Below are 55752 nucleotides of genomic sequence, written 5' to 3'. Positions count from 1 at the left end.
TGTCCATCTCGATGACTGTCTGCAACACCCCGCCCGCGCTGAACATCCGGGCCGCGCCCTCGGTCAGGCTCACCACCCCGGAGGTGATCGCGGCGAGCTGGTCCGCCCGGTCCCCCGGCAGATCCCGGGAGGAGGCGAGCAGCAGCCCGTCTGCGGACACCGCCACCACGTGGGCGATGCCCGCCACGCTGTCGGCGAAGTTGGTGAGCAGCCAACCCATGTCCTGCATGGCAGCTGGCCTGTTCATCGGCTCTCCTTGGTCGAGGTGCTGTTCAGGTCCGTTCCGGCCGTCCGACCGCGCTGCACACCGCGGTGGTAGGCCGACAGCAGACCACGTACTTCATCCGGGGTCCGCCGGCTGCGGTCCCGGCCGCTCTTCGGTTCGATGCCACCCGGCACGAGCTGTTGCTGCGGCACCCGCTTGGGCAACCCGGAGCGGGTGGTCCCGGCGGGAGCCGGCTCGGCAGCCCGGCTGGCCCGGGACCAGCCTTCGTCCGCCGCCGTGCGCCATGCCCCCGGGTCGGGGGCGGGTGCGGCCGGAGCCGGCCGGGCGGCCGGGGGCGGGGCGTACGTCGGCGGCGCCGACGGCCGCGCCGCGAAACCGTCCATCGTGGCGCCGAGTCCGTCGGCGCCCGGGGTGGCCGCTCCGTCGGTGCCGGAGCTGCCCGGGGTACGGGTCGGCAGCTTCGGTCGGGCCGGCGACGCGGCCGGCACGGATCCGGCGCTCGGCTGGCCGCCGTTGCCGGTGCGCAGGCCGGCGTCGGCCGCTGCGGTGGTGGCGGGTGCGGGCGGCTCGTCGAAGTTGGGCCGGGTGAAGATCGCGGTGGCGTCGTCGCCGTGCGACCGGAACCAGACCGCCTCCATCTCCCGGAAGATCGGAGCCTCGGCGGGGAAGTCGGGCCGGGTGCTGACCGGTGCGGCGGGCACCGACGGAACGGCCGGCGGTGCCACAGCGCCCGGCCCGGCGACCGGCCCGACCGGGAGGCTCTGCGTGCCACGCCCATCCGCGGTCACCGGGGCATCCGGGGTGGACCCGCGTCGGGGCAGCGGGTCGACCGTCGGGTAGGCCACTGTCGGGCTGCCCAGCGAGGCGCCCGCGCCGTTGCTGTAGGCCGGCCGGGCCGGCGGGAGCGGGGCGGCGGGGGCGGCGACGGGTGCCGGCGCGGCGGGTGCCGGCGGCATCGTCGAACGCGGGCCGGTGTAGCCACCCGCCTGTACGGCCGGGGTGGTGTCCCGCGAGTCCAGCGGCGACTGCCACTGGGCGGGTGCCGGCGGGCTGGTCCGCCACTGGTCGGGCAAGGTCGCCGCCGTCGTCCCGGCACCGGCGAACTGCTCGGCGTGGCCGCCCGAGGTGAGCGGCGCCTGCTCCACGGCCATCGGCTGACGTGGTCGGGTGAGCACCTGCTCGCGGCCCCGGTTGCTGGGCAGCACCACAGTGGCGGCGGGCAACGTCACCTGGGCGACGGTGCCGCCCTCGACGTTGCGGCGCAACTCCACCCGGATGCCGTAGCGGGAGGCGAGTCGGCTCACCACGGCCAGACCCATCAGTCGGAACGCGGCGACGTCCACGCTCGGCGGGGCGGCCAGCCGCCGGTTGAGCGAGTCGAGCTGGTCGTCGGTGAGGCCGAGACCGCGGTCTTCGATCTGGATCAGCACGTAGTCGCGGATCCGGCGACCGTCGGCGACAACTGTGGTGTTCGGCGGCGAGAACCGGGTGGCGTTGTCGAGCAGCTCGGCGACGAGGCGTACCACGTCGTTCACCGCGTGTGCGGCCACCGAGATATCCGTGTCGACGGTGCCGAACTCGATGCGGTTGTAGAGCTCCACCTCGGACTGGGCGGCACGCAGCACGTCCACCACCAGCGCGTTGTCGTGACGCGGTGCGGCGGAGTCGGCGCCGGCCAGGACGAGCAGGTTCTCGTCGTTGCGGCGCATTCGGGTGGCCAGGTGGTCCAGTTCGAAGAGCTGCGCGAGCCGCTTCGGGTCTTCCTCGCCGCGCTCGATCGCGTCCAGCTCGCCGATCATCCGGTCGACCAGGGTCTGACTACGGCGGGCCAGGTTGAGGAACATCGCCGAGACGCTGGTACGCAGTGCCGCCTGCTCGGCGGCGACCCGCACCGCCTCCCGGTGTACGACGTTGAAGGCCAGCGCCACCTGGCCGACCTCGTCGCGGGTGTTGAGCTGGATGGGGTCCCGGACCTGGCGGACGATCTCGTCTACCCCGCCGTCACCCACGCTGCCCATGTTCTGCAGCCGCTGCACGGCGTCGGGCAGGTCGTGGTTGGCCACCGAGAGGGCGCCCTCACGCAGTCGGCGCAGCGAGTGGTTGAGCGAGCGGGCCAGCACCACTGCCAGCGACACGGCGATGATCAGGGTCAGCAACACCAGGATCGACTCGACCACTGCCTGCCGGATGACGTCCGAACGGGCCTGGTCGGCCTGCTGAAGCAGTCGGTCCTGCAGTTGGATCTCGGCCCAGCGCATCAGGTCGTTCACGGCGCCGATCGCCGCGGTGGCGTCCTGCGCGGTGACCAGCGGGCGCTGCCCGACCGAGCGGGTGATGTCGGTGGCCACCCGGTCGGCGAGGCCGACCGCGTCGCCGGAGACGGTGCTGTCGACCAGGGCGCGCTGCACCGGGTCGGCGGCCAGGGAGAACGCGACCAGGGCCTCCTGCTGACCGGTCAACGTTGCCACGAAGGAGGAGAACTGCTCCGAGTCGAGCTGACCGGCCGTCAACGCAGTGAAGGCGACTGCCTCTTCCTCGGCGACGGAAGCCTTGGCGCGGGCGAAGGCGGCGACGGCGCGGCGGCTGTCCGCCAGGCTCTCGTCGCCGGGCAGCTGGGCCAGGCCGTCACCGTAGGAGACCAGGTCGGTGAGGATGACTCCGTAGCGGAGCACCGCCTCGGCGACAGCCATCTGCCGGCGGTCCAGCACCTCCTGACGGGTGCCGTCCAGGGTGGCCAGGTGGTCGTCGATGGCGGCCAGCCGGTCCCGCAGGGCGGCTGGCACGTCGCCGATCCGGCCCCGCTCGGCGCGGTACTCGTCCACCCGCTGCTGCGTCTGGCGGACCCGCAGGTTGTACGCGTCGGCCGGCTGCTGCGGAGCGGCGAGGTAGGCGGCCGCGGCCATCCGTTCGGACTGGAGATCCTGGGTGAGGGCGCTGACGTCGACGGAGAGGGCCGTCAGTGACCGGGCCCGCGTGGCATCGAACGCGCCCTCGCCGACGGAGATCAGACGGACCGTGGCCAGCGCGATCACCGCCGCCACCGGGACGACCAGAATCAACGCCAACTTGGACCGGATCCGGGCATCACGCAGTCTCGGCATCCGTCGGCGCGCAGGCCGACCGCTATCGCCGAGCGCGGGCAGGGTCGTCGGTCCGGTGCTCACGACATCGCCTCCGTCGTTTCTTCCCCGCCTGAGCCGCCGAGCCATGCCGTAAGCGGAGGGGACCACGCGCGGCACGGCCGCGATTTCATCAGAGATGATCGTGTTTGGGAAGCCGCAGTGAGGTAGGAAACGGTCGGACGGAGCGCATCCCGTGATCCGGGCAACTGATACCTTCATTTCCGCAAGCCCCTGAACAGGGCATGTAACTCCAGAGTGGTCACGCGTGTATGCAAAGTGAGCTTTTGCAAACATTGCGTTACCCCAGCATGTGGGATGGCCGTCCCGAAAATGCTGCCGGGGTCCGCGCTTGACCACAGCGCCGGCCATTGGCAAGGTTTTGCAGGCTTCGCGCACACCGTACGGCAGAGGAGATCCCGTCCTCCACTGAGGACGGATTAGCGGCGGTGACCGGGCAGCGCCCGCGCCCGCACCTGGAGGACTGAGTTGAGCCCCATCCGCTCCGCGACCATCGCGGCGCTCGCATCGGCCGTAGTGGCCACCACGCTCACCGGCTGCCAGTTTGGCGAGGCCGAGAAGGACACGAGTCCGATCGTGATCGCCGCCGATCTCGAACTCTCCGGCGCCGCAGCCACGGTTGGCCGGACATACCAGCGCGCCCTCGAACTCAAGGTCGATCAGTTGAACGCCTCCGGAGCACTGAACGGCCGGAAGATCGACCTGAAGGTGAAGGACAACCGTTCCGACTCGGCCGAGTCACTTCGCAACATCGTCGACTTCAGCAGCGATTCGAAGGTCAGCGCCATCATCATGGGCGGCTGCAACGAATGCGCGGTCGGAGCGGTCGGGACCATCAACGAGAAGCGGATTCCCACCATTGCGCTAGCCGCTTCCGGCGCGATCGCCGCGCCGGCCGCTGAACGGCGCTACGTGTTCAAGCTGGGCCCTAACGCCGCGGACAGCGCCGCCGCACTGACCACCGAACTGCGCCGCAACAACATCCGTAAGGTGGGGATGCTGGTCAGCGACGACGACTACGGCCAGGAGGGCGCGACCGCGCTCAAGAGCGAGCTGGACAAGGCCAAGATCACGCTCCGACAGCAGCGGATCAAGACCACCGACACCGACGTCAGCCAGCAGGTTCAGCAGCTCGCGTCGGGCAAGCCCGACGCGATGGTCTTCTGGACCCCGCCGGAGCAGGCGACACTGGCCGCCACCAGCGTGCAGCAGACCATCTTCCGTGGGTCGATCTACTTCGACGCGGCAGCGGCCGGGGACCTCTTCCTCGGCGCGGCGGCCAAGGCGACGGAGAAGGCCACGCTGATCTTCACGCAGACCATGGTGATCGATGACGTGATCGCCACCACGCCGGCCAAGGCGGCGCGGCGGCAGTGGTTCCAGGACTACACGGCCCGCTTCGGTGGCTACAACGGGTCCTCGTCGTTCGCGGCGGACGCCGTCCAGCTGATCGCCGACGCCGAACTGCGCGCCGGCGGCGAGATCGGGAAGGTGGACCGTAACGGCATCCGGGACGTGCTGGAGACGTCCCAGATGGACGGCCTCTCCGGCCCGATCCGCATGACGCCGGACAACCACAGCGGCCTGATGCCACAGGCACTCACCACGCTGGTCGCCCGCAATGGTCGTTGGCGGTTGGCGGGGTAAACGCCTCTGGCCTTTCGTGCCGGCGCTCTTCGTCGTGTGCCGGCTGGGGGTGTGGCCTACCGTGCCCGGCTTCGGGCGGTCAGGCTTGATCCCTGCGCCGGGCACGGTAGGCCACACCCTTTGCGCCAGCAGCGTCGATGGAAAGGGCCGGCCTCCTGAGAGGGAGGCCGGCCCTTCGCGTTTCTGGGTGTTGATCTTTGGGGTGGTCGGTTAGCGGCTGCTTGTGGTTTCTCGCACCCAGGGGAGGGCGAACCGCTCGATCAGCAGGAGCGCCGAGTAGAGCAGAATGCTCACCAGCGCCACCAGCATGATCGCCGCCCAGGCGGTGGCGGCGTCGCCGATGCCGGCGTACTGCGTGATGACGTAGCCGAGGCCGCTCTCGCCGGCCTGGAACTCACCGATCACCGCGCCGATCGCGGCCAGTGGCATTGCCACCTTGAGCCCGACGAAGATCTGCGGCAGCGCCGCCGGGAAGCGCACCTTGCGGAACGCCTGCCAGCGGGAGGCGTTCCAGGAACGCACCAGTTCGGCCAGGTCGGCCGGCGTGGTGGTCAGCCCGGTCGCGGTGGAGAGCACGATCGGAAAGAAGCAGAGCAGGAACACCATGGTCAGGATCGGCTTCTGGCCCCAGCCGAGCGCCACCACCAGCAGCGGGCCCAACGTGATCTTCGGCACCGCGTTCACAGCGACCAGCAGCGGCGTGAACATCCGCTCCACGGTGCGGGAACTGGCCAGCGAGAGCCCGATCAGCACACCGGCGGCCACCGAGAGGGCGAACCCGATCAGGATCTCCAGCGTGGTGTCCCAGGTGTGCTCCAGCATCTGGGCGGGCTTCTCGACGAACGCGCTGAACACGTCGCCGGGCGGCGGCAGGGCGAAAGGGTGGACCAGCTCCAGCCGGGCGATCAACCACCACGCCGCCAGCGCGACCAGGATGCCGACCGCGGGCAGCACGGCGTCGGCCCCGGCCCGGAGACCGGCACCTCGACCCGCGCGCCCTACCTCGGGGCCGGCACCCGGGGGCGGGGGTTCCGCCACCGCCGGGTCCGCTGACCGGACGTCGGTCATCTCTGTCCTCCTCGAAATCCCACGGCCCGCCGGGGGCCGACGAGCGACGGGGGTACGCCCCACCGGGATCGGCGGGACGTACCCCCTGATGACGACCGGACGATCAGGCCTTCGGCGCGAGGCTGAAGTCGATGATCTGCTCGGGGGTGATGTTCTGCTTCAGCGCGCCGGCGCCCTGCAGGATGGCGATGCTCTTGGCGACCCGACCGCTGTCCAGGGTGCCGATCGCGGTGCCGGTGTTGCCGGAACGGACGTACGCGGCCATCAGCTCCAGCTCGGCGGCTGCGGAGACCGGGTTGGTGGCGTCGACGTTCTTCTTCAGGATGTCGGCGGCCTCCTTGGAGTTCGCCAGGCTGTACTCCAGGCCCTTGAGCAGCGCCGCGGTGAACTTCTTCACCATCTCGGGCTTCTCCTTGGCGGTCTTCGAGGAGGTGATCAGCACGTTGCCGTAGAGGTCCTGCATCACGTTGCTGTACGGCAGCATGACGGCCTTCTTCTTGGCCACCGCCTCGATGGTCGGCTGACCGACGACGAACTGACCGATGCCGTCCACCGAGCCGGAGGCCAACGTGCCGATCAGGTTCTGCGCCTCACCGTTGACCCAGGTCACCTTGGTCGCGTCCACACCGGCGAGCCGGGCGTACGTCGGGAAGAGGTTGCGGACCACGGACCCGGGAGTGTCGGCGAGCTTCTTGCCCTCCAGGTCCTTCGGCGAGCTGATGTTCTTGCCCTCGACAGTGGCGATGCCCGCCATGGTGCGCTGCTGGATCGCGGCCACCGCGGTGAAGTCCTTCGCCTGGCCGTTGCCGAGCTGGAGCAGACCGCCGGTGAGGTCGATCGGGCCGAAGTCGGCCTGGCCGCCGACGACGGTCTGGATCACGCCACCGGTGCCCTGACCCGCCTTGATCTCGACGTCGAAGCCGGCTTCCTTGAAGAAGCCCTTGTCCTTCGCCACCCAGGCGTAGGAGTCACGGCCGAAGTTACCGAACGAGGTGAGGTAGGTCACCTTCTGCAGCGTCTTGCCGTCGCCGCCCTTGGCATCGTCGGCCGAATCCGACCCGCTGCTGCAGGCGGAGACAAGGGCGAGGGCGGTGGCCAGCGCGGCCGTAGCGACCGTACGGGTCAGCCTTCTCATCAGTGCACCATGTCCTTTCCGACCGGGGCCGGCAGGCCACCGGAGGGGGTTGTCGTGACGGGCCGGCGGGAGGGGTGGAAGCCGGGCGCCGCCGTCGTGGGGGGACTCTTCGCGGGCACAGCGTACGAGAAACCCACAGTTGCGACGCCAGGCGTATCGGGTTGCGGAACGGATACAACCTGACGACGACCCCAGCCGGTGCCATACCTCGACAGGGCGGCTAGCCTTTGTCGGATTCCTGACCGTCCACTCAGCGGAGGTGCGCCGGAGATGATCCGACTGTCCGGGGTGTCCCGTACCTTCGAGGGCCGATCCGGCCGGGTGGAGGCGCTGCGCGGCATCAACCTCGACGTCGCCGAGGGCGAGTTCGTCGCCGTGCTCGGCCGCTCCGGCTGCGGCAAGTCCACACTGCTGCGGCTGATCGCCGGGCTGCTCCCGCTGAGCGCCGGTGAGATCACCGTCGCCGGTACGCCGATCGCGCGCCCCCGCCAGGACATCGCCATGCTGTTCCAGAAGCCGGCGCTGCTGCCCTGGCGCACAGTGCTGGACAACGTCCTGCTGCCGGTGGAGATCTTCGGCTGGAGCCGCGCCAAGCACCGGGAGCGGGCCCGGCAACTGCTCGACGTCGCCGGGTTGGCCGGCTTCGAGAAGCGGCTGCCGCACGAACTCTCCGGCGGTATGCAGCAGCGGGTGTCGCTGTGCCGGTCGTTGATCGGTGAGCCCCGGGTGATGCTGATGGACGAGCCGTTCTCCGCGCTGGACGCGCTCACCCGCGAGGAACTCTCCGGCGAACTCCAGCGGGTGCACATGGAGAACAAGCCGACCATCGTCTTCGTCACCCACTCGATCGACGAGGCGGTGCTGCTCGCCGACCGGGTGGTCGTGCTGAGCCCTCGCCCCGGCCGGATCCGCAAGGTCGTCGACGTGACCATCCCACGGCCCCGCACCCTGGGCCGCAACGCCCACCTGGCCGACGTCGCCCAGGTCAGCGCCGACCTGCACGAACTGCTCATGGAACGCGAACAGCCGGCCACCGCCGGCGCGGAAGGACACTGACCATGCGGGTGTCGGTCTTCACCGAGCCGAACCGTGGCGCCAGCTACGACACCCAGCTCCGGTTCGCGCGGCTGGTCGAGGCCTGCGGCTACGAGGGTTTCCTCCGCGCCGACCACTACCAGTCGATGGGCGCCGACCCGGGCCTGCCCGGCCCCACGGACGCCTGGCTGACCCTCGCCGCGCTGGCCCGGGAAACCGATCGGATCCGACTCGGCACCCTGGTGACGTCGGCCACGTTCCGCCTGCCCGGCCCCCTCGCGGTGATGGTCGCGCAGGTCGACCAGATGAGCGGCGGCCGGGTCGACCTCGGCATCGGCGCCGGCTGGTACGAGCGCGAGCACACCTCGTACGGCATCCCGTTCCCGGCGGTCGGCGAGCGCTTCGACCGGCTGGCCGAGCAGCTCGAGGTGATCACCGGGTTGTGGGCGACCCCGCCCGGCGAGACCTACAGCTTCACTGGCGACCACTACCGGCTGGTGGACGCTCCCGCCCTGCCCAAGCCGGTGCAGGTGCCCGGCCCACCGATCATCGTGGGCGGGCGTGGCCCCAAGCGCACACCCGAACTGGCCGCCCGGTACGCCGACGAGTTCAACATGCCGTTCAAGTCCGTGGCCGCCACCGCCGAGGCGTACGACCGGGTGCGCGAGACGTGTGAGCGCACCGGACGGACGGAGTCCGGGCGCGCCCCGCTGGTGCTGTCCGCCGGGATCGTCGTCGCCATCGGCCGGACCGACGCGGAGGCCCAGCGTCGGGCCGCGCCCCTGCACGAGAAGAGCGCGCTGCCACCGGAGGACCCGGTGGTCGGCTCCCCCGCGCAGCTCGCGCAGCGGCTCGGCGAGTTCGCCGCGATCGGCACCACCCGGGTCCACCTGCGCCTGATCGACTTCGATGATCTCGACCACCTCGAGCTGATCGCCGCCGAGGTGCTGCCCCAACTGGACGGAGCACGATGACCGACGTGATCGACGGAACCGAACTCGGACCGGTGGGTCAGGAGATCGTGTACGAGAACGACCGGGTCCGGGTCTGGCACATCCGCCTCGAGCCGGGCGAGCGGCAGCCGCTGCACCGGCACGACCACCCCTACCTGGTGGTGGCGATCGAGGGCGCCAAGAACGTCGTACAGACCATCGACGGCACCCGGATCGACGCCGACGAGCCCACCGGCGGAGTGGTCTACCGAGACCCGGGCGCTGTGCACATGCTGACCAATGTCGGGGATACGACTTACCTGGCCCGGCTGGTCGAACTCAAGTAGACCCGCCGATGGCCACCGGCGTGCCGCGCGGCGCGCCGGTGGCCATCGGGTGTACCAGGTGCGTAACGTGCCGGACATGGCCATTCGGACCTGGGGCAGACTGCTGCTCACGGCGCTCGGGGTGAGCGTGCTGGCCGGAGCCGGCCAGCTCGGCGTCGCGTACGGTTTCGGCATCGTCCGCCTGACCGGCGCATTCACCGGTACGACAGTCAACCAGTGGCCGGCCCAGCTCGTCTGGGTGGGCTGGTTCGCCGCGAACGCGGCCGTCGCCGGCGCCGTCCTGACCGGACGCCTCGCTCGCCGCGACGCCCCGGCGGCCAGCACCGGCCGGCAGTTGGCGGTCGGCGGCGCGGCAGCCCTCGGCGCCACAGTCATCGCCCCGCTCTGCATGCAGCCCGCCCGCGCCGCGGAGCTGATCTCCGTTGACCCGGTCTGGGCGGTGGGCATCTGCGCCGTGGTCGGTGCGGTGATCGGGGCGGGCGCCGCGATAGCCGTCCTGTTCCGGCCCGAGCTGGGATGGAACATGGCGGCCGTGGCCGGCGTCGTCTGGCTGCTGGCGCTGATCTCCGTACTACCGTCACTCGGCACTGCCGGCCCACTGCCGACCGTCCGGCTCGGCGTACTGGAGCCGAGCTGGCTCGACGACGCCGCCGCTCAGCGGCTGGCGCTGCTCCTGCTGCCCATCGTGGCGCTGCTGGCCGGCGCGGCGACCGCCGGGCTGGCTCGCTGGCGCGGTCAGGCTCCACTGGTCAGCGGGGCCACCGGGGTGGCCGGTCCGGTGCTGGTGGCGTTCGCCTACCTGACCGCCGGTCCGGGCGACGCCGTGGACCGCTACCAGACCGCCCCCTACTACGGCTCGTTGATCGCGATCCTGGCCGGAGCGCTCGGCGCGGCCGCCGCCGCGCTGCTGCGCTGGCCGACGAGCACCCGTACCACCGATCCGCAGGCGATCGAGCCCACCGCCATCCTGCGCCCGCTGCCCGCCGGCCCGGCGCTGCCCGGCGCGGCGGACGACCGGGACAGCACTGCGGACGACCGGGACAGCACCGAGCGCACCGACACGGAGACGACAAACGCCGAGCTGGCCACCAGCACGAAGCGCGCCGGCGTCGTTGCGGGTCCGTGGGCGACGGGCGACCCCGATGCCGTACGCACCGTCCCGGCCCACTGGGACTGGCCGGAGACCACCGCGAGCGGACAGCACGGTCCGGCGCCCGCCGCTCCGACTCCCGCCGCTCCCCCTCAGTCCGCGGCCTGGCTGACCGCGCCGACCGGCGAGTTCACCGCCGCAGGGCAGACGCCCCCGCGCCCGGACGATGCCCTGGCGACGACCGAGCCCTCGGCCGGCACCGACCTCAGCAACGTCACCGACGCCACCGCGACCGGCACCACGGCCGGACGCACCGACGCCGCGACCCCGACGGGCGGCCGAGCGGTCGACGAGCCGACCGGCAGCACCGCGACGGGCACCAGCGGCAGCACGGCGACCAGCGGCAGGCCGACCGGTGGGCGCACCACCCGCAAGACCGCCGCCACCTCGGCCGGCACGGGCGCACCCGGTTCCGGCACTACCAGCGCGGCCGCTGCCAGCGCGCCGACCACCCCGGACGCGCCCATCCCCGCGACCGGCAGCACGGCCCGGAGCAGCGCAGCCCCGACCAGCACGGCCCCGACGAGTACGGGCAGCGGCGCCGAGGCGACCAGCACAGCACCGACTGGCACGGGCGCTCCCAGTCCCGCCGCCCCGGCCTCGACGGGCACGGGCATGGGGTCAGGCACGAGCACGAAGGCGAGCAGCGCGGGCCCGGCCGACCCCGGCACGCCCGAGGCACCGCTGACGATCAAGCCGCGACGCGGCCGTAAGTCGAAAGCCAACCCGGACACCACCGCCTCCGACGTGGCCACCGACACTCCGGGGCCCGGCCGTGGAAGCCCGGGTGGGCGGTCGAATTCGGCCTCCGAGGTCGCCTCGGCTGTTGCCGCCGGCGCGGCGGCGGACGGGACCACCGCAACCGGCGCGAAGCGAGCACCGGCCACGCCCGTCACCAGCTCGAAGCGAGCACCGGCTGCCTCGACGACCGCCGATGCCGGCGCGACACAGGTGCCGGCCAGCCCGGAGTCCCCCACCACGGCAACCGACGCCGCAGGGACCCCGACCACCGGGACCGGCACGACACCAGCACCCAGTGGGGCGACACCAGCACCGGCCGACACGACCGACGCGACGCGAGCAACGGCGGCGCCGACCACCGCTGCCGGCCCGGTTGGCGCGGAAGCCCTCCCGCGCGTCCCGAAGGCCGGCACGGGCAGCAAGGCAGCCCCGGCCGACACGACCAGCGATCCTGCGGTAGCCGAGGCTCGTGACACCGACAGCACGCGGCCCGCCGCCGAGGACGTTCCCGCCGCCGGGTTGTTCGGGGCCACCGCCGCCGGTGACCCGGACGCGGACCGGTGGACGCCTGCACCGTCGGCCTGGCCGGTCACTCCGACGTGGACGGTGCCACCGCAGGCCTCCGAGCCGGACGCAACGGCATCGGAGGGGCCGAGCAGGCCCGACGCGCCAACCGGGCCGATGCCCAAGCCCCGGCATCGGGCACCGTTGCCGGACCTGAGCCGGGCCGGCACCTGGAACGCGTTCGACACCTCTCGGCGACGCGGGTCGGCGGAATCGCCGGACAGCTCGACGGCGCGGACAACGCCGACCGAAGCCGGCGAGACGACCGCTGCCGCCGGACACCCGGGCCGGCCGGAGTTCCCGAGCACTGTGGGCACGCCCTCCAGCGCCACCACCGACAGCGCCACCGACACCGACACCACGTCGGCGAAACCGACGCACCCGAAGGTGGCAGAGCAGCCCTCCCGGAAAGGGCGGCTCGGTGGGCTGTTCCGCCGCAACCGGTCCCGCGCCGACGAGGAGAGCCCGAAGACGTCGGATGAAGCGGAGCCCCTCGCATCTCAGGATGAGGAATTCGTCGACTGGGTCGCCGGTCTGAGCAAGCCGGTGTCGGACAACGAGCCCGAGCAGGAGAACAGCCGTCGGTCGTTGCGCTCCACCGGCCGACACCACCGCGACTGACCCAGCGCCACTGACCCAGCGCCACTGACCCAGCGCCACTGACTCCACGGCGCGGCGCGCAGACGTACCGACCGGTCGTTTGATCGACTCGGGTTCACTGATATCGGCCGATCCCAAGGCGGTCGACCACCGCGACATCAATGAACCCGAGTCGATCATGCCGGGTGGGGTCAGGCGAGCGGTAGGTAGACCCGGCTTCCGCCGGAGACGAACTCCTCCGACTTGTCCTTCATCCCGCGTGCGGCGTACTCCTTGAGCTCTTGGGTGATCTTCATGGAGCAGAACTTCGGGCCACACATCGAGCAGAAGTGCGCGGTCTTCGCCGGCTCCGCGGGCAGTGTCGCGTCGTGGTACGAGCGCGCCGTCTCCGGGTCCAGCGAGAGGTTGAACTGATCCTCCCAGCGGAACTCGAACCGCGCCTTCGACAGGGCGTCGTCCCAGGCCTGTGCGCCGGGGTGCCCCTTGGCCAGGTCCGCCGCGTGTGCCGCGATCTTGTACGCGATGACGCCCGCCTTCACGTCGTCCCGGTCCGGCAGGCCGAGGTGCTCCTTCGGCGTGACGTAGCAGAGCATCGCGGTGCCGAACATGCCGATCATCGCGGCGCCGATCGCCGAGGTGATGTGGTCGTACGCGGGCGCGATGTCGGTGGTCAGCGGACCGAGCGTGTAGAAGGGCGCCTCGTGGCACCACTCCTGTTGAAGGTCCACGTTCTCCTTGATCTTGTGCATCGGCACGTGACCGGGGCCCTCGATCATCACCTGGACGTCGTACGCCCAGGCGATCTTCGTCAGCTCACCGAGGGTGCGCAGCTCGGCGAACTGCGCCTCGTCGTTGGCGTCGGCGATCGATCCGGGGCGCAGCCCGTCGCCGAGGGAGAACGTCACGTCGTAGCGCGCGAGCAGCGCGCACAGCTCCTCGAAGTTGGTGTAGAGGAAGTTCTCCTCGTGGTGCGCCAGGCACCACGCCGCCATGATCGAACCGCCCCGGGACACGATCCCGGTCACCCGGTCCACCGCCAGCGGCACGTACGGCAGGAGCACCCCGGCGTGCACGGTCATGTAGTCCACGCCCTGCTCGGCCTGCTCGATCACCGTCTCCCGGAACACCTCCCAGCTCAACTTCACCGGGTCGCCACCGACCTTCTCCAACGCCTGGTAGATCGGCACCGTGCCGATCGGCACCGGCGAGTTCCGCACGATCGCCTCACGGGTTTCATGGATCCGCTTACCGGTGGACAGGTCCATCACGGTGTCCGCGCCCCAGCGGGTGGCCCAGGTCAGCTTCTCCACCTCCTCGGCCACCGACGAGCTGACGGCCGAGGTGCCGATGTTGGCGTTCACCTTGACCAGGAACGCCTTACCGATGATCGCCGGCTCGCACTCCGGGTGGTTGACGTTGAGTGGAAGCACCGCCCGACCCGCGGCGATCTCGGCCCGCACGAGTTCCGGTTCGACGTTCTCCCGGATCGCCACGAACTCCATCTCCGGCGTCACCACACCGGCCCTCGCGTACGCGAGCTGGGTGGGCCGACGACCGTCGACCCCGGCGAGTGGCGTGCCCGCACCCCGCACTGGGGCCACGTCACCCCGCTCGGCGATCCACGGCCCGCGCAGCGGCGGAAGCCCCACCTCCGGGTCCGAACCAGGGCCGGACGTGTCGTACAGCCGCACCGGCGGCAGATCCCCGGTCAGCCCCACCTCCGCGAACGGCACCCGGACATCCGGCCGCGAACCCTCGACGTACACCTTGCCTCGTGCGTGCATGACAGCCTCCCTGGTGATCAAGCGGACCAGCCGAAGTGGTTCAGCGGCCCACGTCCCGCGCCCAACTCCCAGCCCCGCGCGCCGGTCAGCGCACGGAGCACGTACTCCTTGGCGGCCCCCACAGCGGCCGGCACCGGATCGCCCAGACCGAGCCGCACCGCGATCGCCGCCGAGAACGAGCACCCGGTGCCGTGGGTGTGCCGGGTGGTCACTCGCGGCGCGCGCAGCAGTGTGGTGACGCCGCCGCCGTGCAGCACGTCGACCGCCTCGCCCCCGTCCAGGTCGCCGCCAGTGACCACCACGTACTCCGGGCCGCCGGCCACCAGGGCCTCGGCGGCCACGACCATCGCGGCCACGTCGTCCACCGGGCGTCCGGTGATCGCCGCGGCCTCCGCGCAGTTCGGGGTCGCCACAATGGCGTACGGCAGCAGCCGCTCCACAGCGCCCACCACGCCGAGCCGGTGACCACTCGTGGCGACGAGCACCGGGTCGACGACGAGCTGAGGCAGCCGGCCGTCCCGGGCCGCCTCGGCCACCACGTCCGCGATCGCCGGGGTGCCGAGCATCCCCGTCTTCACCGCGCAGACGGTGAAATCGGTGAGCACGCTGTCCAGTTGCTCGGTGACGGTGCGCGGGGGCAGCGGCAACACCGCGTCGACGCCCCGGGTGTTCTGCGCGGTGACCGCCGTGAGGACGCTGGTGCCGTACGTGCCCAGCGCGGCGAAGACCTTGAGGTCGGCCTGGATGCCTGCGCCGCCGCCGGAGTCCGAGCCGGCGATTGTGAGGATGGTGCTCGGGGTCATTGTTTTTCCCTGGTCGCGGTTGGGGGCTGCGGCCGACCGTGCCCACTCCGGGCGGTCAGGCTTGATCCCTGCGTGGGCACGGTCGGCCGCAGCCCTGACGTGGAGACCTGGGTGACCCCGCGCCGGCTTTGGGTCAGCACAGGGGTGACCGCCTCGACATAAGCGCTGGTCAAACTCGTGGCTGTTTCGGTGGGGTCTTTGGCTCGCATGATCGCGCCGAGCACCGCCACTCCGGCGGCTCCCGCCTTGACGCAGGCGGTTACCTGTTCCGGGGTTTCCACTCCGCCGAGGGCCAGCAGGGGTACCGGGCTGGTCTCGACAAGCTTTCGCAGGCCGTCCGGTCCCAGGGGTGGGCCGTATCCCGGTTTTGTCTTTGTGGGCCAGACCGGGGAGATGGTGGCGTAGTGCTCGGTGGTCAGGCGATCCAGCTCTGGTTGGTCGTGACAGGAGCGGCCGACCAAGGCGTGAGCTGGCGGTGGGTACGGCCCGGCGGCGGGCAGGTGCACGGCGTCGCCGCCGAGCGGGTCGGGGCCGGCCACGACGAGGGTTCCGCCGACGTCGGCGAGGATCGCGCGCAGGTCGGCGGCGAGGGCGGCGCGTTCGGCGCGCGGCAGGTCCTTCTCCCGCAGCACCACGCAGCGCACTCCCCCGGCAATGGCCCCCGCCACCACCCGGTCGAGCCCACCCCGCGCCACGAGCCGGTCGGTCAACACGACAACCCCGGACGGGGGGGTCACAGCTCTGGTCTTCCCTCGTCGGGGGTGGAGGCGAGCGCGTGGAAGCGCCGCTCGATCCGGCCGGCCTGGGCGGCCAGTCGGCCCGCCTCGACCGCGTACCGCATCGCGGTGGCCATCGCCACCGGGTCGGCCGCCCGGGTGACAGCGCTTGCCAGCAGCACCCCGTCGCAGCCCAGCTCCATGGCCAGCGCCGCGTCGGACGCGGTGCCGATGCCGGCGTCGAGGATCACCGGCACGTCCACACCCTGCCGGATGAGTCGAATGTGGTGCGGGTTGCCGATGCCGAGCCCCGAACCGATCGGGGAGCCGGCCGGCATCACCGCGGCGCAGCCCACGTCGGCGAGGCGGCGGGCGAGCACCGGGTCGTCGCTGGTGTACGGCAGCACAGTGAAGCCGTCGGCGACCAACTCCTCGGCGGCGCGGAGCAGCTCCACCCCGTCGGGCAGCAGCGTCCGCTCGTCGCCGATCACCTCCAGCTTGACCCAGTCGGTGTCGAACGCGTCCCGGGCCAACCGGGCCACCTTCACCGCCTCGGTGGCGGTGTGGCAGCCGGCGGTGTTCGGCAGCAGGCGTACGCCGGACCGGTCCAGCAACTCCAGCAGCCCACCGGTGGAGCCCGGCGCCGTGCCCACCCGGCGCAGCGCCAGTGTGACCAGCTCGGTGCCGGACGCCCGGATCGCCTGTTCCAGGACGTGCAGGTTCGCGGCGCCGCCGGTGCCGAGGATCAGCCGTGAGGTGAAGGTCTCCCCACCCAGTTCGAAGGTCACGCCGCTCACCCGCCCTGCGCCGCGGTGAGGACCTCGACCCGGTCACCGTCGCACAGCGCTCGGGCCGGCCAGCCGGTCCGAGGCACCACCTCGCCGTTGACAGCGACCGCCACCCCACGTGAATGCGGCACGATGTCGCGGACCAGGTCCGCCACTGACGCGCCGGTGGCGACGCTGCGCCCGGCCCCGTTCACAGTCAACTCCACAGGTCCCCCTCCATCGTCGGTTCAGGTCCGCCCGACGCGGCCACCGCGGCGGCACCGCCGAAGCGATCGGCCCGGAAGGGCGCGAGCAGCGGGTCGGGTACGCCGCCGAGCACCAGGTCGGCGATCAGGTCGGCGGTGATCGGGGTGAGCACGATGCCGTGCCGGTGGTGCCCGGTGGCGGCCAGGACGTCCGGTCGGTCGGGCAGCGGCCCGAGGATCGGTGCGTTGTCAGGAGTGCCCGGACGCAGCCCGGCGACCGCCTCGACCAGGTCGTACTCGGCCAACTCGGGCAGCAGATCGACGCCGGCGCGCAGCAGCCGTTGCACGGCACCAGCGGTGACAGTGGTGTCCGAGCGCTCCTCGACCGTCGCGCCGAGCACCACCTCACCGTCGGCGCGCGGCACCAGGTACACGTGCTCGCCGTCGGCGTACCCCCGGATCACGTGCCGGAAGCCCGGCGCGACGCCGTCGGGCGCGCGCAGCCGGAGGATCTGGCCCTTCACCGGCCGCACTGGCAGGCCGGTGAGCGCTGCGGCTCCACAGCCGGCGGCGACCACTGTGACCGACGCGTCCACGTCGGACACCGACCGGACCGGCTGCCGCACGAGCACCGCGCCGGCCCGCTGCGCGGCCGTGCGCAGCGCCGGCACCAGCAGCCGCGGGTCGACCTGGTGGTCGGTGGGCGCGAGCGCGCCGCCGCGCACCCGTGGGGCGAGCGCCGGTTCGCGGTCGCGCAGCTCACTGGGGCGCAGCGGCGTCACGGGCAGACCCAACCCCTGCTGGTACGCCCACAGCCTGCGCGCCTCGGCCAGGTCGTCGCCGGTCAGCCCGACCATCAGGGTGCCCTCGGTCCGGTAGCCGATCTCGACTCCGGTCGTCTCGGTCAACTCGGCGGCGAACGCCGGCCAGCGGGCGGCGGACGCCAGCAACAACCCGGTCAGCTGCCGCTCACCGAAGTACGCCTCGGCGACCGGGGAGAGCATGCCGGCGGCCACCGCCGACGCCCCCGAGCCGGGCGCCGGATCGTGCACCACCACCCGCAGCCCGCGCGCGGCGCATCGCCAGGCGATCGCCAGCCCGATCGGCCCCGCACCCACCACTGCCACGTCCGGCCGGACCCGGTCGCTCGACGGCGGTGACGGGGACCGGCCGGTCAGCACGTCAGGGCCTCGATCAGCTCGGCGGTCGCCCGTGCCGGGTCGGCGGCGGCGGAGACGGCACCGACCACCGCCACCCCGTACGCTCCGGCGGCCCGCAGCGCCGGCACCCGGGCTGCGGTCACTCCGCCGATCGCGATGACCGGGACGTCGACGGCGTCGACGACGGCGCGTACCCCGGCGGGCCCGATGGGGTCCGGCAGGCCGGTCTTGGTGCTGGTGGTGTGACAGGGCCCGACGCCCAGGTAGCTGGCGCCCGCCGCGACGGCCTCGCTCGCCGGGCCCGGCGCGCGAGCGGTGGCGCCCAGCACACCGGTGGGGCCGAGCACCCGGCGGGCGGCGGCGACCGGCAGGTCGTCGGCGCCGACGTGCCCACCGGCGGCGCCCACCGCCAGCGCCACGTGCAACCGGTCGTTGACCAGGCAGGTCGCCCGGTACGACGCGCAGAGCGCGAGCACCCGCCGGGTCAGGTCGTACGCCTCGCGGTCGGTGGCGGAATCCTCGACCCGGACCTGCACGACCAGATCGGCGTGGGCCACGGTGAGGGCGGCGCGAACCACTGCGAGTGGGTCGCGACCCGGTCGGGTGTCGGTGATGAGATGCAATCGCCCCAGGGACGGCACGGCAACGCTCCTCCCTGCGCCGGCATTACCCGGATCAGGTTCAACGGTCGGGGGCTGTCAGCCCCCCTCTCAGCCCGGTACACCGGGCTCCCGTGGGTTACTTGCGTGTCACCGTACGACAGATCCGCCGGCCTGCCAAGGCGCGGGGTCGGCGGTGGCCGGCCGGGGGGCCGCGTCAAAACGAGCGAGATCCAATGGGGCACTTCATACGGTCCTGTTCGGAATGTCGCCCCCCGTTGCAGAACCGTTACCCGTCCGCATCTTGCCCGACATCGAGCCAGCCGAATTAATTTGTTCAGCGATTCGACAAAATGTCGGTGGGGGCACCCTGGCAGGGTGTGACCACCGGCTCCATCAGGGACGGCCTTCGGCGAGCCGACTCCCGCGAGCTCTGTCACTACGACACAGGAGGCGGCGTGTCCCGTTCTCGTCGTGCCCGCTTACCCATCACCGCAACCCTGATCTCCCTGGCCATGGCCTCGACCACCCTGTTCGGCGCGCCCGCGCAGGCGGCCGCCCAGGTTCTCCCACGGGATGCGAAAGCCGCAGCCCCGGTCAGCCAGGTGGCGCCGAAGGCGCCAAAGGCCGCGGCCGATCCCTTCTCCGTCCTCGTCTTCTCCAAGACCGCCGGCTTCCGGCACGACTCCATCCCCACCGGCGTCGCCGCCCTCCAGCAGCTCGGCGTCGACAACGGATTCACTGTTGACAACTCCGAGGACGGCGCCGCATTCAACGACGCCAACCTGGCGAAGTACAAGGCCGTGATCTGGCTCTCCACCACCGGTGACGTGCTCAACGCCGACCAGCAGGCGGCGTTCGAGCGCTACGTGAAGGCCGGTGGCGGTTACGTCGGCATCCACGCCGCGTCGGACACCGAGTACAGCTGGGCCTGGTACGGCGACCTGGTCGGCGCGTACTTCGCCAACCACCCGCAGAACCAGCAGGCCACTGTCAAGGTGGAGGACCACGCCCACCCGTCCACCGCCGGTCTGCCGGACCGGTGGTCCCGGTTCGACGAGTGGTACAACTACCAGACCAACCCCCGGCCGGACGTGCACGTGCTGGCCAGCCTGGACGAGAAGAGCTACACCGCCGGTGCCGGCGCGATGGGTGCTGACCACCCGATCGCCTGGTGTCAGGACTACGACGGTGGCCGCTCCTGGTACACGGGCGGCGGGCACACCCGGGAGTCGTACGCCGAGCCCGAGTTCCTCTCCCACCTGCTCGGCGGCATCCGCACCGCGGCCGGCGTCGAGAACGCCGACTGCGGCGCCTCGAAGACCTCGAACTTCGAGAAGGTCACGCTGGACAGCAACACCAGCAACCCGATGGAGCTGGACGTCGCCCCCGACGGGCGGGTCTTCTACATCGAGCGCGACGGTCGCGTGCAGATCGTGAAGCCGGACACCGGCAACACCGTCACCGCCGTCGACCTGGACGTCTTCACCGGTAACGAGGACGGCCTCATCGGCATCCGGCTCGACCCGGACTTCGCCACAAACAACTGGGTGTACCTGTACTACGCCCCGAACGACGGGGTCACCCGCAACCTGCTGTCCCGTTTCACCGTCACCGGCGACACCATCAGCCTGGCCAGCGAGAAGCAGGTGCTACGGGTCGACACCCAACGCAACACCTGCTGCCACGCCGGCGGCAGCATGGCCTTCGACGGCGACGGCAACCTCTACCTGGCCACCGGTGACAACACCAACCCGTTCGAGTCGAACTCGTACTCGCCGATCGACGAGCGGGCGGGTCGCCAGGACTACGACGCGCAGCGCACCTCCGGCAACACCAACGACCTGCGCGGCAAGGTGATCCGGATCCACCCGGAGGACGACGGGACGTACACCGTTCCGGCGGGCAACCTCTTCGCGGCGGGCACCGAGAAGACCCGTCCCGAGATCTACGCGATGGGCTTCCGCAACCCGTTCCGGATCGGCACCGACCCGAAGACCAACACGCTGTACGTCGCGGACTACGGACCGGACGCCAACACGGACAACCCGAACCGGGGCCCCCGCGGTCTGGTCGAGTGGAACGTCGTCACCCCGGGCAACTACGGCTGGCCGTACTGCACGGGCACGAACGAGGCGTACAACGACTACACGTTCCCGTCCGGCCCGAGCGGTCCGAAGTTCGACTGCGCCGCCCCGGTGAACAACTCGCCCAACAACACGGGCCTGACCAACCTCCCGCCGGTGGTCCCGGCGACGGTCGACTACGGGTACGCCGGTGACGCGCGTTACCCGGAGATCGGTGGCGGCGGCGCCCCGATGGGCGGCCCGGTCTACCGCTACGACGCCGACCTGAACTCGAACCGCAAGTGGCCGGCGTACTACGACGGCAAGGCTCTGCTCGGCGAGTGGAACCAGAACAAGATGTACACCATGCAGCTGACCCCCGACGGTAAGTCGTTGGTGGACATCAACCAGCTGCTCACCGGCATGAGCATGGTCCGGCCGATGGACTTCGAGTTCGGCCCGGACGGGGCGCTGTACCTGATCGAGTGGGGCAGCGGCTTCGGCGGCAACAACGACAACTCGGGCGTCTACCGGATCGACTACACCGCCGGTGACCGCGCCCCGATCGCCGCGGCGTCCGCCAACCCGACCTCGGGTCCGGCGCCGTTGACTGTCACCTTCTCCAGCGCCGGTTCCCGAGACCCGGACGGTGGCACGCTCACCTACGCCTGGACGTTCGGCGACGGGCAGACCTCGACCGAGGCCAACCCGACCCACACGTACGCCACGGCGGGCAACTACACCGCCCAGCTCACCGTCACCAACCCCAAGGGCCGGACCGCGGTGGCCAACGTGCCGGTCACCGTGGGCAACACCGCGCCGACGGTGACCATCGAGTTCCCGCCGGACGGTGGGTTCTTCAACTGGGGCGACCAGGTCCGCTACTCGATCAAGGTGACCGACCCCGAGGACGGGCAGATCGACTGTGACCGGGTGGGGCTTCAGGTGCTGCTCGGTCACGACGAGCACGCCCACCCGCTGGAGCAGCACACCGGCTGCACCGGCACCGTCCAGACGTCGCTCGCCTCCGGGCACGGCGCCGAGGCGAACGTCTTCGCTGTCTTCGAGGCGACCTACACCGACGAGGGTGGTGCCGGCGGCGCCGGTGCCCTGACCGGTCGGCAGATCGAGGTCCTCCAGCCGAAGCAGAAGCAGGCCGAGTACTTCACCGCCACCGGGCGTGCCCCGGTGAGCACCGGCGGTGGAGACCCCGGCGTGCAGCGGGAGGCCGGCGCCGACACCGCCGGTGGCGGCCAGAGCATCGCGTTCATCGAGGACGGCGACTGGTGGTCGGTCGCTCCGGCGGACCTGACCAACATCACCGAGATTCGGTTCCGGGCCGCCTCCGCCGCCGCTGGCGGTCGGATCGAGGTGCGCGCGGGTGCCGTCGACGGACCGGTGGTCGCCACGGCCGTCGTACCGTCGACCGGCGCGTGGCAGACGTACACGGACGTGAGCGCACCGGTCACCGGCGCGGCGAGCGGCTCGCTGTACTTCCTGGCCCGCGATCCGAACGGCGGAACGGGTTCGCTGTTCAACGTCAACTGGATGGACTTCGTCGGCCGCGGTGTCACCGAGAACGGGCCGCCGGTGGTCAGCGCCACTGCCACCCCGGCCACCGGCACCGCACCGGTCACCGTCGCCTTCGACGGCACGGCCACCGACGCCGAGGGCGACACCCCGTTGACGTACGCCTGGGACTTCGGTGACGGAGGCTCGGCGACCACACTGGACGCCAGCCACACCTACACCAGCGCGGGCACCTTCACGGCCACCCTCACGGTGACCGACAGCAAGGGCGCCAAGTCGTACGCCACGGTGCCGGTGCGGGTCGACGCGCCGGACACGTCCTGCTTCGGGGCGCGTTCGGACGACTTCAACGGCAACAGCCTCGACAAGGAGCGCTGGACCAGCGTCGTCCGGGAGAACCAGCTCTACTCGCTCAGTGGCGGCGCCCTGCGGCTGCCCACCGGCGTGGGTGACCTCTACGGCGCTCGCAACGACGCCACCAACCTGGTGCTCCAGGCGGCCCCGACCGGCGCATGGGAGATGACCACCAAGGTCACGCTGCCGGTGACTGCCAACTACCAGCAGGCCGGCCTGCTGGTGTACGGCGACGACGACAACTACGCCAAGGTGGACCTGCTGTACAACGGCAGCCGGCGGGTGGAGTTCATCCGGGAGACGGCGGCCACTCCTCGCAACGAGGCCGCCGACGCCACCAACGCACCGGCGGGTGACACCGTGTACCTGCGGATCACCAGCGACGGCACGAACCTGACCGCGTCCGCCTCGGGCGACGGGCAGACCTTCACCCCGGTCGGCCGTCCGGCCGCGCTTGAGGGCATCACCAACCCGCGGATCGGGGTCTTCGCGCTCAACGGAGGCACCGAGGCGCCGGTTGTCGACGCCGCGTTCGACTCGTTCCAGGTCACGCCGGACGCTCCGGCCGGCCCGGTCGACCCGTCGGACGAGTTCACCGGCAGCACGCTCGACAAGTGCCGGTGGGACGCCGTGACGCGGGAGGACCCGAGCGGTTACCGGGTCACCGATGGCGCGCTGCGGATCGACGTGCCCAACGGTGACATCTACGGCACCGACAACACAGGGCCGAAGAACTTCATCCTCCAGACCGCGCCGTCCGGCGACTGGACCCTGGAGACGAAGGTCGACGGCAGCCTGCTGAACGAGCAGTACCAGCAGGCCGGTCTGCTCGTGCAGGCCGACGACGACAACTACGTGAAGTTCGACTTCATCGCGGACAACCAGGCCGGCCAGGCGGTGACGCGGCGGATCGAGTTCCGCAGCGAGATCGCCGGGGTGGTCCAGAACCCGCAGCCCGAGGCGGGCAACCTGACCTCGGCGGTGTGGCACCTGCGGCTGGCCCGCACGGGCGACACGTTCACCGCGTCGTACTCGGCCGACGGGACGACGTGGACCGCGTTGACGGCGCTGACCACCAGCGCGGTCGGGGCCACCCCGAAGGTGGGGCTGTTCACCCTCGGCGCCAACCAGACGGCGTCGAAGACCGCCTCGTTCGACTACTTCCGGCTCAGCACGAAGGTGGCCGACGAGACGGCGCCGGTGACCACCTCGGCGGTTTCCGGCACCCCGACCGACGGGTGGCACACCGGGCCGGTGACGATCACGCTCACCGGTGCCGACGAGGCCGGCGGTAGCGGCCTCGCCGGTACGGAGTACCAGCTGGACGGGGCCACCACCTGGACGGCGTACACCGCTCCGGTGGCGGTCAGCGGGGACGGCGAGCACGAGCTCCGGTTCCGCTCGACGGACAAGGCCGGCAACGTGGAGGCGACCAAGACCGTCTCGGTCAAGATCGACGCCACAGCGCCGGTGACCTCGGCGACGTTCGCTCCGGCGAACGACGCCGGTTGGCACAACGGGACCATCCCGGTCGTGCTGGCCGCCACCGACGCCGGTTCCGGCGTCAAGACGGTGGAGTGGTCGCTGGACGGTGGCGCGTGGGCGCCGTACTCGACGCCGATCGAGGTGACCGGCGACGGGCAGCACGAGCTGCTGTTCCGCTCGGCGGACAAGGCTGGCAACGTCGAGACGCTGAAGTCGGCGGTGCTGCGCATCGACGGCACCAAGCCGACGCTGCTGGTGTCCGGGCTGGCCGACGGCCAGCTCTACGGCGACAGCCAGGACGTCCGGGTGGCCTGGCAGGCCGTTGACCCGACCTCGGGCATCGCGAGCGTGGTCGGTCAGCTCGACGGCCAGGCGTACACCAGCGGCACTCTGCAGGCCATGTACGACCTGTCGCTCGGCCTGCACGAGCTGACCGTTACCGCTACCGACAAGGCGGGCAACAAGACCACCTCGACGGTCCGGTTCTTCGTCACCACCTCGTTCCGGGACATGCAGAGTCTGCTGGACCGGTTCAAGGCGACGGGGCGGCTCTCGACCAAGGCGCACAAGCAGCTGTCGAACAAGCTCGACGCTGTTCGCGCGTCCGAGGCGGCCGGCGACGACAAGGCTGCCGTCCGGCAGCTGACCGCGTTCCGGACGCTCGCCAGCGACGCCACGCTGGTGCCCGAGGCGGAGGTCCGGGACGTCCTGATCCGGGACGCCGACGCCATGATCGTTCGGCTCGGCGGAGCGGCCAGCAAGGCCGGGGTCAAGGCGAACGGCGGCGACTCGGTAAAGGGCACCGGGCGGCTCGGTGGCGATGCCACCCGGCTGGCACCCGGTCGTCAGCTCTGATCCGACGAGGCCCCTCCCCGGCGCTACGGCGTCGGGGAGGGGCCTCCCTCATCGGTAGGGAGGAGATGTCCGTGACGGGTATCCGCAAGATCCTGGCCGCCGTGTTCGTCGGACTGGCAGTGACCCTGTCCGCCGCCGCCCCGGCGGCAGCGCAGGCCGCTCAGGCCGCCCCGGCTGCACAGGCTGACAAGGCCGCCCCGGCGGCGCAGGCCGACAAGCTCAAACTCACTGTGGCCGGCGACGGGGCTCAGGGCGTCACCATCCAGGCCACCTACGCCGATGGCCGCCGGCTCGAGCAGGTGGTGCGGTTGGTCCTCACCGCCACCGGCCCGGACGGGCAGCGGGTCGGGCCGGTGCAGCTCGAACCGCAGCCCGAGGGGCACGGCTTCTACAGCAGCGGCCCGGTGCTCTCCACCGGAACGTGGAAGGTGTCGGTGAACTCCCCCGCTCCACTTCAGAGCAAGGCCACCGCCACGGTGCAGGCGAAGGCGGCGCAGTCACCGCCGGCACCCAAGCCGGTCGCGGTGACCGAGCCGGCGGACGGCGGCGGAGCGGACTGGTGGCCGTTCGCGGCGGCCGGTCTCGTGCTCATCGCCGCCGCCATGGGCGTGGCCATGCTGTTCGGCCGCCGCCGCATCAGCTAGACCGACCAGCGCACCAGCTGGTAGACCGGCGCTCCGGCGCCCACGCACAGGACCGGGCCGGGCCGCGACGAGCGGCCCGGCCCGGTGTCGTTCGATCGGCTGGTGATCGACTCGGCCTCCTCGAAGTCGGGGCTTCCCGGACTGCAGGTCACCCCGACTTCAAGGAACGCGAGTGGATCATGCGCAGCGCACGCGCGCGCGACGCAGCGCGCGCCCGCGCGCGACGCAGCGCACGGCCCGCAGCGCTCAGAGGACGGCGCGCAGCGCCGCCAGATCGTCGTCGCTGGGCTCCCAGACGCCAGCGGCGGCGTTGGCACGCACCTGCTCGGGCGTGGTGGCACCGGCGATCACCGAGGTCACCGCCGGCTGGGCGGCCAGCCCGCCGATCGCCACCTGGAGCATCGTCAGACCCCGCTCGGCCGCGTACGCCTCGATCGCCTCGATGGTGTCCCAGTCGGCCGCGGCGAGCCGCTCCGCGTACCGGCCACCGCCGGAGAGCCGGCTGCCGGCCGGCGGCTGAGCCTCGCGCTTGTACTTGCCGGTGAGCAGACCGTTGGCGAGCGGGAAGAACGGCAGCATGCCGAGGCCGAACCGCTCACAGGCAGGGATCACCTCGGCCTCCACCGAGCGCTCCACCAGGCTGTAGTGGTTCTGCGCGCTGATGAAGCGGGACCGACCGTTGGACGAGGCGACCCAGTCCGCGTCGGCGATCTGCCAGCCGGCGAAGTTGGAGTTGCCCAGGTAGCGGACCTTTCCGTCGCGGACCAGGTCGTCCAGGGCGGCGAGGGTCTCGTCGATCGGCGTGCCCGGGTCGGGCTCGTGCATCTGGTACAGGTCGATGTGGTCGGTGCCGAGCCGGCGCAGCGACGCCTCCACAGCGCGGGCGATGTAGCGCCGCGCACCCCGCGCGCCGTAGTCCGGCCCGTTGAGGCCGTTCATGTCCATGCCGAACTTGGTGGCCACCACCACGTCGTCCCGGCGTCCCTTGAGCGCCTGCCCGAGCAGTTCCTCGGAGCTGCCCTGCGGCTCGCCGTAGATGTCGGCGGTGTCGAAGAGGTTGATCCCGGCGTCCAGCGCGGCGTCCACCACCGCCCGGGTGCCGTCGAGGTCAAGTTTGCGGCCGAAGTTGTTGCAGCCGATGCCGACCACGGACACCACGAGCCCGGAGTCGCCCAGCCGGCGATAGGTCATTTGGTCGTTCATGAGACACCCTCGTCTTTAATCAGGTTGAGGTGCGGAATCAATGCACACGTTGCGCTGGTTATCGACATAACGTTGACCACCTCTGAGATCGTGCCGCCGGTTGTGGCGACGAAATGGCCATTGCTCCAAAAGATTGGCAGTCTGGATTTCCACCTCGAACGTCCCGGCACTATCTGCCGTCGAGATTTATAGTGATTGTTGTGATGGAGGTAGTGCGCTACACCTACCGGCTGCGCCCCGCCGCGACCGCGACGGCCGCACTGCTCGCCGAATGGGGCCGCTGCCGATTCCTATGGAACGAAGCCGTGCACCAGCAGGAGGTTGGCGCGAAGCCCACCTTCGGCGGGCTGTCCAAGATGCTCACTGAAGCCCGCGCCAGAAACGCTTGGCTGCGCGCCGGCTCGCAGGTCGCTCAGCAACAGACCCTGCGCACGTACGCGGCCGCGCTGCGCCACTCGTTCACCGTCAAAGGCCGGGGACGGCCGAAGGTGAAGACCCGAAAACGGTCGCTGCCCAGCATGGAGTACACCCTGCGTGGCTTCACCATCGCCGAAACGCGGCTGCGCCTTGCCGGTGGCATCAGCATGCCCGTCGTCTGGTCCCGGGACCTGCCGTCTCCGCCGACCAGCGTGCGCGTCTACCAAGACAGCCTTGGCCACTGGTACGCGTCGTTCGTCGTCCGCCGCGAGGCCGCCGCCACACCCGAGGCGTCCAAGTCGATCGGCGTTGACTGGGGCGTGAAGACCACCGCCACGACCACCGATGCCCGATTCGATTTGCCGCACCTCGGGCATCGCAAGCGGTGCGCCGCTGAGTTGGCCAGGGCGCAGCGGAAGATGGCCCGCCGACGCCGCCCGCAGGGCCATGCGCAGTCCAACGGCTACCGAAGGGCCAAGCGCGCGGCGGCGAAGTTGCACAAGAAAGCTCCCCGACAGAACATCCACGACTCCCGCCAGTGGGCGAAACGAGTCGTCGACCACCACCAGGTGATCGCCGTGGAAGACTTCAAACCGACGTTCCTGACCAGGTCCACGATGGCACGTAAAGCCGCTGACGCCGCGATCGGCACGGCGAAGCGGGAACTGATCCAGCAGGGCACGCGGGCGGGCCGAAAGGTGGTGCTGGTTCCGCCCGCCTACACAACCATGACGTGTTCCTCGTGCGCGGCGAAAGCCAAGCAGCGCATCGGTTTGAATGTCAGAATTTTCGAGTGCGCTGCCTGCGGTTTCACCGCCTGCCGCGACCTCAACGCCGCGAGGACGATCCTCGCCACGGTAGAGCGCGACCGTGCCGGTGCTGACGACGTAAGGCATGTGACCACCTCCCTTCGGGATGCGGGGTCGAATGCGGTCCGAGCCGGAAATCCCCTGGATTCATCCGTGGGTAAGCGTTAACTCAGTCACGAGATCCACCCTATGTCCACCGAGCGCAGGCCACCTCGGCGGCGGCTCAGCCGACCACCTCGGTGACCAGCTCACGGGCGGCTCCGACGGTGGCGGCCAGCTCGGCGGGGCGGCGGCCGACGGCGCCGAGCAGAGCCTGCGCCCGCTGCTCGAAGTGTGGCGGGGCCCCGGGCAGCCGCCCCGCGGCGGCGATCATCCCCTTCTCGTTGACCAACCACCGGCCCGCCCGGGCGTGCAGCACCTGGGCGAGCACCCCGATCGTCCGGAACAGGCAGCCGGCGACGTACCCGCTGTCCCCGCCGACGGCGGCCTTGGCCGCGCCGCTGAGCAGAAACCCGGCCTCCCAGCCGCCGGCCACCAGCGCGTCGGCCAGCGCGGGTGGATAGTCCCGGGTCTGCTCCTTCAGGCGGGTCAGCTGGCCGGCCGGATCCGCCAGCACCTGGCACAGCGCCACTTCGCCGACGTAGGCGGACGAGTAGAAACCGAGTGGGTGCCCGGCCTGCACGCCGACCTCGTACCGGCCGACCTGGCATTCCGTCCAGGCGCGGTGCACCCGGTCGAGATCCCGGTAGATCCAGTCCACGGCGACCCCGCCGATTCGCAGCCAACCACCACCGTCGACCCAGGGCCCCCAACCACCCGGGGCGGTGAGAACTACTTCGGGGTCATCCGCGACGGTCGCGGCCACCGCCCGCAACGCCGGCACGTCCAGCCCGTCCTTGTAGTACAGGCCCAGGTCCCAGTCGGAGTCGGGGCGGTGCTCGCCGCGGGCCCGGCTGCCACCGAGCGCCACGGCGACCACCCCCTCGACGCCGCACAGGCGGTCGGGCAGGTCGGTGGGGATCACCCGACGTCCCAGACCGGTTCCGGGGTCTCCACCACCTCGCTGTCGCCCCGGAACAGCACGAACCTGTCGAACGAGCGGGTGAACCAACGGTCGTGGGTCACCGCGATGACCGTCCCCTCGAAGGCGTTCAGGCCCGTTTCGAGCGCTTCCGCGCTGGCCAGGTCGAGGTTGTCGGTGGGCTCGTCGAGCAGCAGCAGTGTCGCCCCGGACAGCTCCAGCAGCAGCACCAGGAATCGGGCCTGCTGCCCGCCGGAGAGCGTGCCGAAGCGCTGGTCGCCCTGCGCGGCCAGCTCGTAGCGACTGAGCACCCCCATCGCCGCGTGCCGGTCCATTCCGGTGCGGTGCTCGTCGCCGCGCCAGAGGATCTCGACGAGCGTCTTCGACATCAGCTCCGGCCGGTCGTGGGTCTGGGAGAAGTGCCCGGGGCGGACCCGGGCGCCAAGGCGGGCCATGCCCTCGTGCGTCACCGGCGTGAGCGCGCCCGCCCCGTCGACCGGCCCGTTCGCCGGGTCGGGGTCGGTGCCGCCACGGGCCAGCAACCGCAGGAAGTGCGACTTGCCGGTGCCGTTGGCGCCGAGCACCGCGACCCGGTCGCCGTACCAGATCTCCAGGTCGAAGGGGAATGTCAGGCCGTCGAGCTCCAGCTGCTCGCAGACGACCGCGCGCTTGCCGGTCCGCCCGCCGGACAGGCGCATCCGGATGTCCTGGTCCTTGGGGGGTACGGGCGGCGGCCCGGCCTCCTCGAACTTGCGCAGCCGGGTCTGCGCGGCCTGGTAGCGCGAGGCCAACCCGTCGTTGTACGCGGCCTTCTGCTTGTACATCAGCACCAGGTCACGCAGCTTCTGGTGCTCCTCGTCCCAGCGTCGGCGCAGCTCGTCGAGGCGGGCGTGCCGGGCCACCCGCGCCTCGTACCAGCTGGCGAAGCCGCCCGGGTGCACCCAGGCGCTGCCGCCCTCGACGGCGACCACCCGGTCGGCGCTCTGGGCCAGCAGCTCACGGTCGTGCGAGACGTAGAGCACCGACTTCGTCGACTCGCGCAGTCGCGCCTCCAGCCAGCGTTTGCCGGGCACGTCGAGGAAGTTGTCCGGTTCGTCGAGCAGCAGCACCTCGTCCGGGCCGCGCAGCAGCAGCTCCAGGGCGAAGCGCTTCTGCTGGCCGCCGGAGAGGGTACGCACCGGACGCTCCCGTACGGCGTCCCACGGCTGGCCGAGCACTATTGTCGCGACGGTGTCGAAGAGCACCTCGGCGTCGTACCCGCCGGCCTCGCCCCAGGCACCGAGCGCATCGGCGTACGCCAGCTGGGCCTTGCCCGCGGCGTTGCTGAACTTGCCGTGGGCCTCGGCCGCCCGCATGGCCGCCTCGGTCTCGGCGAGCCGCCGGCCGGCGTCGCGAAGCGCCGGCGGGGCCAGCGACAGCGCCAGGTCGGCGAGGGTCGACTCGTCGCCGATCATGCCGATGAACTGGCGCATCACACCCAGCCCGCCGGCCCGTGCGACGACGCCGCTGCGTACCGGCAGGTCGCCGGCGACCATCCTCAGCAGCGTCGTCTTTCCCGCGCCGTTCGGCCCGACGAGGGCGACCTTGCTGCCCTCCCCGACCCGGAACGACACGTCGGCGAAGAGTTCCCGACCGTCGGGCAGGATGTGCCCGACCGCTGCCACGTCCACGTATCCCACGCCGGGATCCTGCCCCAACGAGGGTCGGGGGGTATATCCAATTACCGGGTGACGCGCAGCACCCGGAAGCCCTTTTGGCTGGCGTACCGCTCGACCTGCCAGCTCTGCTCGGTGAGCCAGCGTTGCAGCGAGTCGCCGCCGAGGTGCCGAGCGACTACCAGCCAGCCGACGCCGTCCGGGGCGAGTCGGGGCAGCCACCGCAGCAACAGGTCGTGCAACCCGTCCTTGCCGATTCGGATGGGCGGGTTCGACCAGATCTGGGCGAAGCGGAGGCCGTCCGGAACATCGTCGGGCGCGCTGACCCGGACCCGGTCGGCGGCGCCGACCCGAGCCGCGTTGGCGGCGGTCAGCTCGCGGGCCCGGGCGTTGACGTCGACCGCCCAGATGGTGCTGGCGGGCGCGAGGTCGGCCAGCACGCAGCTGATCGGCCCGAACCCGCAGCCGAGGTCGAGCAGGTCGCCGGTGGTGTCGGCGGCGGGCAGCTCGGCCTTGCGCAGCAGCACTGCGGTGCCCGGGTCGAGCCGGCTGGCGGAGAAGACCCCGCCGGCCGAGGCGAGCCGGTAGTCGCGGTCGGCGACGGAGAACTCGACCTCGCGCGCCGGGGCGTCGCTGGTGGGCTGAGCGGTGAAGTAGTGGTCGCCGGTCACCCGGCAATTCTCGCACCGGTCCGGGGCGGACCTGACGCGGCCCACAGGCACATTTCCCCAATATTACCCCCTAAAGGGACAATGGCTCCTACTCTAGGCGACATGGTGTATCGGTACCAGTCCGATGAGGACGCTTTCGAGGAGTACCCGGAGCCCGGGTCCGACCTGTCGGTGCTCGGCGCCGGTCCGCCCCCGGCGGCCGGGCCCTCTCCGTCGCGCTTCCCCACGCCGTCGCTGCCCCGGCCGAACCAGCTCTCGCTGCCCTCGTCACAGCCGGCGCCGGCTCGTGCCGATGTGCCGCAGCACGGGCCGGCCGCCCGCGCCGATGCGCCCCAGCCGCTGCCGACACGCGCCGACATCCCACCCGCCCCACCGCGCAGCCAGATCTACACCTCGGCGACGTCGGCGGAGCCGCCCACCCGGCGCGGCGGCGGCCGACTGTGGCAGGTACTGATCGGCGGCGCAGCCGTCCTGGTGCTGCTCGCCCTCTGCGGCCTCGGCGCCGCCGCGCTGCTCAGCAACCGCAACGAGCAGCCGCAGAGCAACCCGACGTACCAGCCGAACGCCGCCCCGACGTCGGCACCGGCGGAACGGCTGGCCCTCGACTCCCGGGACACCGACCAGGCCCCGCTCACCGCAAAGGAACTCTTCCCCGGCAGGGAGTTGAAGCTCACCGCCGACCAACCGAGCTACCAGGTGCTCAAGACACAGTCCAGCGGCAGTTGCGCCGTCGCCGCCACCGACGAGGTAGCCGACCTGCTGGTCCGGCTCGGCTGCAACCAGGTCGTCCGGGCCACGCTGAGTACGCCCGACGACAGCCACCTGGTCACCGCCGGCCTGTTCAACCTCACCGACAAGGTCAGCGCCGAACGAGCCCGAGACCGGCTCCGGCAACTGCTCGACGATCGGCAGGGCCGTTTCCGTGGCCTCACCGCCGACGACGGCGACGGCACCGACGTCCTGGCCAACGCTCCGGCACGCGTCGGCTGGCAGGTCCGAGGCCACTACCTGGCGTACGCGCTGGTGGTCCGCAAGGACGGGGCTGCGGTCAAGGCGGGTGACGCCAAGGTCCGCGAGATCCTGTTCGACATGATCGAGCTGCACCTCAGCCGGGGCGTGCTGCAGAGCCGGGCCGACGGTGGCACCGCCGCGCAACCGACGGCGGCACCTACCGGCAGCAACGCCAACCAGGGCGATCTGCCGGGCAACTGACAGTGCCGACGGTCAACCCTCGATCGGCACCCGCAACCGGCGGGTGAGGGTGGCGCGGTGGGCATACTCGGCCGGATCTGCCGGGTAGCCGACGGCGACCAGGGTCAGCCCGCGCGCGGGGGCCACCGTCACCTCGCTGGACCGCTCCCGCTGGGTGAGCAGAGTTCCCGGCCACTCGACCGGGCGGCGGCCGTCCCCGGCCACCAGCATGGCCCCCACCAGGCTGCGCACCATCGCCTGGCAGAACGCGTCGGCCTGCACTGTGGCGACCAGGATGCCGTCCGGGTCGCGACGCCAGTCCAGCCGGGTCACCTCCCGCAGCGTGGTCGCGTGCTCCTTGCGCCGGCAGTACGCGGCGAAGTCGTGCTCCCCCACCAGCCCGGTCGCGGCGGCGTTCAGCGCGGCCAGGTCCAACGGCTTCGGCCAGGCCAGCACCTCGTGGCGGCGCAACGGCTCGGCACCGAAGGGCGCATCGGTGACCCGGTACTCGTAGCGCCGGAAGGTGGCCGAGAACCGGGCGTCGAAGTCGGCCGGCACCTCGGTCATCGCCCGTACCCGCACGTCGGTGGGGAGCAGCCGGGCCAGGCGACGCAGCAGCCGTCCCTCGTGCTGCCGCCACACGTCCACGGGCAGGTCCACGTGGCACACCTGCCCCGTGGCGTGCACACCCGCGTCGGTGCGCCCGGCCACCGTCAGGCCGGTGGCCGTACCGGCGCCCAGGACCAGGTCCAGGGTTTCGACGAGCACCCCCGCGACGGTGCGCCTGGTCGGCTGGGCTGCCCAGCCGGAGAAGTCGGTGCCGTCGTACGAGACATCCAGCCGCAGCCGGATCCGCTCGTCCACCTCGTACCTCCTGTTACGGGTCGGGCCCGACACCCCGATGGGGTGCCGGGCCCGACAATGCCCTTGATCAGGCCTTGTTCTCGGTGGCCTCGTCGCTGTCCTCGCGGGCGGCGTCGGTGTCACCGGACGCCGACACCGGCGCCTCGGAGTCCTGGTCGGCCGGAGCCGACTTCGGGGACTCGTCGGCCGGGGCGAGCGCCTCGACCTTGTCCTGCTGCGCGGCCTTGCGGGCGGCGGTCTTCTTGTTCACCTTCGGCTCGGCGACCTGAAGCTCCTCCACCAGCTCGATGATGGCCATCGGCGCGTTGTCACCCTTGCGCGGACCGGTCTTCACGATCCGGGTGTAACCGCCGGGGCGGTTGGAGTACCGGGGCGCGATCTGGTCGAACAGGGCGTAGACCACGTCCTTGTCCTTGACGACACCCAGCACCCGACGCCGCGAGGCGAGGTCACCGCGCTTGGCCTTCGTGATGAGCTGCTCGGCCAGCGGGCGCAGCCGCCGGGCCTTCGTCTCGGTGGTCTGGATCTTCCCGTGCTGGAACAGCGCGGTCGCCAGGTTGGCCAGCATCAGCCGCTCGTGCGAGGGGCTGCCGCCGAGGCGGGGGCCCTTGGTGGGCGTGGGCATTTTTGGTGCTCCTCAGTTGTGGCGGCAGCGCGGACTAGAGCTGCTCGGTCTCGCGGTAGTCGTCGGTGTCGTAGTCGGCCTCGCCGAAGGTGTCCACGACGTGCGCCGGGTCGAAGTTCGGAGCCGAGTCCTTCAGCCCGAGACCCATCCCGGCGAGCTTCATCTTGACCTCGTCGATCGACTTCTGACCGAAGTTGCGAATGTCGAGGAGGTCGGCCTCGGTACGCCCGATGAGCTCACCAACGGAGTTGATGCCCTCGCGCTTGAGGCAGTTGTAGGAGCGGACGGTGAGGTCCAGCTCCTCGATCGGCAGAGCGAGGTCCGCCGCCAGCTGGGCGTCCTGCGGGGACGGCCCGATGTCGATGCCCTCGGCGGTCTCGTCCAGCTCCCGGGCGAGCCCGAACAGCTCCACGAGCGTCGAACCGGCGGAGGCCAGCGCGGTACGCGGACCCATCGACGGCTTGGTCTCGACGTCGATGATCAGCCGGTCGAAGTCGGTGCGCTGCTCGACACGGGTCGCCTCGACGCGGTAGGTCACCTTCAGCACCGGCGAGTAGATCGAGTCGACCGGGATACGGCCGATCTCGGCGCCGGACTGCTTGTTCTGCGCCGCCGTCACGTAGCCCCGGCCCCGCTCGACGGTCAGCTCCATGTCGAGCCGGCCCTTGCCGTTCAGGGTGGCGAGCTTGAGATCCGGGTTGTGCACCGAGACGCCGGCCGGCGGCTGGATGTCGCCCGCGGTCACGTCGCCCGGACCCTGCTTACGCAGGTACATGCTGACCGGCTCGTCGTGCTCGGAGCTGACGCACAGCTCCTTGATGTTCATGACGAGCTCGACCACGTCCTCCTTGACACCGGGGATCGTGGTGAACTCGTGCAGCACACCGTCGATCTTGATCGAGGTGACGGCCGCGCCCGGGATCGACGACAGCAGCGTACGCCGCAGCGAGTTACCCAGGGTGTAGCCGAAGCCCGGCTCCAGCGGCTCGATGGCGAACCGGGACCGGGTCTCGTTGATCGACTCCTCGGAGAGGGAGGGTCGCTGGCTGATGAGCATCTTTTCTCTTCTCTTCCGGGGCGCCCGCTATTTGACGCCCACGACACAAACTGTTCCGGTGGCCCGCCCCGAAGGGCGGGCCACCGAACGAGCTCGGACTACTTGGAGTAGAGCTCGACGATCAACTGCTCCTGGACCTGCGTGTCGATGACCTGCCGGGCCGGGAGGGAGTGCACGAGCACCTTCATCTGGCTCGGGATGGCCTCAAGCCACGCCGGAACCGTCTTCGAGCCGGCCTGAGCCTGCGCGACGATGAACGGGGTGAGCTCCTTGCTCTTGCCCCGAACCTCGATGATGTCGTGCTCCTTGACGCGGTACGACGGGATGTCGACCTTCTTGCCGTTCACCGTGAAGTGACCGTGCTTGACCAACTGGCGGGCCATGTCCCGCGAGTGGGCGTAGCCGGCCCGGTAAACGACGTTGTCCAGCCGCGACTCGAGGATCTGCAGGAGGACCTCACCGGTCTTGGCCTGCTTGCCAACGGCTTCCTCGTAGTAACCGCGGAACTGCTTCTCCAGCACGCCGTAAACCCGACGGGCCTTCTGCTTCTCGCGGAGCTGGAGCAGGTACTCCGTCTCCTTCGTGCGGCCGCGGCCGTGCTGCCCGGGCGGGAACGGCCGGGACTCGAACGGGCACTTCGGACCATCGCACTTGCTGCCCTTGAGGAACAGCTTCATCTTCTCCCGCCGGCAACGGCGGCAGTCTGCACCGGTGTAACGAGCCATCTCTCTCTACCTCTCAGACCCGGCGACGCTTCGGCGGACGGCATCCGTTGTGCGGCTGCGGGGTGACGTCGGCGATCTGGCCGACCTCGAGGCCCACGGCCTGCAGCGAACGGATGGCGGTTTCCCGGCCGGAGCCGGGGCCCTTGACGAACACGTCGACCTTGCGCATGCCGTGCTCCATGGCGCGACGCGCGGCAGCCTCGGCGGCCAGCTGCGCAGCGAACGGAGTCGACTTGCGGGAGCCCTTGAAGCCGACCTGGCCAGCGGAGGCCCAGGAGATGACCGCACCGGTCGGGTCCGTGATGGACACGATGGTGTTGTTGAACGTGCTCTTGATGTGCGCCTGCCCGTGGGCGACGTTCTTGCGTTCCTTGCGCCGGACCTTCTTTACAGCGGCTCCGGCACGAGCCTTCGGTGGCATAAGTCTGTGCGCTCCTAGTTGACTTTCCGGATTGGGTTGCGGCCTGACCCACCTCGGCGGCGGCCGACCCCGTCATCCGGTCAAGAACTACTTCTTGCCGGGCTTCTTCTTGCCGGCGACGGTCCGCTTCGGGCCCTTGCGGGTCCGGGCGTTGGTCTTGGTCCGCTGGCCACGCACGGGCAGGCCCCGGCGGTGCCGGATGCCGGCGTAGCAGCCGATCTCAACCTTGCGGCGGATGTCAGCGGCGACCTCGCGGCGCAGGTCGCCTTCAACCTTGTAGTTGCCCTCGATGTGGTCGCGGAGCTGCACGAGCTCCTCGTCCGTGAGGTCCCGAGCGCGCTTGTCCGGCGAGATGCCGGTAGCGGCGAGTGTCTCCAGGGCGCGGGTGCGACCGACCCCGAAGATGTAGGTGAGCGCGATCTCCAACCGCTTTTCGCGGGGGAGATCCACGCCGACTAGACGTGCCATGTGCGGGCGTACTCCTTGTGATGTGTGGCGGAGGTGTGGACCCGTCCCACCCCGCTACCGGCCGTCCCGTCTTTCCGACGCGGTGAGCGCCGGCGACCGGGATCGGTCGCTGCCCGAGCGGGCCCCGGCCTCCGACCGGGGGTCAGCCACGCAGAGGTACGTCTGGCGTACCGCTCGCGGCTGGGACGAGCATGTGTGATGTGTGTGTCGCTGGGGATCCACCTGGACCAACGCCACCCGGCCGTGCTCCGGCCGGACGGGCTGAGTCAGCCCTGGCGCTGCTTGTGGCGCGGGTCGCTGCAGATGACCATGACCCGGCCGTGCCGGCGGATAACCCGGCACTTCTGGCAGATCCTCTTGACGCTCGGCTTGACCTTCACGGTTGCCTTACTTCCCATCTGGCCCGGGGACGCGCTACGCGACACCGGACGTCGAAGACGGACACGGGACTTCCCGGCCGTCGTCAGGACTACTTGTAGCGGTAGACGATGCGCCCGCGGGTCAGGTCGTACGGCGAAAGTTCGACGACGACCCGGTCCTCCGGAAGGATGCGGATGTAGTGCTGCCGCATCTTGCCGCTGATGTGAGCCAACACCTTGTGGCCGTTCGCGAGCTCCACCCGGAACATGGCGTTCGGCAGGGGCTCGATGACCCGACCCTCGATCTCAATGGCTCCGTCTTTTTTCGGCATGTCCTCCGCTGTCCTGACGTCGATTGCTCCGGGCGGCCCACAACGTCTTACACGGAAATCTGATCAGAATCAGAAGCCCGCGCCAGCCGCGGCTCCAGCTCCCACCGAAGCGCAGGGTGGGCATGCCGGAGTGGACGCTGTGCGCCGATCTGAAAGTGTACGCCGGCCTGCAGTCCCCCGCCAAACCGACCACCCACCAACCCGCGCGGCGCCCCGAACGGCCCCACCTCCACCGCCGTTGATCATGAAGTTATTGTCACGACACGCCGGGATCGGCGGCAATGACTTCATGATCAACAGAGCCAGGAGGGCCCGTGCGGTCCGGGGTCAGGAGATTTCTGGGGGGTCGTCCGATTTGCGGGCGCGCTTTGCCTGCTTGCGCTCTCGGCGGCGTTGGCGCTTGACGGCCTGGCGTTGAGGCTCCTTCGCGGCCAGCCCTCCCACCGTGCGGACCAGCAGCACCGCGCCCCACGGCCCCGCCACCCAGGCCGGCCAGAAGTAGAGCAGGTCCTGGCTGAGCACCGACGTCACCGCCCAGATGGTCACCACGATGGGGATCACCCACAGGTACGGGGACCACACCTCGGCCAACCAGCGGGCGGTGACGCCCCTGCTGAAGGCCGGATCGAGCTCGTCGCCCAGCAGGCTCACCGTCGGCCCGGCAGCCGGCGCCAGGCTCGACCGCTGCGCCGGCGTCACCGGCGGCAGATCGGTCAGCAGAGCCTCAAGGTCGGCGTACGTGCGTGCCGCGTAGGCCCGCTGCAACCGCTCGTCGTACTCGTGCAGATCCAGTCGGCCCTCGTCGAGGGCGACCCGCAACCTGTCGGCGACCGCCGCACGGTCCGAGTCCGCGGCTCGCATCCCGTCGCGCCCGTCCATGCCGGCAAGCATGCCACCGTCGCGCCACTCCCGTCCGACCCCGAACGCCGGTCGATCATGAAGTTGTTGCCAGCCTCACCGGCGTGTCAGGGCAACAACTTCATGATCACCAGATCGCGGCGGGGCCGGGGCGGGGCTAGGGGGTCTTGGTGGCCGCGGGTTGGCGTGCCGTTACCAGGTCACCCAGGCGGGCCCGACCACCGTCGAACGCGGTGAGCACCCAGACGCCGTCCGGCAGCAGCGCCATCGAGTGCTCGACGTGCGCGGCCACCGAGCCGTCCCGGGTGACGACAGTCCACCCGTCGGCCAACTCGGCGGTACGTGGGGACGCCATGGTGATCATCGGCTCGATGGCCAGGGCCATCCCGGGGACCAGCCGCGGACCCTTGCCCGGCCGACCGTGGTTGAGCACGTGCGGGTCCTGATGCATCTCGGTGCCGATGCCGTGCCCGCCGTAGCCGTCGACGATGCCGTACCGGCCGCCCTTGCGGACAGCGGTCTCCACCGCGTGCGAGATGTCGGTGAGGCGGCCCTTGCCGCTGGCCGCACCACGCGCTGCGGCGGCGATGCCGGCCCACATCGCGTCCTCGGCGACCTCGGCCATCTTCAGCAGCGCCGGATCGACGTCACCGACCCCGACCGTGATCGCGGAATCGCCGTGCCACCCGTCCAGCACCGCCCCGCAGTCGATGGAGATCAGGTCACCGGCCTGGAGCACCTGCTTCGGCGACGGGATGGCGTGCACGATCTGCTCATTGACCGACGAACAGATCGACGCCGGAAAACCGTGGTAGCCCTTGAACGACGGAACGCCGCCCGCCTCGCGGATGGTCGCCTCGGCGATGGCATCCAGATCGGCGGTGCTCACACCGGGGGCGACAGCCTCCCGCATCCGGCGCAACGCCTCGGCCACCACCAGCCCGGCGGCCCGCATCTTCTCGATCTGGTCAGGGGTCTTCAGCTGGATGTCCAGCTGGGGACGACGCATGGAGCGGTTACCTTTCGTTGCCGAACAGCGGGGCACATAACGCGTACCCCGCTGTTCGCACTCTATCCGCCGTGGCCCGGCCGGACCTCAGCCGCCGTACGACCGCAACGCGTCGATGGCCCGGGTGGTGACGTCCTCCACCGGCCCGGTGGCGTCGATCCCGACCAGCTTGCCCTGAGCGCCGTAGTAGTCGACCAGGGGTGCGGTCTTCTCGCTGTATTCGCGGAGCCGCGTGGCGATCGTCTCCGGCTTGTCGTCGTCGCGCTGGAACAGCTCGGCGCCGCACCGGTCACAGATGCCGGGCCGGGTGGTGGCGTCGAACTCGACGTGCCAGATCTTGCCGCAGCCCCGGCAGGTACGCCTGCCGGAGAGCCGCCGGATCACCTCGTCGTCGTCGACGACCAGCTCCAGGACCAGATCCAGGGCGGTGCCCAGATCGGCCAGGAGCTTGTCCAGAGCGGCCGCCTGCGGAGTCGTTCGCGGGAAGCCGTCGAGCAGGAAACCCTCGCTGGCGTCGGGCTCGGCCAGCCGGTCCCGGACCATGTTGATGGTGACCTCGTCCGGAACCAGCTCGCCCGCGTCCATGTACCGCTTCGCCTCGACACCGAGCGGCGTGCCCTGGGTGACGTTCGACCGGAAGATGTCTCCGGTCGAGATCTTCGGCACCGAGAGGTGCGCGGCGATGAACTCGGCCTGCGTGCCCTTGCCCGCGCCCGGCGGGCCAACCAGAACGAGTCTCATCTACCGCAGGAACCCTTCGTAGTTCCGCTGCATGAGTTGGCTCTCGATCTGCTTCACGGTCTCCAGACCGACGCCGACCATGATGAGCACAGCGGTGCCGCCGAACGGGAAGTTCTGGTACTGCTGGTTGTCCAGCCAGATGAAGAAGAAGTTCGGCAGGATCGAGATGACGCCGAGGTAGAGCGCGCCCGGCAGGGTGATCCGGCTGAGGATGAAGTCCAGGTAGTCGGCGGTCGGCTTGCCCGGGCGGATGCCCGGCACGAACCCGCCGTACTTCTTCATGTTGTCAGCGACCTCGGTCGGGTTGAACGTGATCGAGACGTAGAAGTACGTGAAGAAGATGATCATCAGGAAGTAGACCGCGATGTAGATCGGGCTACTCGGGTTGACCAGATTGTTCTGGATCCACGACTGGGTCTTGCCCGGGTCGGTCTGGTCGAAGAACTGCAGCGCCAACTGCGGCAGGTAGAGCAGCGACGAGCCGAAGATGACCGGGATCACACCCGCCTGGTTGACCTTGAGCGGGATGTAGGTCGAGGTGCCGCCGTACATCCGCCGACCGATCATCCGCTTGGCGTACTGCACCGGGATCCGGCGCTGCGCCTGCTCGATGAAGGTGACAGCGGTGATGACCACCAGGACCAGCGCGATGACCAGGGCGAACATGTCCCAGCCCTTGCTGGTCTTGATCTGCCAGCCCTCGCTGGGCAGCCGCGCCGCGATCGAGGTGAAGATCAGGACGGACATGCCGTTGCCGACGCCGCGGTCGGTGATCAGCTCACCGAGCCACATGACCATGCCGGTGCCGGCGGTCATCGTCATCACCAGGATGGTCAGGGTCAGCCAGTCCGGGATGCCGGTGCCGGTGGGGATGATCGGGAACTGGTCGCAGCGGTTCTGGAACAGCTGGCCCGAGCGGGCCAGGGCCACGAACGCCGAGGCCTGCAGCACACCGAGACCGAGGGTCAGGTAGCGGGTGTACTGGGTGATCTTCGCCTGACCGGCCTGGCCCTCCTTGCGGAGCTGCTCCAGGCGGGGGATCACGACGGTCAGCAGCTGCAAGATGATCGACGCGGTGATGTAGGGCATGATGCCCAGCGCGAAGACCGAGAGCTGTAGCAGCGCTCCGCCGGAGAAGAGGTTGAGAAGGTTCACCACCCCGGTGGTGTCACCCTGGATGGTGTCGAGGCACTTCTGCACGTTGCCGTACGAGACGCCCGGGCTGGGGAGCGTTGCACCCAGCCGGTAGACCGCGATGATGCCTACTGTGAACAGCAGCTTCTTGCGCAGGTCAGGCGTACGGAACGCACTGAGAAAGGCGGACAGCAACTTCTTCCTCCTGCGCGAGGCGGGCCGCCGGTGATCCCTGGCGGGTCGGGGTGGATCACGGGCGAGTGCCCGCAATCCATGGCTGGGATGGGACTCTAACAGCCTCACCCCGGTCCGGGCAGATGCGCCCGACTACATAAATCGAAACCGATGTTACCGGGCGCTCAGGCCCCAGGTAGACCACGGCGCCCGCCAGTTGCTCTCAACTGGACGGGCGCCATGGTCGTACGCCTTACAGCTCGGTGACGGAGCCACCGGCGGCAGCGATCTTCTCCTTGGCCGACGCACTGAACGCGTGCGCAGACACCTGGAGCGCCACACCGCCGAGGTCCCCGGTGCCGAGGACCTTGACCGGGTGACCCTTGCGGACGGCGCCGGACTCAACGAGCTCCAGCGGGCCGACCTGACCACCATTCGGGAACAGCTCAGCGAGTCGGTCCAGGTTGACAACCTGGAAGACCACCTTGAACTTGTTCTTGAAGCCCTTCATCTTCGGCAGGCGCATGTGGATGGGCATCTGCCCACCCTCGAACGCCGCCGAGATGTTCTTGCGGGCCTTGGAACCCTTGGTACCGCGACCAGCGGTCTTGCCCTTGGAACCCTCACCGCGACCCACACGGGTCTTCGCGGTCTTGGAACCGGGCGCCGGGCGCAGGTGATGCACCTTGATCGTCATTACTCGACCTCCTCGACCTTCACGAGGTGGCTCACAGTGAAGATCATGCCGCGGATCTCGGGCCGGTCCTCCTTGACCACCACGTCGTTGATCCGCTTGAGACCGAGCGAACGCAGCGACTCACGCTGGTTGTGCTTGGTCCCGATACCGGACCGGAGCTGGGTGACCTTCAGGCGTGCCATCAGTGCGCCACCCCCGCACGCGACGCCAGCATGGCGGCCGGCGCGACGTCCTCCACCGGCAGACCACGACGCGCCGCGACCTGCTCGGGGGACTCAAGCCCCTTCAGGGCCGCCACTGTGGCGTGCACGATGTTGATCGGGTTCGACGAACCGAGGCTCTTCGAGAGCACGTCGTGGATCCCAGCGCACTCCAGCACGGCACGCACCGGTCCACCGGCGATGACACCCGTACCGGCCGAGGCCGGCTTGAGCAGCACCACACCAGCGGCGTCCTCACCCGTCACCGGGTGCGGGATCGACTGACCGATCCGCGGGACCTTGAAGAAGTGCTTCTTGGCCTCCTCGACACCCTTGGCGATGGCCGCGGGCACCTCCTTGGCCTTTCCGTAGCCCACGCCGACCGTGCCGTCGCCGTCGCCCACGATCACCAGGGCGGTGAAGCTGAAGCGACGACCACCCTTCACGACCTTGGCGACGCGGTTGATCGCGACGACCCGCTCAAGGTGCGGGGTCTTCTCGACGGGCGCGTTTCCGCGGCCGCCCTCACGGCGGTTGTCGCGGCGACCACCCTCGTTGCCACCGGACCCGCCGCCACGGCGCTGTTGACCTGGCATCAGCAGCCTTCCTTCTCTCTCGTGACGGGGTTGTTAGAACTCGAGCCCGGCTTCGCGGGCGGCGTCGGCAAGCGCGGCGACTCGCCCCGCGTACCGGTTGCCGCCGCGGTCGAAGACGACCTTGGAGACGCCGGCGGCCTTGGCCCGCTCGGCGAGCAGCGCGCCCACCTTGCCAGCCAGGGCGCTCTTGTCGCCCTCCGCACCGCGCAGCGAGGCGTCCAGGGTCGACGCCGACGCCAGGGTGTGACCCTTGGTGTCGTCGACGACCTGGGCGACCATGTGCCGCAGCGAGCGGGTGACGACCAGGCGCGGACGCTCGGCCGTACCGCTGACGTTCTTGCGGACGCGGAAGTGTCGACGCGCACGCCCAACGGCGCGCTTGGCGGCGACACCGCGGCGGCGCTTGAGCAGCGTGGCGCTCACTTCTTACCTGCCTTTCCAGCCTTGCGGCGGATGACCTCGCCCTGGTACTTGACGCCCTTGCCCTTGTAGGGCTCCGGCGGGCGGATCTTCCGGATGTTGGCGGCGACCTCACCGACCTGCTGCTTGTCGATGCCAGCCACGTGGAACAGGGTCGGCCGCTCCACCGTGAAGGTGATGCCCGCCGGGGCGGGGACGACCACCGGGTGCGAGAACCCGAGCGCGAACTCGAGATCCGAACCCTTGGCGGTGACCCGGTAACCGGTGCCGGCGATCTCCAGGCTCTTGCGGTAGCCCTCGGTGACCCCGACGATCATGTTGGCAACCAGCGTACGGCTCAGGCCGTGGAGTTCCTTGGCCTTGCGCTCGTCGTTCGGCCGGTTGACGCTCAGCTGCCCATCCTCGGCCCGCTCGACCGTGATCGGCTCGGCGAGGGTGTGCTGGAGCTGGCCCTTGGGGCCCTTGACCTTGACGGTCTGCCCGTCGATCGTGATGTCGACGCCGGCTGGCACCGGGATCGACTTACGTCCAATTCGCGACATTTCTACCTGTCTCCCGTTACCAGACGAAGGCGAGGACTTCCCCGCCAACACTCCGCTTGCGGGCCTGCCGGTCGGTCAGCAGCCCCTGGGACGTCGAAATGATCGCCACGCCCAGCCCACCGAGCACCCGCGGGAGCCCGTCCGACTTGGCGTACACCCGGAGACCGGGCTTGGACACGCGCTTGATGCCGGCCAGGCTCCGCTCGCGGTTCTGGCCGTACTTCAGCTCGACGACCAGTCGCTTGCCGACGGCGCCCTCCTCGGGCTCCTCGACCGACCAGGTGGCGATGTAACCCTCGGCCTTCAGGACCTCGGCGATGTTCGCCTTGATCTTGGAGTAGGGCATCTTCACCTGATCGTGGTACGCCTGGTTGGCGTTACGCAGACGCGTGAGCATGTCTGCGATCGGGTCGGTCATCGTCATGGATTTCGTCAGCCTTTCTCGCCGGGGTTCCCGGGGCATCAGCCCCGGGCCTACGGCGAAGAGCAATACCTAATCGGTGCAGGAGTTCCCGGCCGACGGCCGGGACGCGGTCGCCCTTACCAGGAAGCCTTGGACACGCCCGGCAGCTCACCGCGGTGAGCCATCTCCCGGATGCAGACCCGGCAGAGCCCGAACTTGCGGTAGACCGCCTTCGGACGCCCGCACCGCTGGCAGCGGGTGTACGCGCGAACCGAGAACTTCGGCTTCGCGGCCGCCTTGATGATCAGCGCCTTCTTGGCCATCTCAGTTCTCCTTGAACGGGAAGCCCAGGAGCTTGAGCAGCGCCCGGCCCTCGTCGTCGGTCGTGGCGGTCGTGACCACCGTGATGTCCATGCCCCGCTGGCGATCGATCCGGTCCTGGTCGATCTCGTGGAACACCGACTGCTCGGTCAGACCGAACGTGTAGTTGCCGTGCCCGTCCAGCTTTCGCCCGTCCAGGCCGCGGAAGTCGCGGATACGCGGCAGCGCGATGGAGAGCAGCCGGTCCATGAACTCCCACATCCGGTCGCCGCGAAGGGTGACCTTCGCGCCGATCGGCATGCCCTCGCGGAGCTTGAACTGCGCGATGGACTTGGTCGCCCGCCGCACCTGCGGCTTCTGGCCGGTGATCGTGGCGAGGTCGCGGACCGCGCCGTCGATCAGCTTGGCGTCGCGAGCAGCCTCGCCGACACCCATGTTGACGACGATCTTGACCAGCCGCGGCACCTGCATGGGGTTGCCGTAGCTGCGCTGCTCACGCAGCTGCGCCACGATCTCGTTGCGGTACCGCTCCTTGAGGCGCGGCAGGGTCTTTTCGGTAGCCGTGGTCATCACAGGTCCTTACCGGTGCTACGCGCGATGCGGACCTTCTGGCCGTTGTCGTCGATCCGGTAACCGACGCGGGTCGGCTTGCCGTCGGAGTCCAGGACCTGCACGTTCGAGACGTGGATCGGGGCCTCCTGAGTGACGATGCCGCCGGTCTTGGCGCCACGCTGGGTCGTGCTGATGCGGGTGTGCTTCTTGACCCGGTTCACGCCCTCGACCAGGACCTTGTCCTGCCGCGGGTAGGCCTGAATGACCTTGCCCTTGGCACCCTTGTCCTTGCCGGCGATGACGACGACCGTGTCGCCCTTCTTGACCTTCACGGTCACAACACCTCCGGCGCGAGGGAAATAATCTTCATGAACCGCTTGTCCCGCAGCTCCCGGCCCACCGGGCCGAAGATACGGGTTCCACGCGGGTCCCCGCCGTCCTTGATGATGACGGCGGCGTTCTCGTCGAAGCGGATGTACGAGCCGTCCGGACGCCGCCTCTCCTTGGCCGTGCGAACGACGACAGCCTTGACGACGTCGCCCTTCTTCACACCGGCACCCGGGATCGCGTCCTTGACCGTGGCCACGATGACGTCGCCGATACTCGCGTAGCGCCGACCCGAGCCGCCGAGAACCCGGATGCACAGGATCTCCCGAGCACCCGTGTTGTCGGCGACGCGCAGTCGCGACTCCTGCTGAATCACGTCTATCTCCTATGTCTGCCGGTTCTCCGGCCGCCGTAGCGGCCGGAGCCTGGCGGAACCTACGCCCGACGCAACGCCGGGCGAGCTCGAGCCTTCGCTACTTGGCCTTTTCCAGGATCTCCACGATCCGCCAACGCTTGGTGGCGCTCAGCGGCCGGGTCTCCATGATGAGAACCCGGTCACCGGTGCCAGCGGCGTTCTGCTCGTCGTGCACCTTCAGCTTGGCCGTACGGCGCATGATCTTGCCGTACAACGCGTGCCGAACCCGGTCCTCGACCTCGACAACGACGGTCTTGTCCATCTTGTCGCTGATCACCAGGCCCTCGCGGACCTTGCGGCGCGACCGCGCGGCGGCGGTGGCGGTCTCTTCGGTCATGATGCAGTCACCTCAGTCGGCGCGGCCGAGAGCCCCAGCTCGCGCTCACGCATGATCGTGTAGATCCGGGCGATCTCCCGACGGATGACCTGCAGCCGCCGGTTGTTGTCGAGCTGCCCGGTTGCGGCCTGCACGCGGAGGTTGAACAGCTCCGCCTTGGCCTCCCGCAGCTTCGTGACCAGCTCCTCTTCGGAGAGCTCACGCAGCTCGGTCGCCTTAACGCCCGCTGCCATCAGGATTCACCCACTTCGCGCGTAACAATGCGGCACTTCATCGGGAGCTTGTGGATCGCGCGACGCATGGCCTCTCGCGCGGTCTGCTCGTTGGGGAAGGACATCTCGAAGAGAACCCGCCCCGGCTTGACGTTGGCGACCCACCACTCGGGCGAACCCTTACCGGAACCCATCCGGGTCTCGGCAGGCTTCTTGGTGAGGGCCTGGTCCGGGAAGATCGTGATCCAGACCTTGCCACCACGCTTGATGTGGCGAGTCATCGCGATACGTGCCGACTCGATCTGCCGGTTCGTCACGTACGCCGGCTCGAGAGCCTGGATCCCGAACTCGCCGAACACCACCCGGTTACCACCCTTGGACGCGCCACTGCGGTCCGGGTGGTGCGGCTTGCGGAAGCCCTTCGGGGGCTTGCGCGGCATCAGCATCTGTCAGCCCTCCTGCTGCGTTTCTGCCGGAGCAGCAGTGGCGGCGACAGCTGCGCTGTCGACCGGCTCGCCGCTCGGCGTCTCGGCCTGCTGCGCGATGGTGGTCGCAGCAGCCCGACCGGCCTCGGTGCCACCAGCCGTGGTGCCGGACGAACCCGACCGGCCACGGCGCGGACGCTCGGGACGGTCGCCGCGCTCACCACGACGCGGGCGGGACGGACCGGCCTCGGCCGGAGCTTCCCGGCCCGGGACGGCGTCGCCCTTGTAGATCCAGACCTTCACACCGATCCGACCGAACGTGGTACGGGCCTCGAAGAAGCCGTACTCGATGTTGGCCCGCAGCGTGTGCAGCGGAACCCGGCCCTCACGGTAGAACTCGGTCCGGCTCATCTCGGCGCCGCCGAGGCGACCCGAGACCTGAACCCGGATGCCCTTGCAGACCGGGTTCTTCATCGCCGACTGCATGGCCTTGCGCATCGCCCGACGGAAGCTGACCCGGCTGGACAGCTGCTCGGCCACGCCCTGCGCGACCAGCTGAGCGTCCGACTCGGGGTTCTTCACCTCGATGATGTTCAGCTGAACCTGCTTGCCGGTGAGCTTCTCAAGCTCGCCGCGGATCCGGTCGGCCTCCGCACCCTTACGGCCGATGACGATGCCCGGCCGGGCGGTGTGGATGTCGACCCGGACCCGGTCGCGGGTGCGCTCGATGTCGACCTTGGAAATCCCGGCACGCTCGAGGCCCTTGGACATCATGCGGCGGATCTTGACATCCTCGCCGATGTAGTCCTTGTAGAGCTTGTCCGCGAACCAGCGGGACTTCCAGTCGGTCGAGATGCCGAGCCGGAACCCAGTGGGGTGAACCTTCTGACCCATTACTCGGCGTCCTCCGTCTTGCTCTGCGCTTCGGCCGGTGCGGCCTCCGTGGCCGGGGCGGCCTTCTTCGCCGCGGCCTTCCTCGGCGCTGCCGGCGCGACCGCTTCGACCGCCACAGTGATGTGGCAGGTGCGCTTGCGGATTCGGTACGCCCGACCCTGCGCCCGCGGCTGGAACCGCTTCATCGTCGGGCCCTCGTCCACGAAGGCCTCGCTGACGAGCAGCGCGTCGGGGTCCAGCCGCTCGTTGTTCTCCGCGTTGGCGATCGCGCTAGCGAGCACCTTGTACACCTGCTCGCTCGCAGCCTGCGGCGCGAACTGCAGCACCGTGAGCGCCTCCTTCGCGGGCAGGCCGCGGACGAGGTTGACCACCCGGCGCGCCTTCATCGGCGAGATGCGCACGTGCCGCGCAACCGCCCGCGCGCCCGGAAGCACCGGAGCGTCGCCCTTTCCTGGCATCGCTGTAACCCCTTGTTCCCTCTATCCGTATGCCCGCGGCGTCAGCGCCGACGGCTCTTCCGGTCGTCCTTCTCGTGACCCTTGAAAGTGCGGGTCAGCGCGAACTCGCCGAGCTTGTGCCCGACCATCGCCTCGGTCACGAACACCGGGACGTGCTTGCGTCCGTCATGCACGGCGATCGTGTGCCCCAGCATCTCGGGGATGATCGTCGAGCGCCGCGACCAGGTCTTGATCACGTTCTTGGAGCCCTTGTCGTTCTGAACTTCCACCTTCTTGAGCAGGTGGTCGTCTACGAACGGGCCCTTCTTCAGGCTGCGAGGCATGTCTTATCTCCCTCAGCCGCGCTTACGCGTGGCGTAGCGGCGGCGGACGATCAGCCGGTCACTCGGCTGGCCCTTACGGCGGGTGCGGCCCTCGGGCTTACCCTGCGGGTTGACCGGGTGGCGACCACCGGAGGTCTTACCCTCACCACCACCGTGCGGGTGGTCGACCGGGTTCATGGCGACACCACGGACGGTCGGGCGCTTGCCCTTCCACCGCATCCGGCCGGCCTTGCCCCAGTTGATGTTCGACTGATCGGCGTTGCCGATCTCGCCGACGCTGGCGCGGCAGCGAACGTCCACCCGCCGGATCTCGCCGGACGGCATACGCAGGGTCGCGTACGCGCCCTCGCGGCCGAGCAGCTGGATGCCGACGCCGGCGGAACGGGCCAGCTTGGCCCCGCCACCCGGACGCAGCTCCACGTTGTGGATCGTGGTACCGACCGGGATGTTGCGCAGCGGCAGGTTGTTACCCGGCTTGATGTCGGCGCCCGGGCCGGACTCGACGCGGTCGCCCTGCTTCATGTCCTTCGGCGCGAGGATGTACCGCTTCTCGCCGTCGGCGTAGTGCAGCAGCGCGATGCGCGCCGTGCGGTTCGGGTCGTACTCGATGTGAGCGACCTTCGCCGGCACGCCGTCCTTGTCGACCCGCTTGAAGTCGATCAGACGGTACTGACGCTTGTGACCGCCACCGTGGTGCCGCGTGGTGATCCGGCCGTGGGCGTTACGCCCGCCCTTCTTCGGCAACGGAGCCAGCAGCGACTTTTCCGGCGTGGACCGGGTGATCTCGGCGAAGTCAGCGACACTCGAGCCACGTCGGCCCGGCGTCGTCGGCTTGTACTTACGGATAGCCATTGTCTACACCCCTCAGCTGACCGGGCCGCCGAAGGCCTCGATGCGGTCACCGTCAGCCAGCTTCACGATCGCCCGCTTGGTCGCCTTGCGCTGACCGAAACCGGTCTTGGTGCGCTTGCGCTTACCCTGGCGGTTGAGCGTGTTGACCGTCAGGACGCGGACGTTGAAGATCTGCTGGATAGCGATCTTGATCTCGGTCTTGTTCGCGTCCGGGTGCACCAGGAAGGTGTACCAGTTCCGGTTCAGCTCGCTGTAGCTCTTCTCCGAGACGACCGGCGCCACGATGATGTCGCGCGGGTCGGCGATCGTGCTCACTTGCCACCCTCCTCGGTGGTCTCGGCGGGCACGCCCAGGAACTCGTCCAGGGCGTCCTTGGTGAAGACCACGTCGTCGGCCACGAGCACGTCGTACGTGTTCAGCTGGCCGGACTCGATCAGGTGCACGCGCGGCTCGTTGCGCAGCGACACCCAGTTCAGCTCGTCGGTGCTGCTCAGCACGACCAGGACCCGACGGGCCTCGGTGAGCTTGGTCAGCGTGGCCAGGGCCGCCTTGGTAGACGGCTTCTCGCCCGAGACGAACGCCTCGACGACGTGCACCTGCCCGGCGCGGGCCCGGTCGGAGAGGGCACCCCGCAGAGCGGCGGCCTTCATCTTCTTCGGGGTCCGCTGGCTGTAGTCGCGCGGCACGGGACCGTGCACGACGCCACCGCCGGCGAACTGCGGCGCGCGGATCGAGCCCTGCCGGGCGCGACCGGTGCCCTTCTGCTTGTACGGCTTCTTGCCGCCACCGGCGACCTCGCCGCGGGTCTTGGCCTTGTGCGTGCCCTGTCGGGCCGCCGCGAGCTGGGCCACCACGACCTGGTGCATCAGCGCGACGTTGGCCTGCACGTCGAAGATGTCCTCCGGCAGCTCCACGGAGCCGCTGGTGGTGCCTTCGACGGTGCGCACGTCAACGGTGGTCACTTGGCCGCACCGCCCTTCTTCACCTTGCTCTTGGCCGCGGTACGGACCAGAACGAGCGCGCCCTTGGGACCAGGAATGGCACCCCGGACGAGCAGCAGGTTGTTCTCGGTGTCGACCGCCTGGACGGTGAGGTTCTGCACGGTGTACCGAACGCCACCCATACGGCCGGCCATCCGGGTGCCCTTGAAGACACGACCCGGAGTGGCGCAGGCGCCGATGGAGCCGGGCGAGCGGTGCTTGCGCTCGACGCCGTGGCCGGCGCCCAGGCCGTGGAAGCCGTGCCGCTTCATCGGGCCGGCGTAGCCCTTGCCCTTGGTCTTGCCGGTGACGTCGATGGTGACGCCGGCCGGGAACTCCTCGACAGTGACTTCCTGGCCGAGCGAGTATTCCCCAGCGTCAGTGGTGCGCAGCTCGACGATGTGCCGGCGCGGCGCCACGTCCGCCTTGGCGTAGTGCCCGCTGATCGGCTTCTTGACCTTGCGCGGGTCGATGGTGCCGTACGCGAGCTGGACCGCGGAGTAACCGTCCTTCTCGGCGCTACGAACCTGGCTGATGACGCACGGGCCGGCCTCGACCACGGTCACGGGAACAACACGGTTGTTCTCCCAGACCTGGGTCATGCCGAGCTTGGCGCCCAGGATCCCCTTGACTTGCCTGTCCATTTGTCCGGTCCCTACAGCTTGATCTCGATGTCGACGCCAGCCGGCAGGTCGAGGCGCATGAGCGAGTCGACCGTCTTCGGGGTCGGGTCGATGATGTCGATCAGCCGCTTGTGCGTGCGCATCTCGAAGTGCTCGCGCGAGTCCTTGTACTTGTGCGGCGAGCGGATAACGCAGAAACGGTTGATCTCCGTGGGCAGCGGCACCGGGCCCGCGACCTGCGCCCCGGTGCGCGTCACCGTCTCGACGATCTTCCGAGCCGAGGAGTCGACGACCTCGTGGTCATAGGCCTTGAGCCGGATGCGGATCTTCTGTCCCGCCATGGTGGCTTCTGTTCCTTCTCTCGATGCCGCTGTGTTGCGGGCGCCTGTACCGGCTGGCACAGGCCCACTTCGCCGACCCCCGCGGTCGGGCGTGTCGCGCCCTCGGGCCGAGCTCCGCCCCTAGGTACCGGAGTGGTGCCGACCGCACGGGGGGTCAAGGCGCCGATCGCATTACCGCGACCTGAACGCCGTGCGAGGGTGGTTGGCGACTGGGCCGCCAACCACCCTACGCTCGACTGCCTCGCCACCCGGAGGTTCAGCGAAAGCCGAACACAGGCGACGAACTGTCGTTACGCAACCTGACTAGTATGCCGCACGACCGGCGGCGGGTCTAATCGGGGTTACCTAGTTCACTTGTTAATCTTGGTGACGAACCCGGCGCCGACGGTGCGGCCACCCTCGCGGATCGCGAACTTGAGGTTCTCCTCCATGGCGATGGGCTGGATCAGCTTCACCGACATGGACGTGTTGTCACCCGGCATGACCATCTCGGTGCCCTCGGGGAGGGTGACGACACCGGTGACGTCAGTGGTCCGGAAGTAGAACTGCGGGCGGTAGTTCTGGAAGAACGGGGTGTGACGGCCACCCTCCTCCTTGGAGAGGATGTAGACCGTCGCCTCGAACTCCGTGTGCGGGGTGTTCGAGCCCGGCTTCACGACGACCATGCCGCGCTCGACCTCGTCGCGCTTGGTACCACGCAGCAGCAGACCGACGTTCTCGCCTGCGCGGGCGTCGTCCAGGGTCTTCCGGAACATCTCGATCGCGGTGACCTTGGTCTTGAAGCTCTTCTCCTTGATACCGACGAGCTCGACATCCTCGTTCGGCAGGAGAACGCCGCGCTCCACGCGACCGGTGACGACGGTGCCACGACCGGTGATCGTGAAGACGTCCTCAACCGGCATCAGGAACGGCTTGTCAACCTCGCGCTCCGGCTGCGGGATCGAGGTGTCGACAGCGGTCATCAGGTCCAGCAGCTTGCCGGTCCACTCGGGGTCACCCTCGAGGGCCTTCAGCGCCGAAACCCGAACGACCGGCAGGTCGTCACCCGGGTACTCCTGCGAGGAGAGCAGCTCACGGACCTCGAGCTCGACGAGCTCCAGGAGCTCCTCGTCATCGACCATGTCGCTCTTGTTGAGCGCCACGACGATGTACGGCACACCGACCTGACGGGCCAGCAGCACGTGCTCGCGGGTCTGCGGCATCGGGCCGTCGGTCGCCGCGACCACCAGGATCGCGCCGTCCATCTGCGCGGCACCGGTGATCATGTTCTTGATGTAGTCGGCGTGCCCAGGGCAGTCGACGTGCGCGTAGTGCCGCGACTCGGTCTGGTACTCGACGTGCGCGATCGAGATCGTGATGCCGCGGGCCTTCTCCTCCGGCGCCTTGTCGATCTCGTCGAACGGCGTGTAGGGGTTCAGGTCCGGGTACTGGTCGTGCAGGACCTTGGTGATGGCCGCCGTCAGCGTCGTCTTACCGTGGTCGATGTGACCAATGGTGCCGATGTTGACGTGCGGCTTAGTCCGCTCGAACTTAGCCTTCGCCACTGGTGTCCTCCTGTGGACTTCTTGGTTCGTACGCCCGGCGCGCCGGTCGGCGCTTAGGACTCTGTCGACAGCCTTTCCGGCCTGACGGCCGGAGAGCCTTTGTGGGTTCTGCGGCGATGAAGCCTACAGGCCCGGTCTCACGCGATCCGATCGTGGTGGCCGCGGGCGGGTGAACCCTCCCGCGACCAACCACGAATCACCAGCTCAGAGCGCTACTCGCCCGTTGCCTTGGCGATGATCTCCTTCGCGACGCTCTGCGGAACCTCGGCGTAGGAGTCGAACTGCATGCTGTAGCTAGCCCGGCCCTGGGTCTTCGACCGCAGGTCGCCGACGTAGCCGAACATCTCCGACAACGGCACCAGGGCCCGGACGATGCGGGCGCCGCTGCGCTCCTCCATCGCCTGGATGATGCCGCGGCGGGAGTTGAGGTCACCGATGACGTCACCCATGTTCTCCTCAGGAGTGGTGACTTCAACGGCCATCATCGGCTCGAGCAGTGCCGGATCGGCCTTGCGGGCCGCGTCCTTCATCACCATCGAGCCGGCGATCTTGAATGCCATTTCCGACGAGTCGACCTCGTGGTACTGGCCGTCCAGCAGGGTCAGCTTCACGCCGACCAGCGGGAAGCCCGCCAGGATGCCGTACTGCAGCGCGTCCTGCGCACCGGCGTCCACCGAGGGGATGAACTCCCGGGGGATGCGGCCGCCGCTGACGGCGTTCGCGAACTCGTAGGTCGGCGAGTCGTTGTCCAGCGGAAGCGGCTCGACGCTCACGATCACGCGGGCGTACTGGCCGGAACCACCGGTCTGCTTCTTGTGGGTGTACTCGACCTTGTCCACCTTGCGGCGGATGGTCTCGCGGTACGCCACCTGCGGCTTGCCGACGTTCGCCTCGACGTTGAACTCGCGGCGCATCCGGTCGACCAGGATGTCCAGGTGCAGCTCACCCATGCCGGAGATGACCGTCTGACCGGTCTCCTCGTCCAGCTGGACGCGGAAGGTCGGGTCCTCCTCGGCCAGGCGCTGGATGGCAGTGCCCAGCTTCTCCTGGTCGGACTTGGTCTTCGGCTCGATCGCCACCGAGATGACCGGCTCCGGGAAGGTCATGGACTCCAGGATGACCGGGTTCGCCGGGTCGGAGAGAGTGTCGCCGGTGGTGGTCTGCTTGAGACCCTGCACGGCGATGATGTCGCCGGCCTGCGCCGACGGACGCTCTTCCCGCTTGTTGGCGTGCATCTGGTAGATCTTGCCGATCCGCTCCTTGCGGTCCTTGGTGGAGTTGACCACCTGGGAACCGGAATCGAGCGTGCCGGAGTAGACCCGCACGTAGGTGAGCTTGCCCAGGTGCTTGTCCGTCTGGATCTTGAAGGCCAGGCCGGAGAAGGGCTCCGTGTTGGACGGCTTACGCAGCAGCGGGGTCTCGCCGTCGGTGGCCGTACCCTCGATCGCCGGAACGTCCAGCGGCGACGGCAGGAAGTCGACCACGGCGTCGAGCATGGGCTGAACGCCCTTGTTCTTGAACGCCGAGCCGCAGAGCACCGGGTTGGCCTTGCCGGCGATGGTGGCACGCCGGATGGCGGCCTTGATCTCCGCGTCGGGGATCTCCTCGCCCTCCAGGTACTTCTCCATCACCGCGTCGTCGACGTCGGCGAGGGTCTCCATCAGCTTCTCGCGCCACTCGGCCGCGGAGTCGGCCAGCTCGGCCGGGATCTCCTCAACCGCGTAGTCCTCACCCTTCTGGGTCTCCCCGCGCCAGGTGAGCGCGCGCATGCCGATCAGGTCGACGACACCGATGTGGTCACCCTCGAGCCCGATCGGGATCTGGAGCACCAGCGGGGTGGCGTTCAACCGGTCGATCATCATCTGCACGCAGCGGAAGAAGTCGGCGCCGGTCCGGTCGAGCTTGTTGACGAAGCACATACGCGGGACGTTGTACTTGTCGGCCTGCCGCCAGACGTTCTCCGTCTGCGGTTCCACGCCGGCGACACCGTCGTAAACCGCTACCGCACCATCCAGGACCCGCAGCGACCGCTCGACCTCGACCGTGAAGTCGACGTGGCCAGGCGTGTCGATGATCTGGATCGTGTGGTCTTTCCACTCACACTTGGTAGCAGCGGAGGTGATGGTGATACCACGCTCCTGCTCCTGCTCCATCCAGTCCATGACGGCAGCGCCCTCGTGGACCTCACCGATCTTGTACGTGATGCCGGTGTAGAACAGGATTCGCTCGGTGGTCGTGGTCTTACCGGCATCGATGTGCGCCATGATGCCGATGTTGCGTACCTTGGCGAGCGCGTCTGCGGCGGCCACTTCAATCCCTACTTATCGTCGTCTCGACTCAACTGGTGGCGGTTCCGGCGCCCGGAGGCGCCGGAACCAGGGTGTTACCAGCGGTAGTGCGCGAAGGCCTTGTTCGACTCGGCCATCTTGTGCGTGTCCTCGCGCCGCTTGACGGCGGCACCGAGGCCGTTGCTCGCGTCCAGCAGCTCGTTCATCAGCCGCTCGACCATGGTCTTCTCGCGCCGGGCGCGGGAGTACGTGACCAGCCAGCGCAGGCCCAGGGTGGTCGCCCGGGTCGGGCGGACCTCGACCGGAACCTGGTAGGTGGCGCCACCGACACGACGGCTGCGCACCTCGAGGGTCGGCTTGACGTTGTCCATCGCCCGCTTGAGGGTGACGACCGGGTCGGTGCCGGACTTCTCGCGGCAGCCCTCGAGGGCCGCGTACACGATGGACTCGGCGAGCTGACGCTTGCCGCGGAGCAGGATCTTGTTCACCAGCTGGGTGACCAGCGGCGAGTTGTACACCGGGTCAGCGACCAGTGGCCGCCGCGGAGCGGGTCCCTTACGCGGCATGTCAGCTCTTCTCCTTCTTCGCGCCGTAACGGCTGCGCGCCTGCTTGCGGTTGCGGACACCCTGGGTGTCCAGCGAGCCGCGAACGATCTTGTAACGCACGCCGGGGAGGTCCTTCACCCGACCGCCGCGAACGAGCACGATCGAGTG

The 55752-nt window shown here is 69.7% G+C and carries 61 protein-coding genes and 1 riboswitch (2 of these 62 running past the window's edge); of the genes, 9 read left to right on the top strand and 52 right to left on the bottom strand.

What is annotated here, in order from left to right:
- Together OG992_RS24775 and OG992_RS24770 are read right to left on the bottom strand one after the other, a co-directional pair.
- Nucleotides 1–247: the 5' portion of a roadblock/LC7 domain-containing protein gene (locus tag OG992_RS24775; RefSeq protein ID WP_007465177.1), read on the bottom strand. Its footprint begins 161 nt before the window's first position; only the first 247 of its 408 coding nucleotides appear in the window; its start codon is at nucleotides 245–247; its stop codon lies beyond the left edge, outside the window.
- Nucleotides 244–3390, bottom strand: coding sequence for a nitrate- and nitrite sensing domain-containing protein (locus OG992_RS24770; protein WP_238687813.1), 3147 nt, complete (start codon nucleotides 3388–3390; stop codon nucleotides 244–246). Before OG992_RS24770 ends, OG992_RS24775 begins: the two co-directional genes overlap by 4 nt.
- A gap of 444 nt (nucleotides 3391–3834) precedes the next feature.
- On the opposite strand from OG992_RS24770, the gene OG992_RS24765 reads away from it, so the two are divergent.
- Complete coding sequence (locus tag OG992_RS24765) at nucleotides 3835–5013, top strand: ABC transporter substrate-binding protein (RefSeq protein ID WP_238687814.1); 1179 nt, start codon at nucleotides 3835–3837, stop codon at nucleotides 5011–5013.
- A gap of 210 nt (nucleotides 5014–5223) precedes the next feature.
- On the opposite strand, the gene OG992_RS24760 is transcribed toward OG992_RS24765, so the two are convergent.
- Both OG992_RS24760 and OG992_RS24755 read right to left on the bottom strand, forming a co-directional pair.
- Complete coding sequence (locus OG992_RS24760) at nucleotides 5224–6081, bottom strand: ABC transporter permease (RefSeq protein ID WP_266304414.1); 858 nt, start codon at nucleotides 6079–6081, stop codon at nucleotides 5224–5226.
- Nucleotides 6082–6184: 103 nt separating this feature from the next.
- Nucleotides 6185–7216 carry an ABC transporter substrate-binding protein gene (locus tag OG992_RS24755; protein WP_266304413.1) on the bottom strand — a complete coding sequence of 344 codons (1032 nt, stop codon included), beginning with the start codon at nucleotides 7214–7216 and terminating at the stop codon, nucleotides 6185–6187.
- Nucleotides 7217–7486: 270 nt separating this feature from the next.
- Here OG992_RS24755 and OG992_RS24750 point away from each other — a divergent pair, with 270 nt between their 5' ends.
- From OG992_RS24750 to OG992_RS24735, 4 genes are all read left to right on the top strand, one after another.
- Nucleotides 7487–8272: an ABC transporter ATP-binding protein gene (locus OG992_RS24750; protein WP_238687817.1), complete on the top strand. Its 786-nt coding sequence runs from the start codon at nucleotides 7487–7489 to the stop codon at nucleotides 8270–8272.
- Nucleotides 8273–8274: 2 nt separating this feature from the next.
- Nucleotides 8275–9225, top strand: a complete 951-nt coding sequence (locus tag OG992_RS24745) for an LLM class F420-dependent oxidoreductase (RefSeq protein WP_266304412.1) — start codon at nucleotides 8275–8277, stop codon at nucleotides 9223–9225.
- Nucleotides 9222–9530: a cupin gene (locus tag OG992_RS24740; protein ID WP_007465195.1), complete on the top strand. Its 309-nt coding sequence runs from the start codon at nucleotides 9222–9224 to the stop codon at nucleotides 9528–9530. The genes OG992_RS24745 and OG992_RS24740 overlap by 4 nt, the downstream gene beginning before the upstream one ends.
- Nucleotides 9531–9606: 76 nt before the next feature.
- Nucleotides 9607–12606 carry a hypothetical protein gene (locus OG992_RS24735; protein WP_266304411.1) on the top strand — a complete coding sequence of 1000 codons (3000 nt, stop codon included), beginning with the start codon at nucleotides 9607–9609 and terminating at the stop codon, nucleotides 12604–12606.
- Nucleotides 12607–12776: 170 nt separating this feature from the next.
- Here the strand turns inward: OG992_RS24735 and thiC are convergent, their stop codons facing one another.
- The 7 genes from thiC to thiE all read right to left on the bottom strand — a co-directional run bounded on the left by thiC (nucleotide 12777) and on the right by thiE (nucleotide 18662).
- On the bottom strand, nucleotides 12777–14369 hold the full coding sequence (gene thiC / locus OG992_RS24730) for a phosphomethylpyrimidine synthase ThiC (protein WP_112601253.1): 1593 nt from the start codon (nucleotides 14367–14369) through the stop codon (nucleotides 12777–12779).
- Nucleotides 14370–14386: 17 nt separating this feature from the next.
- Nucleotides 14387–15172 carry a bifunctional hydroxymethylpyrimidine kinase/phosphomethylpyrimidine kinase gene (thiD, locus tag OG992_RS24725; protein ID WP_238687819.1) on the bottom strand — a complete coding sequence of 262 codons (786 nt, stop codon included), beginning with the start codon at nucleotides 15170–15172 and terminating at the stop codon, nucleotides 14387–14389.
- Nucleotides 15169–15909: a thiamine phosphate synthase gene (locus OG992_RS24720; protein ID WP_266304410.1), complete on the bottom strand. Its 741-nt coding sequence runs from the start codon at nucleotides 15907–15909 to the stop codon at nucleotides 15169–15171. The genes thiD and OG992_RS24720 overlap by 4 nt, the downstream gene beginning before the upstream one ends.
- A complete protein-coding gene (locus OG992_RS24715; protein ID WP_238687821.1) occupies nucleotides 15906–16685 on the bottom strand; it encodes a thiazole synthase in 780 nt (259 codons plus the stop codon). Before OG992_RS24715 ends, OG992_RS24720 begins: the two co-directional genes overlap by 4 nt.
- Nucleotides 16682–16882: a sulfur carrier protein ThiS gene (thiS, locus tag OG992_RS24710; protein ID WP_238687822.1), complete on the bottom strand. Its 201-nt coding sequence runs from the start codon at nucleotides 16880–16882 to the stop codon at nucleotides 16682–16684. The genes OG992_RS24715 and thiS overlap by 4 nt, the downstream gene beginning before the upstream one ends.
- Nucleotides 16873–18039 carry a glycine oxidase ThiO gene (thiO, locus tag OG992_RS24705; RefSeq protein ID WP_238687863.1) on the bottom strand — a complete coding sequence of 389 codons (1167 nt, stop codon included), beginning with the start codon at nucleotides 18037–18039 and terminating at the stop codon, nucleotides 16873–16875. Before thiO ends, thiS begins: the two co-directional genes overlap by 10 nt.
- A complete protein-coding gene (thiE, locus tag OG992_RS24700; protein WP_238687823.1) occupies nucleotides 18036–18662 on the bottom strand; it encodes a thiamine phosphate synthase in 627 nt (208 codons plus the stop codon). Before thiE ends, thiO begins: the two co-directional genes overlap by 4 nt.
- Nucleotides 18657–18766, bottom strand: a riboswitch (TPP riboswitch). (Overlaps the previous gene by 6 nt.)
- Nucleotides 18767–19078: 312 nt before the next feature.
- On the opposite strand from thiE, the gene OG992_RS24695 reads away from it, so the two are divergent.
- The gene (locus OG992_RS24695) at nucleotides 19079–24910 is read left to right on the top strand and encodes a ThuA domain-containing protein (protein ID WP_266304409.1); all 5832 of its coding nucleotides are present in this window, start codon (nucleotides 19079–19081) and stop codon (nucleotides 24908–24910) included.
- Between the two features lie 65 nt (nucleotides 24911–24975).
- Nucleotides 24976–25554, top strand: a complete 579-nt coding sequence (locus OG992_RS24690) for a hypothetical protein (RefSeq protein WP_266304408.1) — start codon at nucleotides 24976–24978, stop codon at nucleotides 25552–25554.
- Between the two features lie 246 nt (nucleotides 25555–25800).
- Here the strand turns inward: OG992_RS24690 and OG992_RS24685 are convergent, their stop codons facing one another.
- Entirely contained in the window at nucleotides 25801–26745 is a 945-nt protein-coding gene (locus tag OG992_RS24685; RefSeq protein ID WP_266305270.1) for an aldo/keto reductase, read from the bottom strand.
- Nucleotides 26746–26960: 215 nt separating this feature from the next.
- On the opposite strand from OG992_RS24685, the gene OG992_RS24680 reads away from it, so the two are divergent.
- Nucleotides 26961–28151 (top strand): transposase, encoded by a 1191-nt coding sequence (locus OG992_RS24680; protein ID WP_266305269.1) that lies wholly within the window; start codon nucleotides 26961–26963, stop codon nucleotides 28149–28151.
- Between the two features lie 55 nt (nucleotides 28152–28206).
- Here the strand turns inward: OG992_RS24680 and OG992_RS24675 are convergent, their stop codons facing one another.
- The 3 genes from OG992_RS24675 to OG992_RS24665 are packed head-to-tail and all read right to left on the bottom strand — an operon-like array spanning nucleotide 28207 to nucleotide 31330.
- Nucleotides 28207–29007, bottom strand: a complete 801-nt coding sequence (locus OG992_RS24675; protein ID WP_266304407.1) for a nucleotidyltransferase domain-containing protein — start codon at nucleotides 29005–29007, stop codon at nucleotides 28207–28209.
- Nucleotides 29004–30683 carry an ABC-F family ATP-binding cassette domain-containing protein gene (locus tag OG992_RS24670; RefSeq protein WP_238687828.1) on the bottom strand — a complete coding sequence of 560 codons (1680 nt, stop codon included), beginning with the start codon at nucleotides 30681–30683 and terminating at the stop codon, nucleotides 29004–29006. The genes OG992_RS24675 and OG992_RS24670 overlap by 4 nt, the downstream gene beginning before the upstream one ends.
- Before the next feature lie 41 nt (nucleotides 30684–30724).
- Nucleotides 30725–31330 carry a class I SAM-dependent methyltransferase gene (locus tag OG992_RS24665; protein ID WP_266304406.1) on the bottom strand — a complete coding sequence of 202 codons (606 nt, stop codon included), beginning with the start codon at nucleotides 31328–31330 and terminating at the stop codon, nucleotides 30725–30727.
- A gap of 102 nt (nucleotides 31331–31432) precedes the next feature.
- Between OG992_RS24665 and OG992_RS24660 the strand changes: the two genes are divergently transcribed.
- Nucleotides 31433–32542, top strand: a complete 1110-nt coding sequence (locus tag OG992_RS24660; protein ID WP_238687830.1) for a hypothetical protein — start codon at nucleotides 31433–31435, stop codon at nucleotides 32540–32542.
- A gap of 12 nt (nucleotides 32543–32554) precedes the next feature.
- Here the strand turns inward: OG992_RS24660 and truA are convergent, their stop codons facing one another.
- The 37 genes from truA to rpsL all read right to left on the bottom strand — a co-directional run.
- Entirely contained in the window at nucleotides 32555–33385 is an 831-nt protein-coding gene (truA, locus tag OG992_RS24655; protein WP_112601259.1) for a tRNA pseudouridine(38-40) synthase TruA, read from the bottom strand.
- A gap of 67 nt (nucleotides 33386–33452) precedes the next feature.
- Nucleotides 33453–34010 carry a 50S ribosomal protein L17 gene (rplQ, locus tag OG992_RS24650; RefSeq protein WP_238687832.1) on the bottom strand — a complete coding sequence of 186 codons (558 nt, stop codon included), beginning with the start codon at nucleotides 34008–34010 and terminating at the stop codon, nucleotides 33453–33455.
- Between the two features lie 34 nt (nucleotides 34011–34044).
- On the bottom strand, nucleotides 34045–35067 hold the full coding sequence (locus OG992_RS24645) for a DNA-directed RNA polymerase subunit alpha (RefSeq protein ID WP_007465227.1): 1023 nt from the start codon (nucleotides 35065–35067) through the stop codon (nucleotides 34045–34047).
- A 98-nt stretch (nucleotides 35068–35165) separates the two neighbouring features.
- Nucleotides 35166–35792: a 30S ribosomal protein S4 gene (gene rpsD / locus OG992_RS24640; RefSeq protein ID WP_030489600.1), complete on the bottom strand. Its 627-nt coding sequence runs from the start codon at nucleotides 35790–35792 to the stop codon at nucleotides 35166–35168.
- Between the two features lie 13 nt (nucleotides 35793–35805).
- Nucleotides 35806–36213: a 30S ribosomal protein S11 gene (gene rpsK / locus OG992_RS24635; protein WP_030329919.1), complete on the bottom strand. Its 408-nt coding sequence runs from the start codon at nucleotides 36211–36213 to the stop codon at nucleotides 35806–35808.
- Between the two features lie 87 nt (nucleotides 36214–36300).
- Nucleotides 36301–36681, bottom strand: a complete 381-nt coding sequence (gene rpsM / locus OG992_RS24630) for a 30S ribosomal protein S13 (protein ID WP_030329917.1) — start codon at nucleotides 36679–36681, stop codon at nucleotides 36301–36303.
- Between the two features lie 266 nt (nucleotides 36682–36947).
- The gene (gene rpmJ, locus OG992_RS24625) at nucleotides 36948–37061 is read right to left on the bottom strand and encodes a 50S ribosomal protein L36 (protein WP_088952025.1); all 114 of its coding nucleotides are present in this window, start codon (nucleotides 37059–37061) and stop codon (nucleotides 36948–36950) included.
- A gap of 89 nt (nucleotides 37062–37150) precedes the next feature.
- Nucleotides 37151–37372, bottom strand: coding sequence for a translation initiation factor IF-1 (infA, locus tag OG992_RS24620; RefSeq protein WP_007073013.1), 222 nt, complete (start codon nucleotides 37370–37372; stop codon nucleotides 37151–37153).
- 327 nt (nucleotides 37373–37699) lie between these two features.
- Complete coding sequence (locus OG992_RS24615; protein ID WP_266304405.1) at nucleotides 37700–38251, bottom strand: DUF1707 domain-containing protein; 552 nt, start codon at nucleotides 38249–38251, stop codon at nucleotides 37700–37702.
- Between the two features lie 136 nt (nucleotides 38252–38387).
- Entirely contained in the window at nucleotides 38388–39239 is an 852-nt protein-coding gene (map, locus tag OG992_RS24610) for a type I methionyl aminopeptidase (RefSeq protein ID WP_091402377.1), read from the bottom strand.
- 87 nt (nucleotides 39240–39326) lie between these two features.
- On the bottom strand, nucleotides 39327–39980 hold the full coding sequence (locus tag OG992_RS24605; RefSeq protein WP_088950228.1) for an adenylate kinase: 654 nt from the start codon (nucleotides 39978–39980) through the stop codon (nucleotides 39327–39329).
- Nucleotides 39981–41309: a preprotein translocase subunit SecY gene (gene secY / locus OG992_RS24600; RefSeq protein ID WP_238687834.1), complete on the bottom strand. Its 1329-nt coding sequence runs from the start codon at nucleotides 41307–41309 to the stop codon at nucleotides 39981–39983.
- Between the two features lie 232 nt (nucleotides 41310–41541).
- Complete coding sequence (rplO, locus tag OG992_RS24595) at nucleotides 41542–41985, bottom strand: 50S ribosomal protein L15 (RefSeq protein ID WP_030329906.1); 444 nt, start codon at nucleotides 41983–41985, stop codon at nucleotides 41542–41544.
- Nucleotides 41985–42167, bottom strand: a complete 183-nt coding sequence (gene rpmD / locus OG992_RS24590; protein WP_007465262.1) for a 50S ribosomal protein L30 — start codon at nucleotides 42165–42167, stop codon at nucleotides 41985–41987. The genes rplO and rpmD overlap by 1 nt, the downstream gene beginning before the upstream one ends.
- Entirely contained in the window at nucleotides 42167–42781 is a 615-nt protein-coding gene (gene rpsE, locus OG992_RS24585; protein WP_074314587.1) for a 30S ribosomal protein S5, read from the bottom strand. Before rpsE ends, rpmD begins: the two co-directional genes overlap by 1 nt.
- 33 nt (nucleotides 42782–42814) lie before the next feature.
- Nucleotides 42815–43192: a 50S ribosomal protein L18 gene (gene rplR / locus OG992_RS24580; RefSeq protein ID WP_181518401.1), complete on the bottom strand. Its 378-nt coding sequence runs from the start codon at nucleotides 43190–43192 to the stop codon at nucleotides 42815–42817.
- A gap of 8 nt (nucleotides 43193–43200) precedes the next feature.
- Nucleotides 43201–43743 (bottom strand): 50S ribosomal protein L6, encoded by a 543-nt coding sequence (gene rplF, locus OG992_RS24575; RefSeq protein ID WP_091402383.1) that lies wholly within the window; start codon nucleotides 43741–43743, stop codon nucleotides 43201–43203.
- Between the two features lie 16 nt (nucleotides 43744–43759).
- Nucleotides 43760–44167 carry a 30S ribosomal protein S8 gene (rpsH, locus tag OG992_RS24570; protein WP_007465270.1) on the bottom strand — a complete coding sequence of 136 codons (408 nt, stop codon included), beginning with the start codon at nucleotides 44165–44167 and terminating at the stop codon, nucleotides 43760–43762.
- Between the two features lie 116 nt (nucleotides 44168–44283).
- Nucleotides 44284–44469 carry a type Z 30S ribosomal protein S14 gene (locus tag OG992_RS24565; RefSeq protein WP_007465272.1) on the bottom strand — a complete coding sequence of 62 codons (186 nt, stop codon included), beginning with the start codon at nucleotides 44467–44469 and terminating at the stop codon, nucleotides 44284–44286.
- A 1-nt stretch (nucleotide 44470) separates the two neighbouring features.
- Nucleotides 44471–45037 carry a 50S ribosomal protein L5 gene (gene rplE, locus OG992_RS24560; protein ID WP_091402385.1) on the bottom strand — a complete coding sequence of 189 codons (567 nt, stop codon included), beginning with the start codon at nucleotides 45035–45037 and terminating at the stop codon, nucleotides 44471–44473.
- The gene (gene rplX, locus OG992_RS24555) at nucleotides 45037–45357 is read right to left on the bottom strand and encodes a 50S ribosomal protein L24 (RefSeq protein WP_172899047.1); all 321 of its coding nucleotides are present in this window, start codon (nucleotides 45355–45357) and stop codon (nucleotides 45037–45039) included. Before rplX ends, rplE begins: the two co-directional genes overlap by 1 nt.
- A complete protein-coding gene (rplN, locus tag OG992_RS24550; RefSeq protein ID WP_007465279.1) occupies nucleotides 45354–45722 on the bottom strand; it encodes a 50S ribosomal protein L14 in 369 nt (122 codons plus the stop codon). Before rplN ends, rplX begins: the two co-directional genes overlap by 4 nt.
- Nucleotides 45723–45819: 97 nt before the next feature.
- Entirely contained in the window at nucleotides 45820–46098 is a 279-nt protein-coding gene (gene rpsQ, locus OG992_RS24545; RefSeq protein ID WP_030489590.1) for a 30S ribosomal protein S17, read from the bottom strand.
- On the bottom strand, nucleotides 46095–46331 hold the full coding sequence (gene rpmC / locus OG992_RS24540; RefSeq protein ID WP_007465283.1) for a 50S ribosomal protein L29: 237 nt from the start codon (nucleotides 46329–46331) through the stop codon (nucleotides 46095–46097). The genes rpsQ and rpmC overlap by 4 nt, the downstream gene beginning before the upstream one ends.
- The gene (gene rplP, locus OG992_RS24535) at nucleotides 46331–46756 is read right to left on the bottom strand and encodes a 50S ribosomal protein L16 (protein WP_053653940.1); all 426 of its coding nucleotides are present in this window, start codon (nucleotides 46754–46756) and stop codon (nucleotides 46331–46333) included. Before rplP ends, rpmC begins: the two co-directional genes overlap by 1 nt.
- A 3-nt stretch (nucleotides 46757–46759) precedes the next feature.
- On the bottom strand, nucleotides 46760–47629 hold the full coding sequence (gene rpsC, locus OG992_RS24530) for a 30S ribosomal protein S3 (RefSeq protein ID WP_091402401.1): 870 nt from the start codon (nucleotides 47627–47629) through the stop codon (nucleotides 46760–46762).
- Nucleotides 47629–48087, bottom strand: a complete 459-nt coding sequence (rplV, locus tag OG992_RS24525; RefSeq protein WP_007465297.1) for a 50S ribosomal protein L22 — start codon at nucleotides 48085–48087, stop codon at nucleotides 47629–47631. The genes rpsC and rplV overlap by 1 nt, the downstream gene beginning before the upstream one ends.
- Before the next feature lie 41 nt (nucleotides 48088–48128).
- Nucleotides 48129–48410: a 30S ribosomal protein S19 gene (rpsS, locus tag OG992_RS24520; protein ID WP_007465299.1), complete on the bottom strand. Its 282-nt coding sequence runs from the start codon at nucleotides 48408–48410 to the stop codon at nucleotides 48129–48131.
- A gap of 12 nt (nucleotides 48411–48422) precedes the next feature.
- Nucleotides 48423–49262, bottom strand: coding sequence for a 50S ribosomal protein L2 (gene rplB / locus OG992_RS24515; protein ID WP_053653944.1), 840 nt, complete (start codon nucleotides 49260–49262; stop codon nucleotides 48423–48425).
- A 12-nt stretch (nucleotides 49263–49274) separates the two neighbouring features.
- Nucleotides 49275–49577 (bottom strand): 50S ribosomal protein L23, encoded by a 303-nt coding sequence (rplW, locus tag OG992_RS24510; RefSeq protein ID WP_007465304.1) that lies wholly within the window; start codon nucleotides 49575–49577, stop codon nucleotides 49275–49277.
- Nucleotides 49574–50224: a 50S ribosomal protein L4 gene (gene rplD / locus OG992_RS24505; protein WP_030489587.1), complete on the bottom strand. Its 651-nt coding sequence runs from the start codon at nucleotides 50222–50224 to the stop codon at nucleotides 49574–49576. Before rplD ends, rplW begins: the two co-directional genes overlap by 4 nt.
- Complete coding sequence (gene rplC, locus OG992_RS24500) at nucleotides 50221–50886, bottom strand: 50S ribosomal protein L3 (protein WP_091402403.1); 666 nt, start codon at nucleotides 50884–50886, stop codon at nucleotides 50221–50223. Before rplC ends, rplD begins: the two co-directional genes overlap by 4 nt.
- An 11-nt stretch (nucleotides 50887–50897) precedes the next feature.
- Nucleotides 50898–51206, bottom strand: coding sequence for a 30S ribosomal protein S10 (gene rpsJ / locus OG992_RS24495; RefSeq protein WP_007073037.1), 309 nt, complete (start codon nucleotides 51204–51206; stop codon nucleotides 50898–50900).
- A gap of 350 nt (nucleotides 51207–51556) precedes the next feature.
- Nucleotides 51557–52750 carry an elongation factor Tu gene (gene tuf, locus OG992_RS24490; protein WP_030489585.1) on the bottom strand — a complete coding sequence of 398 codons (1194 nt, stop codon included), beginning with the start codon at nucleotides 52748–52750 and terminating at the stop codon, nucleotides 51557–51559.
- A 212-nt stretch (nucleotides 52751–52962) separates the two neighbouring features.
- On the bottom strand, nucleotides 52963–55059 hold the full coding sequence (gene fusA / locus OG992_RS24485; RefSeq protein ID WP_266304404.1) for an elongation factor G: 2097 nt from the start codon (nucleotides 55057–55059) through the stop codon (nucleotides 52963–52965).
- A gap of 74 nt (nucleotides 55060–55133) precedes the next feature.
- Nucleotides 55134–55604 carry a 30S ribosomal protein S7 gene (rpsG, locus tag OG992_RS24480; protein ID WP_007465317.1) on the bottom strand — a complete coding sequence of 157 codons (471 nt, stop codon included), beginning with the start codon at nucleotides 55602–55604 and terminating at the stop codon, nucleotides 55134–55136.
- A gap of 1 nt (nucleotide 55605) precedes the next feature.
- On the bottom strand, nucleotides 55606–55752 hold the 3' portion of the coding sequence (gene rpsL / locus OG992_RS24475; protein WP_007465318.1) for a 30S ribosomal protein S12. 228 nt of this gene lie beyond the right edge of the window; only the last 147 of its 375 coding nucleotides appear in the window; its start codon lies off the right edge, out of view — the gene reads right to left on this strand; its stop codon occupies nucleotides 55606–55608.

It is taken from the genome of Micromonospora sp. NBC_00362, from assembly GCF_026342155.1.
GTDB lineage: Bacteria > Actinomycetota > Actinomycetes > Mycobacteriales > Micromonosporaceae > Micromonospora > Micromonospora hortensis.
The sequence above is the reverse complement of the archived record's forward strand: the minus strand, read 5'-3'. Positions and strand labels throughout refer to the sequence as shown.

Bases quoted from the DNA above. Each gene is read 5' to 3' on its own strand.
- map (WP_091402377.1), bottom strand. From the start codon at position 39,239: ATGCGTCGTCCCCAGCTGGACATCCAGCTGAAGACCCCTGACCAGATC.
- OG992_RS24615 (WP_266304405.1), bottom strand. From the start codon at position 38,251: ATGGACGGGCGCGACGGGATGCGAGCCGCGGACTCGGACCGTGCGGCG.
- OG992_RS24645 (WP_007465227.1), bottom strand. From the start codon at position 35,067: ATGCTCATCAGCCAGCGACCCTCCCTCTCCGAGGAGTCGATCAACGAG.
- rplF (WP_091402383.1), bottom strand. From the start codon at position 43,743: ATGTCGCGAATTGGACGTAAGTCGATCCCGGTGCCAGCCGGCGTCGAC.
- OG992_RS24565 (WP_007465272.1), bottom strand. From the start codon at position 44,469: ATGGCCAAGAAGGCGCTGATCATCAAGGCGGCCGCGAAGCCGAAGTTC.
- rpsQ (WP_030489590.1), bottom strand. From the start codon at position 46,098: ATGACCGAAGAGACCGCCACCGCCGCCGCGCGGTCGCGCCGCAAGGTC.
- rplO (WP_030329906.1), bottom strand. From the start codon at position 41,985: ATGACGATCAAGGTGCATCACCTGCGCCCGGCGCCCGGTTCCAAGACC.
- rpsK (WP_030329919.1), bottom strand. From the start codon at position 36,213: ATGCCACCGAAGGCTCGTGCCGGAGCCGCTGTAAAGAAGGTCCGGCGC.
- rplE (WP_091402385.1), bottom strand. From the start codon at position 45,037: ATGACCACGGCTACCGAAAAGACCCTGCCGCGCCTCAAGGAGCGGTAC.
- OG992_RS24660 (WP_238687830.1), top strand. From the start codon at position 31,433: ATGGTGTATCGGTACCAGTCCGATGAGGACGCTTTCGAGGAGTACCCG.
- rplC (WP_091402403.1), bottom strand. From the start codon at position 50,886: ATGGACAGGCAAGTCAAGGGGATCCTGGGCGCCAAGCTCGGCATGACC.
- rpsD (WP_030489600.1), bottom strand. From the start codon at position 35,792: ATGGCTCGTTACACCGGTGCAGACTGCCGCCGTTGCCGGCGGGAGAAG.
- OG992_RS24740 (WP_007465195.1), top strand. From the start codon at position 9,222: ATGACCGACGTGATCGACGGAACCGAACTCGGACCGGTGGGTCAGGAG.
- thiC (WP_112601253.1), bottom strand. From the start codon at position 14,369: ATGCACGCACGAGGCAAGGTGTACGTCGAGGGTTCGCGGCCGGATGTC.
- rpmD (WP_007465262.1), bottom strand. From the start codon at position 42,167: ATGGCACGCCTGAAGGTCACCCAGCTCCGGTCCGGTATCGGGACCAAG.
- rpsE (WP_074314587.1), bottom strand. From the start codon at position 42,781: ATGCCAGGTCAACAGCGCCGTGGCGGCGGGTCCGGTGGCAACGAGGGT.
- OG992_RS24735 (WP_266304411.1), top strand. From the start codon at position 9,607: ATGGCCATTCGGACCTGGGGCAGACTGCTGCTCACGGCGCTCGGGGTG.
- infA (WP_007073013.1), bottom strand. From the start codon at position 37,372: ATGCCGAAAAAAGACGGAGCCATTGAGATCGAGGGTCGGGTCATCGAG.
- thiD (WP_238687819.1), bottom strand. From the start codon at position 15,172: ATGACCCCGAGCACCATCCTCACAATCGCCGGCTCGGACTCCGGCGGC.
- rpsJ (WP_007073037.1), bottom strand. From the start codon at position 51,206: ATGGCGGGACAGAAGATCCGCATCCGGCTCAAGGCCTATGACCACGAG.
- rpsH (WP_007465270.1), bottom strand. From the start codon at position 44,167: ATGACGATGACCGACCCGATCGCAGACATGCTCACGCGTCTGCGTAAC.
- rpsC (WP_091402401.1), bottom strand. From the start codon at position 47,629: ATGGGTCAGAAGGTTCACCCCACTGGGTTCCGGCTCGGCATCTCGACC.
- rplQ (WP_238687832.1), bottom strand. From the start codon at position 34,010: ATGCCCACGCCCACCAAGGGCCCCCGCCTCGGCGGCAGCCCCTCGCAC.
- OG992_RS24685 (WP_266305270.1), bottom strand. From the start codon at position 26,745: ATGACCTATCGCCGGCTGGGCGACTCCGGGCTCGTGGTGTCCGTGGTC.
- OG992_RS24745 (WP_266304412.1), top strand. From the start codon at position 8,275: ATGCGGGTGTCGGTCTTCACCGAGCCGAACCGTGGCGCCAGCTACGAC.
- OG992_RS24750 (WP_238687817.1), top strand. From the start codon at position 7,487: ATGATCCGACTGTCCGGGGTGTCCCGTACCTTCGAGGGCCGATCCGGC.
- rpmC (WP_007465283.1), bottom strand. From the start codon at position 46,331: ATGGCAGCGGGCGTTAAGGCGACCGAGCTGCGTGAGCTCTCCGAAGAG.
- rpsM (WP_030329917.1), bottom strand. From the start codon at position 36,681: ATGGCACGTCTAGTCGGCGTGGATCTCCCCCGCGAAAAGCGGTTGGAG.
- rplV (WP_007465297.1), bottom strand. From the start codon at position 48,087: ATGCCAGGAAAGGGCGACGCTCCGGTGCTTCCGGGCGCGCGGGCGGTT.
- OG992_RS24605 (WP_088950228.1), bottom strand. From the start codon at position 39,980: ATGAGACTCGTTCTGGTTGGCCCGCCGGGCGCGGGCAAGGGCACGCAG.
- rpsS (WP_007465299.1), bottom strand. From the start codon at position 48,410: ATGCCTCGCAGCCTGAAGAAGGGCCCGTTCGTAGACGACCACCTGCTC.
- rplP (WP_053653940.1), bottom strand. From the start codon at position 46,756: ATGCTGATGCCGCGCAAGCCCCCGAAGGGCTTCCGCAAGCCGCACCAC.
- OG992_RS24680 (WP_266305269.1), top strand. From the start codon at position 26,961: ATGGAGGTAGTGCGCTACACCTACCGGCTGCGCCCCGCCGCGACCGCG.
- rplB (WP_053653944.1), bottom strand. From the start codon at position 49,262: ATGGCTATCCGTAAGTACAAGCCGACGACGCCGGGCCGACGTGGCTCG.
- OG992_RS24760 (WP_266304414.1), bottom strand. From the start codon at position 6,081: ATGACCGACGTCCGGTCAGCGGACCCGGCGGTGGCGGAACCCCCGCCC.
- OG992_RS24755 (WP_266304413.1), bottom strand. From the start codon at position 7,216: ATGAGAAGGCTGACCCGTACGGTCGCTACGGCCGCGCTGGCCACCGCC.
- rpsG (WP_007465317.1), bottom strand. From the start codon at position 55,604: ATGCCGCGTAAGGGACCCGCTCCGCGGCGGCCACTGGTCGCTGACCCG.
- OG992_RS24690 (WP_266304408.1), top strand. From the start codon at position 24,976: ATGTCCGTGACGGGTATCCGCAAGATCCTGGCCGCCGTGTTCGTCGGA.